This window comes from Rhodococcus sp. AW25M09 (genome assembly GCF_000333955.1).
Taxonomy (GTDB): domain Bacteria; phylum Actinomycetota; class Actinomycetes; order Mycobacteriales; family Mycobacteriaceae; genus Rhodococcoides.
The window spans coordinates 1-57,231 of sequence record NZ_CAPS01000031.1 but is presented as its reverse complement, the minus strand read 5'-3'; the positions used below and the strand labels follow the sequence as shown (position 1 = coordinate 57,231).

52 protein-coding genes, 3 tRNA genes and 2 pseudogenes (1 of these 57 only partly in view) are annotated in these 57,231 nt (G+C 63.0%); 29 read left to right on the top strand and 28 right to left on the bottom strand.

What is annotated here, in order from left to right:
- Positions 1–720, top strand: partial view of an HpcH/HpaI aldolase/citrate lyase family protein gene (locus tag RHODMAR_RS05725; protein WP_008712254.1) — the 3' portion only. Its footprint begins 90 nt before the window's first position; the window shows 720 of its 810 coding nt (coding positions 91–810); the start codon falls outside the window, past its left edge; its stop codon occupies positions 718–720.
- Between the two features lie 42 nt (positions 721–762).
- On the opposite strand, the gene RHODMAR_RS05720 is transcribed toward RHODMAR_RS05725, so the two are convergent.
- Positions 763–2,436, bottom strand: coding sequence for a BCCT family transporter (locus tag RHODMAR_RS05720; protein ID WP_008712252.1), 1,674 nt, complete (start codon positions 2,434–2,436; stop codon positions 763–765).
- 313 nt (positions 2,437–2,749) lie between these two features.
- Between RHODMAR_RS05720 and RHODMAR_RS28945 the strand changes: the two are divergent.
- A pseudogene (locus RHODMAR_RS28945) lies at positions 2,750–2,881 on the top strand (MaoC family dehydratase); the annotation flags it as partial.
- Between the two features lie 134 nt (positions 2,882–3,015).
- Here RHODMAR_RS28945 and RHODMAR_RS05710 read toward each other — a convergent pair.
- Both RHODMAR_RS05710 and RHODMAR_RS05705 read right to left on the bottom strand, forming a co-directional pair.
- Positions 3,016–3,810 carry an endonuclease/exonuclease/phosphatase family protein gene (locus tag RHODMAR_RS05710; protein ID WP_008712248.1) on the bottom strand — a complete coding sequence of 265 codons (795 nt, stop codon included), beginning with the start codon at positions 3,808–3,810 and terminating at the stop codon, positions 3,016–3,018.
- 55 nt (positions 3,811–3,865) lie between these two features.
- Positions 3,866–5,110 carry an MFS transporter gene (locus RHODMAR_RS05705; RefSeq protein WP_157225998.1) on the bottom strand — a complete coding sequence of 415 codons (1,245 nt, stop codon included), beginning with the start codon at positions 5,108–5,110 and terminating at the stop codon, positions 3,866–3,868.
- 100 nt (positions 5,111–5,210) lie between these two features.
- On the opposite strand from RHODMAR_RS05705, the gene RHODMAR_RS05700 reads away from it, so the two are divergent.
- Both RHODMAR_RS05700 and RHODMAR_RS05695 read left to right on the top strand, forming a co-directional pair.
- On the top strand, positions 5,211–5,756 hold the full coding sequence (locus RHODMAR_RS05700) for a helix-turn-helix domain-containing protein (protein ID WP_008712245.1): 546 nt from the start codon (positions 5,211–5,213) through the stop codon (positions 5,754–5,756).
- 119 nt (positions 5,757–5,875) lie between these two features.
- Positions 5,876–6,103, top strand: coding sequence for a hypothetical protein (locus tag RHODMAR_RS05695; RefSeq protein WP_157225997.1), 228 nt, complete (start codon positions 5,876–5,878; stop codon positions 6,101–6,103).
- Between the two features lie 99 nt (positions 6,104–6,202).
- Here the strand turns inward: RHODMAR_RS05695 and RHODMAR_RS05690 are convergent, their stop codons facing one another.
- From RHODMAR_RS05690 to RHODMAR_RS05680, 3 genes are all read right to left on the bottom strand, one after another.
- Positions 6,203–6,586, bottom strand: a complete 384-nt coding sequence (locus RHODMAR_RS05690; protein WP_008712243.1) for a hypothetical protein — start codon at positions 6,584–6,586, stop codon at positions 6,203–6,205.
- Positions 6,583–7,146, bottom strand: coding sequence for a hypothetical protein (locus RHODMAR_RS26890; protein ID WP_008712242.1), 564 nt, complete (start codon positions 7,144–7,146; stop codon positions 6,583–6,585). Before RHODMAR_RS26890 ends, RHODMAR_RS05690 begins: the two co-directional genes overlap by 4 nt.
- A 999-nt stretch (positions 7,147–8,145) precedes the next feature.
- Entirely contained in the window at positions 8,146–9,084 is a 939-nt protein-coding gene (locus RHODMAR_RS05680) for an AraC family transcriptional regulator (protein ID WP_008712240.1), read from the bottom strand.
- 86 nt (positions 9,085–9,170) lie between these two features.
- On the opposite strand from RHODMAR_RS05680, the gene RHODMAR_RS05675 reads away from it, so the two are divergent.
- The gene (locus RHODMAR_RS05675; RefSeq protein ID WP_232433588.1) at positions 9,171–9,605 is read left to right on the top strand and encodes a putative quinol monooxygenase; all 435 of its coding nucleotides are present in this window, start codon (positions 9,171–9,173) and stop codon (positions 9,603–9,605) included.
- 252 nt (positions 9,606–9,857) lie between these two features.
- Here the strand turns inward: RHODMAR_RS05675 and RHODMAR_RS28940 are convergent.
- From RHODMAR_RS28940 to RHODMAR_RS05650, 6 genes and pseudogenes are all read right to left on the bottom strand, one after another.
- Positions 9,858–10,157: pseudogene (locus RHODMAR_RS28940) on the bottom strand (TetR/AcrR family transcriptional regulator); the annotation flags it as partial.
- A gap of 290 nt (positions 10,158–10,447) precedes the next feature.
- Positions 10,448–10,993: an antibiotic biosynthesis monooxygenase gene (locus RHODMAR_RS05670; RefSeq protein WP_008712237.1), complete on the bottom strand. Its 546-nt coding sequence runs from the start codon at positions 10,991–10,993 to the stop codon at positions 10,448–10,450.
- A 37-nt stretch (positions 10,994–11,030) separates the two neighbouring features.
- On the bottom strand, positions 11,031–11,624 hold the full coding sequence (locus RHODMAR_RS05665) for a cysteine hydrolase family protein (protein WP_042938137.1): 594 nt from the start codon (positions 11,622–11,624) through the stop codon (positions 11,031–11,033).
- A gap of 46 nt (positions 11,625–11,670) precedes the next feature.
- The gene (locus RHODMAR_RS05660; RefSeq protein WP_008712233.1) at positions 11,671–13,032 is read right to left on the bottom strand and encodes an MFS transporter; all 1,362 of its coding nucleotides are present in this window, start codon (positions 13,030–13,032) and stop codon (positions 11,671–11,673) included.
- The gene (locus RHODMAR_RS05655; protein WP_008712230.1) at positions 13,029–14,795 is read right to left on the bottom strand and encodes a hydantoinase B/oxoprolinase family protein; all 1,767 of its coding nucleotides are present in this window, start codon (positions 14,793–14,795) and stop codon (positions 13,029–13,031) included. Before RHODMAR_RS05655 ends, RHODMAR_RS05660 begins: the two co-directional genes overlap by 4 nt.
- Entirely contained in the window at positions 14,792–16,897 is a 2,106-nt protein-coding gene (locus tag RHODMAR_RS05650) for a hydantoinase/oxoprolinase family protein (protein WP_008712228.1), read from the bottom strand. The genes RHODMAR_RS05655 and RHODMAR_RS05650 overlap by 4 nt, the downstream gene beginning before the upstream one ends.
- Positions 16,898–17,134: 237 nt before the next feature.
- Here RHODMAR_RS05650 and RHODMAR_RS05645 point away from each other — a divergent pair, with 237 nt between their 5' ends.
- Entirely contained in the window at positions 17,135–17,872 is a 738-nt protein-coding gene (locus RHODMAR_RS05645) for a GntR family transcriptional regulator (protein WP_008712225.1), read from the top strand.
- Here the strand turns inward: RHODMAR_RS05645 and RHODMAR_RS05640 are convergent.
- The 3 genes from RHODMAR_RS05640 to RHODMAR_RS05630 all read right to left on the bottom strand — a co-directional run bounded on the left by RHODMAR_RS05640 (position 17,846) and on the right by RHODMAR_RS05630 (position 23,779).
- A complete protein-coding gene (locus RHODMAR_RS05640; RefSeq protein WP_008712223.1) occupies positions 17,846–18,994 on the bottom strand; it encodes a pyridoxal phosphate-dependent aminotransferase in 1,149 nt (382 codons plus the stop codon). The genes RHODMAR_RS05645 and RHODMAR_RS05640 overlap by 27 nt on opposite strands.
- A 118-nt stretch (positions 18,995–19,112) precedes the next feature.
- Entirely contained in the window at positions 19,113–20,216 is a 1,104-nt protein-coding gene (locus RHODMAR_RS05635) for a Glu/Leu/Phe/Val family dehydrogenase (protein WP_008712221.1), read from the bottom strand.
- Positions 20,217–20,302: 86 nt separating this feature from the next.
- Positions 20,303–23,779, bottom strand: coding sequence for an indolepyruvate ferredoxin oxidoreductase family protein (locus RHODMAR_RS05630; protein WP_042938135.1), 3,477 nt, complete (start codon positions 23,777–23,779; stop codon positions 20,303–20,305).
- 151 nt (positions 23,780–23,930) lie between these two features.
- Here RHODMAR_RS05630 and RHODMAR_RS05625 point away from each other — a divergent pair, with 151 nt between their 5' ends.
- The 4 genes from RHODMAR_RS05625 (at position 23,931) to RHODMAR_RS05610 (ending at position 27,207) form a co-directional block, all read left to right on the top strand.
- Positions 23,931–24,434 carry an Lrp/AsnC family transcriptional regulator gene (locus tag RHODMAR_RS05625; RefSeq protein WP_008712217.1) on the top strand — a complete coding sequence of 168 codons (504 nt, stop codon included), beginning with the start codon at positions 23,931–23,933 and terminating at the stop codon, positions 24,432–24,434.
- A 180-nt stretch (positions 24,435–24,614) separates the two neighbouring features.
- Positions 24,615–25,376 (top strand): CoA transferase subunit A, encoded by a 762-nt coding sequence (locus RHODMAR_RS05620; RefSeq protein ID WP_008712216.1) that lies wholly within the window; start codon positions 24,615–24,617, stop codon positions 25,374–25,376.
- The gene (locus RHODMAR_RS05615) at positions 25,373–26,020 is read left to right on the top strand and encodes a 3-oxoacid CoA-transferase subunit B (protein ID WP_008712213.1); all 648 of its coding nucleotides are present in this window, start codon (positions 25,373–25,375) and stop codon (positions 26,018–26,020) included. The genes RHODMAR_RS05620 and RHODMAR_RS05615 overlap by 4 nt, the downstream gene beginning before the upstream one ends.
- The gene (locus tag RHODMAR_RS05610) at positions 26,017–27,207 is read left to right on the top strand and encodes an acetyl-CoA C-acetyltransferase (RefSeq protein ID WP_008712210.1); all 1,191 of its coding nucleotides are present in this window, start codon (positions 26,017–26,019) and stop codon (positions 27,205–27,207) included. The genes RHODMAR_RS05615 and RHODMAR_RS05610 overlap by 4 nt, the downstream gene beginning before the upstream one ends.
- Positions 27,208–27,554: 347 nt before the next feature.
- On the opposite strand, the gene RHODMAR_RS05605 is transcribed toward RHODMAR_RS05610, so the two are convergent.
- The 3 genes from RHODMAR_RS05605 to RHODMAR_RS05595 all read right to left on the bottom strand — a co-directional run bounded on the left by RHODMAR_RS05605 (position 27,555) and on the right by RHODMAR_RS05595 (position 28,655).
- Positions 27,555–27,627 (bottom strand) — tRNA-Arg (locus RHODMAR_RS05605).
- A 50-nt stretch (positions 27,628–27,677) separates the two neighbouring features.
- Positions 27,678–27,767: transfer RNA gene (locus tag RHODMAR_RS05600), tRNA-Ser, on the bottom strand.
- Between the two features lie 123 nt (positions 27,768–27,890).
- Positions 27,891–28,655: a dienelactone hydrolase family protein gene (locus tag RHODMAR_RS05595; protein WP_042938133.1), complete on the bottom strand. Its 765-nt coding sequence runs from the start codon at positions 28,653–28,655 to the stop codon at positions 27,891–27,893.
- Positions 28,656–28,748: 93 nt separating this feature from the next.
- Between RHODMAR_RS05595 and hisC the strand changes: the two genes are divergently transcribed.
- Positions 28,749–29,804 (top strand): histidinol-phosphate transaminase, encoded by a 1,056-nt coding sequence (hisC, locus tag RHODMAR_RS05590; RefSeq protein WP_042938168.1) that lies wholly within the window; start codon positions 28,749–28,751, stop codon positions 29,802–29,804.
- On the opposite strand, the gene RHODMAR_RS05585 is transcribed toward hisC, so the two are convergent.
- Both RHODMAR_RS05585 and RHODMAR_RS05580 read right to left on the bottom strand, forming a co-directional pair.
- Positions 29,793–30,839 carry an alpha/beta hydrolase gene (locus RHODMAR_RS05585; RefSeq protein ID WP_042938167.1) on the bottom strand — a complete coding sequence of 349 codons (1,047 nt, stop codon included), beginning with the start codon at positions 30,837–30,839 and terminating at the stop codon, positions 29,793–29,795. The genes hisC and RHODMAR_RS05585 overlap by 12 nt on opposite strands.
- Positions 30,840–31,155: 316 nt before the next feature.
- Entirely contained in the window at positions 31,156–31,359 is a 204-nt protein-coding gene (locus RHODMAR_RS05580) for a DUF3072 domain-containing protein (RefSeq protein ID WP_008712200.1), read from the bottom strand.
- Between the two features lie 160 nt (positions 31,360–31,519).
- On the opposite strand from RHODMAR_RS05580, the gene RHODMAR_RS05575 reads away from it, so the two are divergent.
- Together RHODMAR_RS05575 and RHODMAR_RS05570 are read left to right on the top strand one after the other, a co-directional pair.
- A complete protein-coding gene (locus RHODMAR_RS05575; protein ID WP_008712199.1) occupies positions 31,520–31,855 on the top strand; it encodes an excalibur calcium-binding domain-containing protein in 336 nt (111 codons plus the stop codon).
- Positions 31,856–31,933: 78 nt separating this feature from the next.
- Complete coding sequence (locus tag RHODMAR_RS05570; RefSeq protein WP_232433587.1) at positions 31,934–32,857, top strand: pseudouridine synthase; 924 nt, start codon at positions 31,934–31,936, stop codon at positions 32,855–32,857.
- A 17-nt stretch (positions 32,858–32,874) separates the two neighbouring features.
- On the opposite strand, the gene RHODMAR_RS05565 is transcribed toward RHODMAR_RS05570, so the two are convergent.
- Positions 32,875–33,687, bottom strand: coding sequence for a formate/nitrite transporter family protein (locus RHODMAR_RS05565; protein WP_042938165.1), 813 nt, complete (start codon positions 33,685–33,687; stop codon positions 32,875–32,877).
- Between the two features lie 82 nt (positions 33,688–33,769).
- On the opposite strand from RHODMAR_RS05565, the gene RHODMAR_RS05560 reads away from it, so the two are divergent.
- Positions 33,770–34,621 carry a hypothetical protein gene (locus RHODMAR_RS05560; protein WP_157225995.1) on the top strand — a complete coding sequence of 284 codons (852 nt, stop codon included), beginning with the start codon at positions 33,770–33,772 and terminating at the stop codon, positions 34,619–34,621.
- Positions 34,622–34,743: 122 nt separating this feature from the next.
- Here the strand turns inward: RHODMAR_RS05560 and RHODMAR_RS05555 are convergent.
- Positions 34,744–34,833: transfer RNA gene (locus RHODMAR_RS05555), tRNA-Ser, on the bottom strand.
- Between the two features lie 45 nt (positions 34,834–34,878).
- Positions 34,879–35,391, bottom strand: coding sequence for a MarR family winged helix-turn-helix transcriptional regulator (locus RHODMAR_RS05550; RefSeq protein ID WP_008712193.1), 513 nt, complete (start codon positions 35,389–35,391; stop codon positions 34,879–34,881).
- Positions 35,392–35,468: 77 nt separating this feature from the next.
- On the opposite strand from RHODMAR_RS05550, the gene mgrA reads away from it, so the two are divergent.
- Both mgrA and RHODMAR_RS05540 read left to right on the top strand, forming a co-directional pair.
- Positions 35,469–36,503 carry an L-glyceraldehyde 3-phosphate reductase gene (gene mgrA / locus RHODMAR_RS05545; protein WP_008712192.1) on the top strand — a complete coding sequence of 345 codons (1,035 nt, stop codon included), beginning with the start codon at positions 35,469–35,471 and terminating at the stop codon, positions 36,501–36,503.
- Positions 36,504–36,538: 35 nt separating this feature from the next.
- Entirely contained in the window at positions 36,539–37,528 is a 990-nt protein-coding gene (locus RHODMAR_RS05540; RefSeq protein WP_008712190.1) for an NAD(P)H-quinone oxidoreductase, read from the top strand.
- Between the two features lie 72 nt (positions 37,529–37,600).
- Here RHODMAR_RS05540 and RHODMAR_RS05535 read toward each other — a convergent pair whose 3' ends face one another.
- A complete protein-coding gene (locus tag RHODMAR_RS05535) occupies positions 37,601–38,806 on the bottom strand; it encodes a cysteine desulfurase-like protein (protein ID WP_042938130.1) in 1,206 nt (401 codons plus the stop codon).
- Between the two features lie 175 nt (positions 38,807–38,981).
- On the opposite strand from RHODMAR_RS05535, the gene RHODMAR_RS05530 reads away from it, so the two are divergent.
- The 4 genes from RHODMAR_RS05530 to glfT1 all read left to right on the top strand — a co-directional run bounded on the left by RHODMAR_RS05530 (position 38,982) and on the right by glfT1 (position 42,356).
- On the top strand, positions 38,982–39,599 hold the full coding sequence (locus tag RHODMAR_RS05530) for a bacterial proteasome activator family protein (RefSeq protein ID WP_008712187.1): 618 nt from the start codon (positions 38,982–38,984) through the stop codon (positions 39,597–39,599).
- Positions 39,600–39,805: 206 nt separating this feature from the next.
- Entirely contained in the window at positions 39,806–40,642 is an 837-nt protein-coding gene (gene wzm, locus RHODMAR_RS05525) for a galactan export ABC transporter permease subunit Wzm/RfbD (RefSeq protein ID WP_008712183.1), read from the top strand.
- Positions 40,643–40,653: 11 nt separating this feature from the next.
- Entirely contained in the window at positions 40,654–41,454 is an 801-nt protein-coding gene (wzt, locus tag RHODMAR_RS05520) for a galactan export ABC transporter ATP-binding subunit Wzt/RfbE (RefSeq protein WP_008712181.1), read from the top strand.
- Positions 41,454–42,356, top strand: coding sequence for a galactofuranosyltransferase GlfT1 (gene glfT1 / locus RHODMAR_RS05515; protein ID WP_008712180.1), 903 nt, complete (start codon positions 41,454–41,456; stop codon positions 42,354–42,356). The genes wzt and glfT1 overlap by 1 nt, the downstream gene beginning before the upstream one ends.
- 60 nt (positions 42,357–42,416) lie before the next feature.
- On the opposite strand, the gene RHODMAR_RS05510 is transcribed toward glfT1, so the two are convergent.
- Positions 42,417–43,019: a TetR/AcrR family transcriptional regulator gene (locus RHODMAR_RS05510; RefSeq protein WP_008712178.1), complete on the bottom strand. Its 603-nt coding sequence runs from the start codon at positions 43,017–43,019 to the stop codon at positions 42,417–42,419.
- Complete coding sequence (locus tag RHODMAR_RS05505) at positions 43,020–44,807, bottom strand: N-acyl-D-amino-acid deacylase family protein (RefSeq protein ID WP_008712176.1); 1,788 nt, start codon at positions 44,805–44,807, stop codon at positions 43,020–43,022.
- A 426-nt stretch (positions 44,808–45,233) separates the two neighbouring features.
- Between RHODMAR_RS05505 and RHODMAR_RS05495 the strand changes: the two genes are divergently transcribed.
- From RHODMAR_RS05495 to RHODMAR_RS05465, 7 genes are all read left to right on the top strand, one after another.
- Entirely contained in the window at positions 45,234–46,103 is an 870-nt protein-coding gene (locus RHODMAR_RS05495) for a TylF/MycF/NovP-related O-methyltransferase (protein ID WP_008712172.1), read from the top strand.
- A gap of 97 nt (positions 46,104–46,200) precedes the next feature.
- The gene (locus tag RHODMAR_RS05490) at positions 46,201–48,078 is read left to right on the top strand and encodes a glycosyltransferase (protein ID WP_008712170.1); all 1,878 of its coding nucleotides are present in this window, start codon (positions 46,201–46,203) and stop codon (positions 48,076–48,078) included.
- Between the two features lie 369 nt (positions 48,079–48,447).
- Complete coding sequence (locus RHODMAR_RS05485) at positions 48,448–50,715, top strand: membrane protein (RefSeq protein ID WP_008712169.1); 2,268 nt, start codon at positions 48,448–48,450, stop codon at positions 50,713–50,715.
- A gap of 14 nt (positions 50,716–50,729) precedes the next feature.
- Positions 50,730–51,779, top strand: coding sequence for a glycosyltransferase (locus RHODMAR_RS05480; protein ID WP_232433590.1), 1,050 nt, complete (start codon positions 50,730–50,732; stop codon positions 51,777–51,779).
- Positions 51,776–52,717 carry an NAD-dependent epimerase/dehydratase family protein gene (locus RHODMAR_RS05475; RefSeq protein ID WP_008712163.1) on the top strand — a complete coding sequence of 314 codons (942 nt, stop codon included), beginning with the start codon at positions 51,776–51,778 and terminating at the stop codon, positions 52,715–52,717. Before RHODMAR_RS05480 ends, RHODMAR_RS05475 begins: the two co-directional genes overlap by 4 nt.
- Complete coding sequence (locus RHODMAR_RS05470; protein ID WP_008712161.1) at positions 52,714–53,181, top strand: GtrA family protein; 468 nt, start codon at positions 52,714–52,716, stop codon at positions 53,179–53,181. Before RHODMAR_RS05475 ends, RHODMAR_RS05470 begins: the two co-directional genes overlap by 4 nt.
- Entirely contained in the window at positions 53,178–54,014 is an 837-nt protein-coding gene (locus RHODMAR_RS05465) for a glycosyltransferase family 2 protein (RefSeq protein ID WP_008712158.1), read from the top strand. Before RHODMAR_RS05470 ends, RHODMAR_RS05465 begins: the two co-directional genes overlap by 4 nt.
- A gap of 16 nt (positions 54,015–54,030) precedes the next feature.
- Here RHODMAR_RS05465 and rfbB read toward each other — a convergent pair whose 3' ends face one another.
- On the bottom strand, positions 54,031–55,035 hold the full coding sequence (gene rfbB, locus RHODMAR_RS05460; RefSeq protein ID WP_008712156.1) for a dTDP-glucose 4,6-dehydratase: 1,005 nt from the start codon (positions 55,033–55,035) through the stop codon (positions 54,031–54,033).
- Between the two features lie 43 nt (positions 55,036–55,078).
- Positions 55,079–55,597 carry a maleylpyruvate isomerase family mycothiol-dependent enzyme gene (locus RHODMAR_RS05455; RefSeq protein WP_008712154.1) on the bottom strand — a complete coding sequence of 173 codons (519 nt, stop codon included), beginning with the start codon at positions 55,595–55,597 and terminating at the stop codon, positions 55,079–55,081.
- A gap of 130 nt (positions 55,598–55,727) precedes the next feature.
- On the opposite strand from RHODMAR_RS05455, the gene rfbA reads away from it, so the two are divergent.
- On the top strand, positions 55,728–56,600 hold the full coding sequence (rfbA, locus tag RHODMAR_RS05450; protein WP_042938155.1) for a glucose-1-phosphate thymidylyltransferase RfbA: 873 nt from the start codon (positions 55,728–55,730) through the stop codon (positions 56,598–56,600).
- Positions 56,597–57,175, top strand: coding sequence for a dTDP-4-dehydrorhamnose 3,5-epimerase family protein (locus tag RHODMAR_RS05445; RefSeq protein WP_008712150.1), 579 nt, complete (start codon positions 56,597–56,599; stop codon positions 57,173–57,175). The genes rfbA and RHODMAR_RS05445 overlap by 4 nt, the downstream gene beginning before the upstream one ends.
- Positions 57,176–57,231: the final 56 nt, after the last annotated feature.

Here is a 57,231-nt window from a genome sequence, read left to right as displayed (position 1 = left end):
GTCATCATCGACCTCGAGGATGCCGTCGGAGCCGCAGACAAGGCCGGTGCGCGGGAGTCGCTGCTGTCCACCCCACTGGATCCGGCGCGCACCATCGTTCGCGTCAATGCGCACGGCACCGACGATCAGACCGCGGACCTCCAGGCGTTGAAACAGACCGAGTACACGACCGTCATGTTGCCCAAATGTGAATCGGCCGAACAGGTCGCGGCTCTGGCTCCGTTGAACGTTGTCGCGTTGATCGAATCCCCGCTCGGTGCGATGACGGTGTTCGACGCACTCGCCGCCGACAACGCGATCGGTGCCATGTGGGGTGCCGAGGATCTGGTCGCTGCCATGGGCGGCAATTCGAGCAGACACGCAAGTGGCATGTACCGCGCTGTGGCGCAGCATGTTCGGTCGCACACGTTGCTCGCAGCCAAGGCGCGTGGGTTATTCGCGTTGGATTCGGTGTTCCTCGACATCCCCGATCTCGACGGGGTGCGCGCCGAAGCCGACGACGCCGTAGCTGTCGGCTTCGACGGCAAGGTTGCCATTCACCCGAGCCACCTCCGCGTCATTCGCGATGCCTACGCGCCCTCTGCCGACGACATCGACTGGGCCACAGCCGTCCTCGCGGCCGTCGACCACAATCGTGGTGTCTTCACCTTCCGTGGGCAGATGGTCGACGCCCCGGTACTCGCGCATGCTCGACGCATCATCGCGCGTAGGCCGTCGTAGGCCCGTAGTTGCAGGCCCGCAATCGAAGTGCGGATCGAACGGCTAGGTACGGTCGTCCGCGTCTTCGAAGTCACGTGCGAGAGGCGACGAGCTCACCTTGTCCGACTCGGTGACGGTCGATTGACCGTTGTGCTCTCGGAACTCTTCTCGGGTGAGCGGTTTCACCCTGACCCCTTCGGCTCTCAGTCCCATCACCAACGCGATGATCATCAGCGAGACCAGAATGAAGATCGGTAGCCCGATCACGGTGATGACCTGTTGCAGCGCTTGCAATCCCGCTTCGCCTCCCAGCACGATCAGCGTGGCAGCCACCGCGCCTTCGGTGACGCCCCAGAACACGCGTTGCCGCACTGGCCCCGCCTCACCGTCGCCCGAGCACAACATGTCGACCACCAGCGATGCCGAGTCCGAGGATGTCGCGAAGAACAAGGCCACGACGACCACTGCGATTCCTTGAATCAAGGTGGCAGCTGGAAAATTCTCGAAGAAGGTGAACATTGCCAACGGAATGCTCTCGGACACCGCGTCCGAGATCGGACCTCCGCTACCCCCGATACCGTCGATTCTCATTGCAGACCAGCCGAATACGACGAACCACACCAGCGTGAACAGCGACGGCGCGACCAGGACTCCCACGACGAACTGGCGGATAGTGCGGCCTCGCGAAATGCGGGCCAGAAATACTCCCATGAACGGGGCCCAGGTCACGGTCCACGCCCAGTAGAAGACTGTCCAACCGCCCTGCCAGCCCCACCCTCCATCAGAGGTGAACTCGGCCATAGCGTCGTTCCAGAAGGACAACGGAACGATCTCCTGCGCGTAGTTGCCGAAGCTCTCGAATATCTGGCGCAGCAGAAAGACGGTGTCCGACGCGATCAGCACGAAAATCATCAATCCGACGGCGACGAGGATGTTCAGATTGGACAACCGGCGCACGCCCTTGTCCAAACCGACAACGATGGAGGCCGTGGCCACCGCCGTGAGCACCCCGATGATCAGGACTTTCGACCACACGGCGTCGGGAAGTCCGACGAGCTCGCTCAATCCCGCGTTGATCTGAGACGTACCGAGTCCCAACGACACGGCCAATCCGAAGATCGTTCCCAGCACAGCGAACACATCAATCGTCTTGCCGATCGGCCCCGAGATACGTTCTTTCAGAATCGGATAGAACACCGAGGAAACGCGCATCGGCAACTTGTAGCGGTAGATGAAGAATCCGAAGGCTAACCCCGGCAACGTGAAGATAGCCCAGGTGTGCAAACTCAGGTGATAGAGAGAGATACTCATCGCGTCCTGGGATGCTTCGACGCTGTAGGGCTCCACACCGTCGAAGGGCGGTGCGGAGAAGTGCGAAATCGGCTCCGCGACGCCCCAGAACATCAGCACCGTTCCGATGCCGCCCGCGAACAGCATCGCGAACCACGACAAATTCGAGTATTCGGGTCTGTCGTCGTCATCCCCGAGCCGCAGGCGACCGTATTTACTGATGGCAACCCAGACCAGAAACACCAGCCAGACCGTGACTCCGATGATGAAGAACCATCCGAGATTGGTGACGATCCACTCTCGCCCGACGCCGAACGCGTTGCCGACCCAGTCCTGAAAGACGAGGAACAACACCAGCAGCGCGATAGTCAATCCTGCTGAGCTGAAAAAGATGTGATTGTCGGTTCTGAGGCCCAGTTTACGGGCAAGTGTGTCCACGTGTGCCATCACCATCCTCGACGGCACGGTTCGTCGGATTCGGGTCCTGCGCGGTCGTTCGGGCGTGCCGTCGCCGATCTTTAACTTTTCTTTACGAGAGCCCACTTGTCCACCGTTGCAGCCGAGTTGTTACCTGGCCGACATGATCGAACGCACCGAGCTCGACCCGTCGTATCACCCTCTGCACCAAGAGACGCGGCGCGGTCAAATGCGGAGGCTGCACGGACAATCCCCGGACGCGACACAGATCGAGGACGGCTACGGGTTCGTGAACGAGTACGTCGCCGCCCGTCACTACCCAGACGATGACACCCAGGCTCTGCACCTCGATACGCTTTATGCCGACACCGTGATCTCGGACAAGTCCGAATCGAGGTCCCGCCCTGGCGAGGGCACCGTGACGTTCACCCACACCGGACGCAACCAGCACGGCGATGTCGTCGCGGTCGCTTCATGGTGGGCAGTATCCCAGCGAAATGCATCGTGTCCCAGGGTCGAGCACCGACGGAGTGAAATTGAGCGTCCTGCTCGATCCGATCGCGTCCGAACACTCGATGCCTCCATCGAACCGTGCGTCCAATATCGGCGTCAGATGTCCAACACCAGCGCTCGGTGATCGGACACTTCAGGCTCTGTGACGATCTCCAAACTTTTCACTGAACCCGTCGACGAGACCAAAAGGTAACTGGCACTGCGGATTGGCTTCGGATAGCTCGACGCGCGGGTATCGGCCTCACCGACGAGATCGGTCATCCCGTGCTCGCGCAGCAGATCGAAGGTCTCGCTGGACGGCAACAGATTGAGATCGCCGCACAGCACCACCAGATCGCTCACGACCTGAGCCTGATCGACCATCGCGCCCATGATGCGGGCCTGTTCTCCGCGAGCTGCATTGTCCTGCTTGCCCGCTGGGTCTCGAAGACCGTGCAGTTGAATTACCGAGACGGACCTGTCGCCGATGCGATCTCGCACCGTCAGCCGAAGTGCCGCGCGTGGGCGGTCGTCGACGCTCCAGTCCTCGTAGTCGACGAACCTGGAATGAACGAATCTCGCATCGATCCCGACGACCGGACAATTGTCGCGTACCCACGTCGCAATACCGAAGTCCTGACGCAACTCGGCACCGTCGCCGCCGGTCACCGGACCCGAATCGTTCGCAACGAAGTACGGGGTCCAACCTGGGAGCACGGCCGAAACGTCGTCGAACAGATTCAGTCTCTGTGGCAGAGTGCGCTCACCGTCGGCGAAAGTGGCCCAACCTGATCGATTCGGCGTGCGAGTGACCTCTTGTAGGCAAATAATCTCTGCATCAACACTTTTCAACCATGCCGCGAGCTCGTCGTACATCGCGCCGCCCCACGCATTGATCGATACGATCTTCACTGCGTGATCATAGACACACCGGGAGCGTCGCGGCGACCGATTATCGCGCAGCCAATTACCTGTCTTCGGATGCCGGCACGTTCCGTCCGGCCCACCATCCACACAGTGCCAGCGGAACCATCACCAGGAGCAGGGCCACGAGGGGAAGGGTCCACGAACCTGTTGCGCTGCGGAGTGCGCCCGCAGCGAGTGGCCCCAGCGCGGCCACGAGGTAGCCGATCGACTGCGCCATCGACGACAAGCTGGTGGCGGTAGATGCAGTCGGTGACCGAAGGTTGATCAGCGTCAGCGCCAATGAAAGCTGTCCTCCCTGACCGAGTCCGAGCAGAACTGCCCACAGTACGGCCGTACCGGTACCTGCGGTCAAAACTCCGATCAATCCGGCCACGGACAGTGCGACGACGCCGACGGCGAGCACACTTTGCCGGGGTAGACGAGTCGCGAGTATCGGGACGGTGAGCGCCGTCGCGATACTCGAAACAGACAGTGCGGTCAGTAGTAGCCCAGCGTGCTCGGCAGTCAGCCCTCGGTCGCGATAGATGGTCGGCAGCCAGGCAATCATCGAATAGGCCAACAGCGATTGCATGCCCATGAAGCCGGTGGCGGCCCAGGCGACGGGTGAGCGCAGTACCTCAGACTGCCATCGCGGAAATGTTGACACGGTCGCCGGTGCAGATTGACTAAATCTGTTGTACCGCAGGGTAATCAGTGTCAACGCTAAGACCGCGAGCACGGCGGGAAATGCCCAAGCGAGCAACGTAGCTCGCCAATTGTGAAACAGCGCATCGTCGATCGGGATCGTCGCACCCGATGCGATTCCTGCACTCGCGCTGACCATTGCTGTGAACAGGCCGGTCATCGGGCCGATCCGATGAGGGAAGAGCAGCCGTACCAGGATCGGGCCCAAAACGTTCGCTACGGCAATTCCGATGCCTGCGAGCAATGTTCCGCCCACGAGCACCGGCCACCACGGTGTTCCCCTCAGCGCGGTCCCGAGAAGCACGAGCAGCAAGCAGCCGGTGATGACGGCGGGCACGCTCCAACGCCGGACTATCCGCGCCGCTGCGATGGCGAATATCCCGAGACAGACCACCGGCCCGGTGGTCAGCAGCGCGGCAGAGCCGGCTCCGAGTTGGTAGGCCTCGCGAATTTCGGTTATCACCGCCGATGCACTGCCGAAGACCAGCCGAAGGTTGAGGCCCAGCAGTACGACGGCCAGCACCGCTGACCCGGTGCCGACCGCAGAAAGCGGAGTCGCAGGACTCGCGCGCACTACTGCTGAACCGGGTGGCCTGTTCACCAGACAGACTCTTGCAGCCATGACGCATCGAATCAACCCTGTGGGCAATCTAGATTACCCGTGGGGTAATTTTCTACGACGGAGCGCATAGAGTGCACCCATGCCGGAGGACGAGAATTGGATCGGGCGCAGAATTGCCACACTCCGCCGCGAACGGGGTTGGACCCTTGCCGCAGTAGGTGAGCTAATCGGCCTGTCCGCCACCCAGCTGTCCAGGATCGAATCCGGCGGACGCCAATCCTCGGTAGGGACACTGATCGAGTTGGCTCGCGTATTCGAGGTGTCGTTGAGCGAACTCGTCGCCGAGGAATCGACACGGGACTTCCACCTCATCCGATCCCAGGATCACGCACCGCACGAATCCGCTAACGGCACAATGACAACACTGTCCGGCGGCTACCCCGGACTGGACGCCGTGCTGCTGACCATCCCCCCGACCGCTGACGCCCCGATTGCTCGCCACTCAGGCGAAGAGTGGCTCTACCTGTTGGACGGATCAGTAGAGGTGACGATTGGAGCGGAGCAGGTTCAGCTGGACACCGGCGATGCCCTGCACTTCCCATCGCATACAACGCATTCGGTGCGCGGACTAGGCGATGCCCCCTCCCGCGCTCTCCTCGTCTCCACCACGCCGAGGTCCCCTTGACGCACGGACTGCTCCACTCTGCGGGATCGCACGCCGGGACCGCGTTGTGCGGTAACGAAGCGGAGCAAAAATTGCCGTCGCCATTGCCGCATCGAACCCGGCCATGAGACCGTAAGCCTGTGGAACCCATGCGCCCGGTCGACTACGTCGAGCATCAGGACTCCGTAGTCGAACGACGCCGCACGCGACTGTGGCGGGTGTTCTTCGGATTCCTGCTGGTGGGGCAACTCATCGCCTTGACGGTGTTCGACGTCGACTTCTGGTGGGCCCTTGCCGCCACTTCGACATTGGTCGGGCTGCACGAGGCGTGCTGGTTTGCAATCGGCCGTCGCCGCTCCGTCGTATGAGGGCTTCATCCTGAACAAGGATGATAGACAACGAAACCGAGATTATCCCGCGGCGTGACAGACGACGTCAGCTCGGCCGCAGGTGTTCCATCGGGCTCGTTACCACCTGTCGTAGATGGACTTTCGGTCATCGTCCCGGTTGTTCCCAGCATCGTCCGACGGCCGTTCGGTCGCTACTCGATCCACGATTCTGGCCACTCGACAGTCGTCGGTGAGTTCGCGCCGGATTTCCGCTGCCGCCGCTTCTGCGTCGGCCAGTGCTTCGCTGTGGGTGCGGGCGATCGCGGCGGAGGCATCATCCGGACTGGCCTGCGAAAACCATTGCGAAACAACCATCTTGGTGATCCGGCCATCGATGAAGACCTCGATCGTCAACTCGCCGTCCCTCGAGGTGGCCGCACCTCGTAGGAGCGTCAGGGATCGATGGACGCGAGCGACTTTCACAGGGATCTCTTCGACGTCAGCCTCGGACCGGCTGGTCATCGTTGTTCGATCACCAGAGGAGCGACAGCGCGCGGAGGGGTCTGTCCGGCCTCGATCTCGAAGCACGGCGAGGACCCTCCCAAGCTCAACCCTCCGTCCGTGCTCAGCAGCGCATCGACCACATACTGATCGGGTGTCCGCGCGGTCGCCGAGGTACCTCCGTCCTTGCTGGCATCCTCGACCGTCCAACCCCACTCGGCCCAGCTGGACAGCAATAGGTCCAGATCATGTCGACCTTCGCCGCCGAGAACCACCCAGTAGCCGGCACTGAAACGATGCGGCCCGTCGACGATCGTGTTGTCTGTGTAGCAGGGTGCGAATCCTCCTGTGGGAAGACTCGATTGAGGGAAGTCCGGATCATCGACATCCAGTCGCGCACCTTCCCGCAACACCGATAGTGACCGTCCCAGCACCCCGACGGTCCGAGCCTGTGCTTGCTCCTGTGTCAATGTGCTGTCCACATCTGCTCCGTTCTGCGAGCACCCGACGGTGAGAAGCACACACGTCAGTGCGATCGCGAGGGGTGTTCTCGTCGTGCCCCGGACGGTCTCAACAGTCATTCGACATTTCCTGCACTTGTCATGACCCTCGCCATGAGCGCCACGGCCTCGTGGCCTCGTGGCTGGAAGCGAGGGGCGCAATCGCAGCGGACCGGGCAACACAACCGAACGCGGAATTCGGCATCGCATCGGCCGCGGCCACAATCGGAGCTACCGGATCCAACGACCCCACCGAATCGGCGGTGGCCGTCAGCGCCGCCCACAACGCGTCGAGATCGACCCGCAAGCACAGATATTCCCCCCGGCAGTGCCGTCACGCCCTCCCCAGCGCCGCGCCAGCGTAGCAGTACGAACGCTCGCGTCAGGGCTGTCGATACAGATCGGCCCAGCCCACTGCCGTCGTTTCGGTCCGCACTCACGACTTGTCGTGCCGACATCGGACGAATGCGTTGAGTGCGTGTCGAACCGGCCGAGATGCCGGTGTGCAACGAAAAAGCCCCGAACCGCATCGCTGCAGTTCGGGTCTTCTTCTTCTGTACGCCCGAAGGGATTCGAACCCCTAACCTCCTGGTAGTAGCTCGAAGGATTCAACGGACCGTGGTGGTCTCGTAGATACACGCTGAGGTGCAGTTTCGGGAAGTCGAGAGTTCGCCGCGGTTCACATGGGTTCACCCGAACAAACCCCGAAAGTGTTGAGTAAGTGTTGATGACAGCGCTCATCCGCGGCTGCCTTCACTCGGTACTGCTTGCGGTCACGGGTAGTACGGGGTCAATCGTGATGAACGTCCGGTGAAGATGCCTCAGCTTCGTACAGACATTCGGGCAATCAGTGGAAGGTGATGCCCTGAGCAAGCACATCGAAGGTCTCTACAACCCGCGGCGTCGACATTCAGCACTTGGGAATCCCCTCGGCACATCAATCGCCGCGTGCGTGGACGTCGTCGCCGCCCGTGAGGTCCATCCGTGGTTGCGGTTCAGACGGTGGCAGTCACCGAAGAGGAGGGCGAAGTTGGTGATGTCGGTGGGGACGCCGTCTTCCCGGAACACGATGTGACGACGTCACACCCGGAGGGAATCGACGTCGGCCCGTGACCGCATTCGGTATTGGCCGGGCGGGATTTGCCGTTCACGGCGGAAGGCGCGACTGAAGGCGTACACGGTGGTGTAGCCGATGTCGGTTGCGATCGTGTCGAGAGAGTCGTCTGTATCGCGCAGACGAACGGCAGCGAGGTTCATCCGCCACTCAGTGAGGTACCTACCGGGAGTGGTTCCGGCGAACACGGCGAATCGCCGCATCAATGTCTGCTTGGACGTCGACACTTCGCGCGACAGAGAATCGGCTGTCCAGGGGAAACCAGGCGCTTCGTGGAGTTTCGTCACGGCCGCATAGAGCAGCGGATCGCGAAAAACGCCCCACCAGGACGCGTCCGCTTCCGACTGGGTGGAGAACCAGGCCCGCAGGACCTCCACGAGAAGGACGTCGACCAGCCGATCCAGGAGAAGGTCGGTTGCAGGCCCCGGCGCGGACAACTCTCTGCCGAGGAGCTTGACGACATCGGTCGCGCTCGCACCGAGCTGCTGTGCCCGGAAATGGATTACCTCAGGCAAGAGCCCGAAGATGCGACGTGTGGCCGCTGGATCGTAAGTGAACGAGGCGCCGAGAATTTGGGTCTGCACTTCGCCGTCCCCCAGCTTCAGCACCTCGCCTCGGAGTCGAGCACGACTGGCGGCCGCGTTGTCGCAGGAGTGCACGGTAGCTGACGGCGCGCTTACCAGCGCGTGAGCCGAGCCCTGAGGGAGCATTACGACGTCGCCGGGCATCAAGAGTCGCGGTTCATCGTCTTCGGTCATGAGGTAGGCCACGCCGGCGGTGACGGCATAAACGACGGCATCGCGGTCGCCCACCCACTCCACGCCCCAGTCGCCGGCGGCAGCTATCCGAGCGCCTGCACTGCCCCGGACCGAAGAGACCGACAACACTTCAGAGAGAACGTCCACAACTTCCAGCGTAGCGATCTTCCACCGAAACGCTCAGGCAAACGGACTTGTGGTTCTTTGGGGTATTGAATTGGCCTCTACGGCCATTGAACCATGCCTACAGCGGATTTAGCGTTGATGAGAGCCAGAAGCTCTCAGCTTCGGCACCGACGAAAGAAGCGCTGATGAGCACGCCCGAAAACACCGTTCCCGATGGCCTCGTTCCCGCCGATGTGTTGGCATCGACAACCCCCGTGGCGGTCTACGGCTTCGCTCGCGCCAAAGCGGGCAAAGAACAGGAACTGGCAAACCTGATCCGATCCATCATCCCCGAAGTGCGCGCCGAGCAGGGATACGAGCAATATTCAGTGCACAACGCGACACAGCAGCCGGGTGCCTTTGCCTTTTATGAACGATGGTCGACGGGCGCTGACATTGCTCGGCACCTCCAGCAGCCGTTCATGCAAATCTATTTCGGCGCACTGCCCGACCTCGTCGAGGGTGACCTCGAAGCCGAATGGCTCTGGCCCCTGAGCGCCTGAACCGTCCCAGTCTCGAGCCCGAAGCGCGCTGCGAGCAGCGCCCACCATCTCTACAACCGGGGTTTACAAGTATGGGAACAGCAGGCGGCTTACTGGCCGCCCAGCGTGCACGACCTGACCGATGGCAGAAACCTGGACACACCAGACTGGGGCTCTCGACACCGAGCGCGGGGGTGGTGCGGTCGTCGACCGCACCACCTCTGTTCTCATTACTTGGTCTTGGGGTCGTTCGCGGCATCAGTTGCCCTTGCCTCAATCGCTGGCGTTGAGTGCGCCTATAACCATGTGATGCAGCACTATTCGAGTATTCGAGAAGGAAACGCGACCAGCGCTGTACGGTGTCGAGTTCATGAGTCCGAACACCGCATGCGCCTGAGTACGTGCGTCGGTCCAAGAGAGCTAGGCGTTGCAGGTACACAAGGTCGTCACCCACAACTCGACGTATTCGCGCTTCATGCGACGGACCCTGCGGCGAGCGGACTCCGGGAGGCTCTGCAGGTCACGGTCTTGGACCCGAATGAGGGCCGGAGAGCGAAGGGCGAAGTCCAGATGAACGCTCGACTGATCGTTGCTCGGCAGCGCTGATCACCCGCCGCTGAGAAAGTGGAATGGCGGAATAAGCCGACCAGGACGGCCGCGAGAGGCGGCAGTGCCGGGTTCTGCCGCCGGCCCAGGTCGAGCAGTTCGGCTTTGCCGGCGGTGCATGGATGGCAACGAATACAGCATCCAAGGCACTGAGTTGTGCCGAGAATTGCTGCGGAGTGAGGTCAGTGCGCCCTCCACGTGATGTTCGTAGCCTGTCCATCCGGAGCGGTTCGGCCTCGGTCTGGTGTCATGCCTCCTCACCGCGCAAGCCAGAACGACAGCCGCGCGGTGAGGAACGGCAACACCACGTAAGTCATGAACGGTGTGCAGAGCGTGGTTACCAAGAGTGTGCGAGCAAGTGTCGACCATTCGACGAGATGCGGCCCGAGAATGTGGTTGAGCAACAGGCTCACCGGGAAGAAGCCCAACCACACCACTGTCGTTTGCTTCCACCTCGGTACTGGAGGCGCCGACGTCTCAGCAGGCAAACTGAGACCGTCGAACCACCCCTCGACTCCGGTGAGATGTCTGGTCTCTGCGGCTTCGACGAATTCGGAGTTGTGCTGCAACCACACCCGACGCTCATTGCTTTCCAGCCATGTGTCGAGATGACGCTGTGTGTCGAATCGGTAGACGACATGTGCGATGTCCGAATGCCCGTCCGACCGCAGCCAACCGCCACCGAGGAAACCGTCGAACTGGTTGGCCTCCGCGAGGCCGGTGCTCGTCCATGCGATGAATGCATCGTGCCGACCTGAGTGGATTCGCCTTGATACGACAGTGGTCACTGTCTGCACGGACATGTCCTCGTCAGATGCAGTAGTCGCAGCAACCTCTTCGTCACCGGGCACTCGCACCGTCCGGCGTCGGCCTGTGCAGCATCGCCAGCCACTCCGACGACGGGTACACCGCCACCCCGCGTGCAGGAAAGAGCCGCGTCAGAAGGAACTCGTGCACATCCTTCTCCGCGTCGGCGCACGCGTCCGACAGCACGCTCACGCGGTAGTCCAGGTCGCTCGCCGCGTACACCGTCGCCGCCACCACCGCCGAGGTCGCGACGCCGCACACCACGACTTCGTCGATGGCATTGCTCCGGAGCACGAGGTCGAGGTCGGTGGATGCGAAGCCGCTGGTTCGGCGTTTGAGGACCACGCTGTCCTGTGGTCCGGGCGCCAACCTCGAATCGGTGAGCGTCGCATCCGAGGTGTCATGGAACAACTCCCCCATGCCGTGGAACTGTGTGAACAGAGTGTTGTTCGGATGGACGTCGGATCCGTTGGACCGCAGCCCGGCACGCAGGTGCACGATGTGCACTCCTGCGCGCCGGGCTGCAGGCACCACGGTTTCGAGTACCGGAACGACGGGTGCGGCAAACGGGAAGTTCTGGGTGATCCCGGATTGGACGTCCCCCACGATCAATGCGGTTCTCGTCACGAGAGGGTCCTTTCACAAGGGTTCACGATCATGCGCACAGGCTGCGTCACGGTTGCATGGACTGATCTTCGGCGGCGGTCCGCGACCCCAGGGCCTCGGCTCGGCGTCCTACGGTCAACAAGATCACGATACCCCCGACCATGACGGCCGCGATGGCCAACAACGCGTAGGTGTAACTGCCCGTTGCTGTTTCGATTGCTCCGGTGGCGTAGGGCCCGATGAAACCGCTCAAGTTGCTGACAGAGTTGATCAATGCGATTCCTGCTGCTGCCGCAGCACCGGTCATCGACATGGCCGGGATGCGCCAGAACTGCGGCATCGCGGTGTAGATGCCGGAGATGCTCACGCAGACAGCCACGATGAACAGCGGCCCGTTCTGTGTTGTTGTCGCGCCGATCAGGCCGAGGACACCGAATGCCATGGGTACCGTCGTCGAGAACACCGCTGACCGCTTGCTCGCTATGCGAGACCACAAGATCATGACGACGATCGCGGCTACCGATGGGATCGCCGCAAGCAGAACGCTCGAGACGTTCGCTGCTGAACCGATTGTGCTCGAAAGGTTCTCGATCATCGTCGGAAGGAAGAACGCCAGTGGATAGAGACCGAACACTATCGCGAAGAAGGAGACGGCGAGCGCCCAGGTCCGTTTGTTGGTGAGAGCTTCGCGCATTCCTGTGAGTCCACCGTGTGTCGTCTGCGTGGCAGCCTCCGCTTCGAGAATGCCTTCGATGTGGTTCTTCTCGTCGTCGGTCAGCCATTTGGCATTGGTGGGTCGATCGGGAAGGAAGAGGAAAATGACGATACCGACGAGGACTGTGAGAAGTCCCTCGACGACGAACAGCGAACGCCAACCGGCGATGCCCAGCAGCGACTCGCCCCATTTCAGCAAGGCTGCAGCGATCGGTGCACCGATGATGCTGGACAGGGGAATGGCAAGGAAGAACGCAGACATCGCCCATGCCCGTTGTTTCTTGGGGAACCAGAACGTCAGGAACAGCAGTATGCCCGCGGCAAGGCCTGCTTCGGCGAAACCGAGGATTACGCGCGCGATGTAGAGCTGGGTGGCGGAATGGACTGCACCGGTGAGTGCGGTGACGATTCCCCACGAGACGATGATTCGACTTATCCAGATTCGTGCGCCGAATCGGCGCAGCATCATGTTGCTCGGAACTTCGACCAGGATGTAGCCGAGGAAGAACAATCCTGCGGCGAGACCGAGCTGCGCTGTTGTCATTCCAAGATCCGCAGTCATCGGTTTCGCGATGTATCCCAGGTTTGCGCGGTCGATGTAACTGATGACGTAGGCGACGCCGACGAGCGGGATGATCCTGACGGCGATCTTGCGCCACAGCCGACGTTCGATCTCCTCGTCGAGTGGCACGGGTGCGGGAGTGGTTTCGGTCATGACAGTGGCCTTCCATGGGAAGAGGAGGTCGAGCTGAGTGGCTTCGTTCTGGCGTCTCGAGTGGCGTCGACGAGGACGGTGAGCGCATCGGCATCGATGGCGACGCCATAGTCACGAAGAGCACCGGCGACGGTCACTTTCCCGTCGATCACGTCGTCGAGGACGCGCTGTGGGTCACGCGCATAGGGATTTCCGTATCCGCCGCCACCGGCGGTGACTTGCCGATGCTTGCTGCCGGCGGAGACCGTCAGGTGAGGTTTGGCAGGGAGTAGCTGCTCGGATTCGGTACCGAATCCGAGAACGTTCTGAGACGGGGCACCAGTACCGCCGCCGTCCAGTCCGTAGGGAACACTCAAACGTCGATCGGAACGGATCTGCACTGTCGCTCCGTCGTGTAGCACTGTCATATCGCGGTAGGTGGAGACGCCGCCGCGGAACGCGCCCGGGCCACCGGAGTCCGGCAGATACCCGTATCCGTGGATGCGGATGTGGCCGGATTGCTCGAGCTCTTCGATCGGCGTGTTCGCCAGGTTCGCCCCGAGTGGACTGATTCCGTCGTTGCCGTCACCGGTCGGAGTTGCACCCCACGATCCGCAGAGGATGTCCCACAGGATCACCGATCGGCCGTCGGCCTCTGTGATGCCGACCGCCACGGAGTTCGGTCCACCGTCGCCTGCTGCGGGTACACGATCTGGAAAAGCAGGCGCGAGAGCCCCCAACACGGTGTCGATGACGCGGTACGCGACGAGCCCCCGGGCTCCGCGCGCGGCGGGCCGTTGTCCGGACAGAATCGAGGCCTCGGGAATGACGAAGGTGAACGGGCGGTAGAAACCACTGTTGGCAGGAATGTCCGATCCGAGAGCCCCCTGCAACGAGGCGTAGCAGGCGGATCGGGTGAACGAGGCCGTGGCGTTCAGCGCTGACGCCACCTGAGGCGAGGACCCCGTGAAGTCGAACGTGATGTCTGTTCCGTCGATGGTGACGGCAACGACGAACGGGATCGGGTCGGACCCTAGACCGTCGTCATCGATCTGATCCTCGAACGTGTAGTGACCGTTGGGTGCTCGGTCGAGTTGGCTGCGCACCAGCGTCTCCGAATAGTCGAGCAATTCGTCGACGAGCAGGTCGAACTCGTCGCGCCCGTACTTGTCGGCAAGCCCCTGCAATCCGACGCCGCCTGCGTGGCAGGCCGCGAGCTGCGATTCGAGATCGCCTCGAAGCAGTTCCGGTTCACGTACGTTGCGCAGAATCAGATCCAGGAACGTGGTGTTCGTTGCACCGGCCGACACCAACCTCGACGGCGGAATCTGGACTCCTTCGGCGAAGATCGAGGTCGACTGCACGGCCATCGAGCCGGCTGCCCAACCCCCGACGTCGGTGTGGTTGACGACGGTGACGGCGAATCCGACCAGCGATCCGTGAGCGAATGTCGGTGCAACCGCGAAGATGTCGGGCAAATGCATGCCACCGAGATCGGGATCGTTGAGGATGTACACGTCACCGTCGGTGATCGAGTCGCCGAATGCGTCCATGATCGCCGCCATGGCATCTGGTATCGACCCGAGGTGAACGGGACATGTGTTGGCCTGCGCGACAATCCGACCCCTCGCGTCGCACAGTGCCGCCGAGAAGTCCATGCTGGATGCGACGATCTGCGAGTGGGCGGTGCGAAGGATGGTGATCGCCATTTCATCTGCCAGCCCGGAGATCGCGTTACGGAAGACCTCGAATGTCGCTGCATCGCGAAGTGTGTTGTTACTCATGCGCCGATCTCTTTCTTCCAGCTGATGACAATGTTGCCGTAGGTGTCGAGTCGCGCCGTGGCGCCGGGTGGGACCAGCGTCGTCGAATCCATGTCCTCGACGACGAGAGGTCCAGGCTCGGCAGTGGCGCTCAGGTGCGCCCTTGTGACGACCGGCGTTTCGACCGGTGCCCCGAAGTAGCAAGTACGCCAGCTGCGTTCTCCGGGATCGGTGGTGTCCGGGAGGCCGAGTGCACGGTCGATCGTGACTGCGCTGCGGACGAATCCCCGGACTCGAACGTTGACGATCTCGACGAGGGCGTCCGATCCCGACCGGCCGTAGGTCTTGAGGTGCTCGGCGTGGAACCTGTGACGTGCCTCCGTGAATGCGGTATCGAGCGGGCCTGCTGGCAGCGTGATTCGCAGATCGAAACGCTGTCCGTGGTAGCGCATGTCGAAGATGCGCTCCAGCTCGATGTCCCCTTCACCCAGATGAGCGCGCACAGCAGCCGACATCTCGTCGAACACGGACGCGAGTTCGGTGAGCGACTCGAGTTCGTCGCGGTAAGGGGTGACCACCTGATGTTCGCTGTCCGCGACCAACAGTCCGAGGCTGCTGAACAGGCCGGTGTGCACGGGGACAACGACGGTGTCGATGCCGAGCTCGCGGGCGAGACTCGCACCGTAGAGCGGTCCCGCACCACCGAATGCGACCATCGTTGCATCGCGGGGATCGCGGCCACGCTCGCTGGTCACGGCCTTGACTGCTTTGGTCATACTCGAGATCGCGACGTCGTACGCACCGCGTGCGGTGGATGCGGCATCGCTGTCGATGCGCTCGGCGACGACACCGAGCACCTTCTCCGCGAGCGTGGGTTGAATCGTCACCCTTCCTCCGGCAATGGAACTCGGATTGAGGTATCCGAGAACGACGTTCGCGTCGGTCAACGTGGGCCGATCCCCTCCCTGGCCGTAGCACGCCGGTCCTGGTCGGGAGCCTGCAGAGCTCGGGCCGACGTGGAGCGCACCGGCGGCGTCGACGTCGATGATGCTGCCGCCGCCCGCTCCGACCTCGGCGATGTCGATGGACGGGACCCGAACGGCATAGCCCGCCCCTTTGCTCATACTGCGCGTGATGTTCATGCCGCCGCCGACCTCGTAGTCGTTGGCAACGAATGGTTCACCGTTCTCGATGAGCGATGCTTTTGCTGTGGTTCCGCCCATGTCGAAGGCGACTACATTGTCGAGTTCGAGCAGCTGAGCGAGCTTCTGTACGGCGATGACTCCGGCTGCGGGCCCGGATTCGATGATCTGGACGGGTCGCTCGACGACGGACGAGGCGTCGAGCAGTCCTCCCGAGGACTGCATGATGGAGAACGGTGCGTCGATACCACGCTCGAGCAGAGAGGCGGCCAGAGTGGTCACGTAGTCGTGGACGACGGGGCCGACGTAGGAGTTGACCACTGCGGTGCTGCTGCGCTCGAACTCTCCCGGTTCTGGCGAGATGTCCACCGACGCAGTGACGTACACGCCGGGCAATAGTTCGCGCAGGCGGTCGGCGACAGCGCGTTCCTGTGCGGGCGCGACGTGCGAATGAAGAAGGCAGACGGCGACAGCTTCGATTCCGTCGGAACGAAGCCGCGCGGCCAGTTCGTTCAGCTCTTCGGCATCGACCTCGCGAGTGACGTCGCCGTCAGCCTGTATGCGCTGATCCAGCTCGTATCGATAACGGCGAGGCGCGAGTGGAGTGGGTTTGCGCCACGACAAGTCGTAGAGCAGCGGCCGTCGCAGTCGTCCTAGTTCGAGCACGTCGCGAAATCCCGCGGTGGTGACCAATGCTGTACGGGCACCGCCCATCTCGAGGATGGCGTTGGTGGCAACCGTCGTCGCATGCAGGATGGCATCGATGTCGGCCGCCTCGATCTGGGCCGCGTCCATGGCGCGGGCAACACCGTCGATGACGCCGGTTCCGAAATCCGGCGGTGTCGACAGGACTTTCATCGGCACGATTTGCGAGTCGGGGCCGAGCGCGATGACGTCGGTGAAGGTGCCTCCGATATCGGCACCGATGCGCCAGGTGGCGGCCGAGCCTCCGGGAAAGTTCTGCGGGTCTGGCTGTTTCATGGTTCTCCTGATCGGGTGGACACCACTGTGTTGGCGTCGTGCGCTCGGACGGATCGGCGGCTTGGGCGCCAGGCGTACGAGCCTCGGGGAGCGCAGTGTGTCCTGCGTCATAGCTACCTTAGACCGCTTGAAAGATATCAACAAGACGAATTGATATCTTTCACCTGGATGTCACACGCTTCGAGGAGTTGTACCTTGTGTGAAACATGGTCGACCGATGAACAGAAGATGGGTGTCATGAGATACGAGCCGGCGATATTGCATCCGAGAGACGGGCACGGTTCGATGATGGATCGCGCGTACCTCTCGCTCAAGCGAGACATCATCGAGCTGGTACGCCCACCCGGGCAGAACTTCACCGAGTCCGATGTCGCCGGCGCACTCGGCTTGAGCAAGACGCCGGTGCGTGAAGCGCTTGCGCGCCTGCACAGGGACGGCCTCGTCACACCGCTGCCGCGAGCGGGTTACGTCGTCTCGCCGATCACTCTCGGGGATGCGGCCGACCTGTGCGACATGCGCACCCTCCTGCAAGGTGAGGCTGCCGCACTCACCGCGGCCAGGGGGTTGCCGTCGGATCGCCTGGATCGCCTGATCGAACTGAGTGTCGACGACGGGTACGGAGAGCTGGGCGGCCCGCATCTCGACGGGCGTCTTCGTGAAAATTACGAGTCCGAGTCCATCGTCGCGAACGGGTGTGGAAACGAGCGACTCACCGCGAGCATCGTCGACGTCTTCGACGAGATCGAACGCATCGTGCGGTTGGCCGTGCGGTTGTCGCCGTCGATGCCCCCCTCGCGCATCGACGAGCGAAAAGCGATCGTCGATGCCATTGTCGCGCGAGACCCCGAGGCGGCACGGTCGGCCATGCGACGCCGGACGCTGTCCGCGCGACGCGAGATCGTCGACGCACTCACGACGAGTCACGCGGTGACGTCGACCCCGATTCTGCTACCGCAATTGACCGACCTCGCCTGATGTGAGGAATGCACCGACTCGCTCGCCGAGTGCAGAGACCGAGTCGATGTCGGCACCGTAGAGCAGTCGGACGTGGCCGGCCGGCGCATGGAATCCGTCTCCCGACAGCGCGGTGATGCCGTGGTCGAGGAGCGATTCTTCGAGTTCGCGACCGGTGAGCCCGGATGCCGACAGGTCGGCGAGCAGGAACACCCCCGCATCGGGGGTTGCCGCGGGAACTGCGAATCGAGCCACGGCGCGGACGAGTTCGTCTCGGCGCTGCTTCATCGTCGCGAACTCGACCTCGAGCCAGTCTTGCGGGCCGCTCAGCACCGCCACTGCGGCTGCCTGGGGGACGGACCCCACGTCGATTGCGTCCCACTCGAAAGCAGAATGAATCTTCGTCAGCGTCGGGGCGGCGGCGTGTACGTACCCCACCCGCCAGTTGGTGAACGCATAGTTCTTGCTCAGGCTCGTGACGGTGACGATCCGATCGGTCGCGGGTGTCGTGCTGTCGGCGAGACTACGAAGCGGAACGTAACCGGGACCGGAGTGCACGTAGCGCTCGTAGGACTCGTCGGACAGCACGTAGAGATCGTGCTGCTCGGCGATGTCGACGATCGCGCGGAGCACCTCTACCGTTGGAGTGTTGCCCGTCGGATTGTTGGGATTGCACAGCAGAATCGCTCGCGTGGTGCCGTCTATCGCATCTCGGATCGCCGCCGGGTCGATCGACCATCCATCCGATGAGGACGTGGCAACGTACTTCGGCTGCGCACCGGCCGACCTGAGCATTCCATCGAAGAAGTAGGTCGGGGTCGGCACGATCACCGAGTCACCAGGCGCGACGAGTGCTCGGAGCGCGACGCTCATCCCGTGCTGAGCGCCGTGTGTGACCAGCACTTCGGATTCGGGATCGACCGTCATCGAATGCGTGCTTCGGAGGGTATGGGCGATGGCCTCCCGTAGCGCGGGCGTACCTCTGGTCGCTCGCGCATGCGGTTGTGCAGCAGCGACGCTGACTGCGTCCACGACATGCTGCGGCATGGGAAGCACGGGCACACCGCGAACCGGGACGAGATCCTCGCCCCTGTCGATGCGAGCCTTCACGCGTTCAGAGAATGCGAGTGCGGATAGACGCATATTTCCACTCCTTGAGATATCAGAAACGCTCCCTGGTATCTTACTGCCGTCTCGCAGTAACTCACCCATCGTCGACCAATTTCGCCTTCACGCCGCGCGATCGGTACCCCGAGTCACCTCATCGGCGCACGCGACTCGCATCACCCAGGCGCTCACGGACAATGGCATCCGCCGCTTGACCGGCCAGGATTCCCTGATCATGTTGGCGTCCGAGGATGCTCGTGACGGTAGCGCCGATGTGTTCGACTTGCTCCACGACCTCGTGGCGGGGCTTGTTCTCGATCTCACCGGCCACCTGGATGAGGCCACCACTGTTGGAGACGAAGTCCGGAACCCAGACGACGCCCCTGTCACGAAGCATTTCTTCGACAACCGGTTGTGCGAGCTGGTTGTTCGCCGCTCCGCACACCACGGCTGCATTCAAAATGCGCACGGTGGTGTCGGTGAGTGTGGCGCCCATGGCGCACGGAGCGTAGATGTCGATGTCCTTGTCGATTACTGTCTCAGCGATGGCCACACGTGGAAAGTCGGCTGTGACACGTTGCAGAGCGGCGGCATTGACATCCGAGGCAATTATGGTTGCCCCGGCCTCGGCGAGCAGCGCGATGAGGTTGTATCCGACCTTGCCTGTCCCTTCGACCCCCACTCGCCGTCCGGTCAGATCCGGAGATCCCCAGATCGATTCTGCGGCAGCAAGAATGGAATAGAAGACCCCTCGGGCGGTGAGGGGGGCGCTGTCGCCGGATCCTCCGGCTGCGGGGGTGCGGGCAACGACGTGGTCGGTCGAGCGTCCGATGATGTCCATGTCGTCGGAGGTAGTTCCGACGTCGCCCGCGGTGATGTAGCGACCACCCAGCGTGTCGACGAAACGCCCGTACGCTTCGAGCAGGGCCGGGGTCTTGACCAAGCCCGGGTCGCCGATGAGAACGGCCTTACCCCCGCCGAGTCGCAGCCCGGCAGCCGCCGCCTTGTAGGTCATGCCGCGGGAGAGGCGGAGTGCATCGGTCAACGCCGCATTCTCGTCGCGATACGGAAAGAAGCGCGTGCCTCCCAGGGCGGGGCCGAGGGCGGTCGAGTGAATCCCGATGATCGCCTTCAGTCCGGTTTCCTTGTCCTGGCAGAACACCACCTGCTCGTGGGGTGAATCATCGGCGAAGTCCGGTCGGTCGAAAACACCTGAGACAGTGGGGAGAAGAGTGTGATCGACGACGTCGATGGTCATGATTGCGCTCCTGAATTCTGATCGATTCGGTCGATAGCAAGGACATGTTGTGATTGGCGTAGATCGAACCGAGAGGCGGCGTTCCTCTAGTTCGACCCGAGGGAAGGTGCGTCGATGCCAAGCCTTCTCAGTGCGCCGAGGTAAACAGCGATATTGCGCATCTTCACGTCCTCGTAGCCTCGGATGAGGTCAGCTGTCTGCGCGAACTCGACTGCTGTGCTGTAGTTCTCAGTCGATAGTGCTGCAGTCAGCTCGTGCACGGTTCTCTCGTAGTGCGCAAGCAAGGTGCGTTCGATGCGGCGGACTTTGGCGTAACCGAACGGATCGAACGGCGTGCCGCGCAGGAACTGGCCTCGGGCGAGGAGCTTCAGCGCTACGTGACTCCTGGGGCCCATGCCGATCTTCTTCTTGCGGCCCAGAGCTTTCAATGCCGGCGGGTGCAGTTTGTAGGTCAATTTCTCTCCGCGGGGGACCTCGGCGGCGACCGATGCAACGAATGCGGGGTCGGTGAGCATCCGCGCGACCTCGTACTCGTCCTTGTACGCCATCAGCTTGTGCAGCCCGTGCGCTACCGCGTCAGTGAACTGAGTTCCGACACCGATCGATCGATCGGCGTCCCACACCGACTGGAGTGTGGACAGGTATCGGCGCGCATGACCTCTGCCTTGATACGACATCAACTGCGCTGCACGCCGTTTCACCAATTCGAGCGTGTCTCCCTCGATAGTCAGACCTTCGAGCAGGTCGGCGGGAACTTCGGTGTCGCTGCGGGTCGCCGCAACGGTCGGTGTCACCGCGTCCGAGAAGATCTTCGGCTCGGCCACGTGAGTGCGGCCCCAACGGAACGCAGCGATGTTCGACGCCACGGCAACCCCGTTGATGGTGATTGCCTCTTCGATCGATTCCGACGGAATCGGCAGACCGCCGGCTTGGTAAGCGGCACCGACGAGGATGAAATTGGCGGCGGCGGTGTTGCCGAAGAGAATGTCCGATGCGGCGAGAGCGTCGAAGGCGTAGATGTGCGCGGACCGCGACGCAAGGCGGCCGGTGAGATCGTCGTCGGCAGGGTACTGAACCGACGGGTCGTAGACCATGTCCCCGGTCGGGGTTTTGCTGGTAGAGGCAATCGTGACGGTGCGGTCGGCATGGCCGTAGCCGACGTTCTTGACGTCGGCAGCGGTCAGGAGATCGAAAGCGAGGATGCAGTCGGCCGAGGATGGGCTGATGCGGTTCGACGCTTCAGTGCGTTCGGTCGAGAGCCGCAGGTGTGAAGTGACGGGGCCGGCCTTCTGACTCAAACCGGTTTGGTCCAGTCCCTCGACATGAAGACCCGCGCGTAGCGCCGCCATACCGAGTACCTGGTTGACCGTCACGATCCCGGTGCCGCCGATTCCAGCCAAGAACAGGTTGTGAGTTCCGGTCAGCGCAGCCCGTTTCGGTTCAGGTAGGGACGGAGCCTCGGGAACCGCGGTGCGTGCAGGCTTGGTGCCCTCGGGGATTTCGACGGTCACGAACGAGGGGCAATCGCCTTCGAGGCAGGAGTAGTCGGTGTTGCACGAGCTCTGGTCGATGGTGGTCTTGCGCCCGAATTCGGTGTCGATCGGTTGCACCGACAGGCAGTTGCTCTTGACGCCACAGTCGCCGCACCCTTCGCAGACGGCCTCGTTGATCACCACACGAGTGCGGCGTGCGGGGAGGTTGCCGCGCTTGCGCTTCCGACGCGCTTCGGCGGCACATTGCTGGTCGTAGATCAGCACGGTGACACCGGGTGTATCGCGCAGAATGCGCTGAGCTTCGTCGAGACGTTCACGTCCCCACAGCGTCGTCCCGGCAGCGAGGGAGGCACCGCGGTGACGTTCGGGTTCGTCGGCGCAGATGATGATTTTGCGGACGCCTTCGGAGACGAGTTTGTGGGTCAGTTCCGGAACGGTGAGTCCGGCTTCGGCGTCTTGGGCTCCGGTCATGGCGACAGCGGAGTTGTAGAGGATCTTGTAGGTGATGTTCACCCCGGCAGCAATGCAGGCTTGCACTGCGAGTTGGCCCGAGTGGAAATAGGTTCCGTCGCCTACGTTCTGGAAGATGTGGTCGACGTCGGTGAAGGCGGACTGACCGATCCACTGCGCGCCCTCCCCGCCCATCTGGGTCAGCCCTGTCACCTGTGAATCGGTCCGCGCGGACATCGTGACGAGGGTGTGACAGCCGATGCCGCCGCCGGCGAGAGACCCTTCTGGTACCGCGGTGGACCGGTTGTGCGGGCACCCCGAGCAGAAGTACGGCGCCCGCTTGGCGGGCAACACGGTCAGATCCAGCACAGGAAGTGGCGGTTTCGGCAGGTCGGCATACCCGGCGAGAATCCGGCGCAGCGGACGTACCAGTCGTGCGGCGGTGAGCTCCCCGTCCGACGGCACGAGGGCCTTGCGGTCCGAATCCTGTTTACCGACGACACGAGGGGCACCGGTCGATCCGTACAGTATTTCTTTGACCTGCGTTTCGACGAACGCCGTTTTGTCCTCGACGACCATGACCGTGTCCAGGCCGTCGGTGAACTGCCGAATCTTTTTCTCGCCCAACGGGAAAGGCATGCCGATACGCATGACACGGATGCCGAGATCGAACAGCCGCGCGGAATCGAGCTCCAGTTCGTCGAGAGCTTGACGGACGCTGTCGTAGGCGGTTCCGACTGCCACGATGCCCAGCCGCGCGTGCTTCGGATCGATATCGATGCTGTCGATGTCGTTCGCTTCGTTGAACCGGCGCACCATCTCCCAGCGCGGGCCGTACATGTCGGCCTCCGCGAGCAGGCTGTCAGGCGGGGAAGCGAGAATGCGTTGCCGGTAGCTCCACGGCCGACCCTCCCATTCGATCTCGGGCCGCTCAATGGTGAAGTCCGCAAAGTCTCGGTCCATCGTCCAGATACCGTCCGCGACATCGGCAACGAGCTTCATCGACGACCAGCACCCGGACACCCGCGACAACTCCACACCGAGCAGGCCGAAGGCGATCACTTCCTCGGCGTTACGCGGAAAGAAGATCGGCATCCCCAACGCGGCCAGGGACTTTTCGCTCGCCGCGGGAACACTGGACGACTTCGCTGCTGGGTCGTCCCCGACGAGCACGAGCACGCCCCCCGCTGGGTGAGCACCGTACATGGTGCCGTGACGAAGCGAATCGCTCGCTCGGTCGAGTCCGGGGCCTTTCCCGTACCAGACCCCGACGATACCGTCGTGTGTGCGTTGGCCTTTCGGCAATTCCATCTGACTGCCCCACACCGACGTGGCGGCCAATTCCTCGTTCATGCCGGGCACCAGACGGACGTCGTGCTCCTTCTTCAACTCCGGAATCCCGGCCAGAAGACGATCGAGACCGGCCAAGGGGCTCCCCTGGTAGCCCGAGACGAACGTCGCAATACTCCTGCCGGCCCGGCGATCACGCTCGTGCTGTTCGACCAACTGCCGCGCAATTGCCTGCACCCCTGTCATCAGCACAGGACCGGACGTGATTCGGTAGCGATCATCGAGGTCGACAGCGCGGGGAACGGTCCGTAATTCTTCGACCTGTGTCATGAGGTGAATCCAATCGGTGCATCTGACGCGGAAGCAACACTGCATTTTCTTCGCTAAGACTGCATCTGTACGCTCGATCGATCAACAGATTGCACTACAACTATTCATATCGTTCAGTCAGTAACGACGATCACGTTTGGAGTTGGACCAAATGCTCAACATCGACCGGCTCGACATCGAGTTGCTCGGTGCCCTCTCACGCAACGCGCGGATGGGCATCATGGAACTGGCGTCCACTCTCGGAGTAGCGCGCAACACCGTCCAAGCGCGGCTGAGCCGCATGATCGAGGAGCACTATCTGGCCGGCTTCCGGCCGGACATCGACTTGGCCGAGGTCGGAATCGCAGTGCAGGCGTTCATGGCGTTGGAGTTGCAGCAAGGCAGGCTGCAGTCCGTGGTCGATGCACTCACATCGATGCCCGAAGTACTCGAAATCCACGCCACGACGGGCCGGGAAGATTTGCTGGTTCGTGTCGCCACCACAACACAGGCCGAGCTACAGGACCTGATCCAAAAGGTGGTATTGGTGCAGGGCGTTTCGCACTCGAGCACAACTCTCGCCTTGACCACGCCGCTGCACTACCGAATCCAGCCTCTGCTCGAGCATCTCGGTCAGCAACGTGGATGGGGACGATCGACCCCCATTCCTCGGTGAACTCCCTCTGTTCGCACTTCTCGTTCTGTTTGCGCGCTTGCGTTCACTGAATGGACGGTCTGCCTTGGATTGGCCATCCTGTGAGCACTTCAGGCGAGACCCTTTACCGAAAGCTAAAGGTGTAGTTCTCTGTTCGAGATGCGGCGTGTGGTCGCACAATGAACGGGCAGGACAAGAATCATGACCGAAAAAGTGTGGAAGTCGGCTGCCGAGGCGGTCGCGGACATCGGCCGAGGGGCGACCATCGCGGTCGGCGGCTTCGGGCTGTGCGGTATCCCCGACGCCCTCATCGAGGCCATCGCAAACACCGACGCCACCGAACTCGAAGTATTCTCCAACAACTGCGGCGTCGACGGCTACGGACTCGGAATCCTCCTGGCCGCCGGCCGCATTCGCCGAGTCACCGCCTCCTACGTCGGTGAGAACAAAGAATTCGCCCGCCAGTACCTCGCCGGCGAACTCGAAGTCGAACTCACCCCACAGGGCACCCTCGCCGAACGCCTGCGCGCCGGAGGCAACGGAATCCCCGCCTTCTTCACCCCCGCCGGAGTCGGCAGCCCCATCGCCGACGGCGGAATGCCGTGGCGCTACCACACCGACGGATCCGTCTCGATCGCATCGCCGCCCAAGGAAACTCGAGTGTTCGGCAACAAACGCTACGTCCTCGAAGAATCGATCAACGCCGACTTCGCACTCGTGCACGCCGAGACAGGCGACACTGCAGGCAATCTCGTGTTCGACAAGACCGCCATGAACTTCAACCCCCTCGCCGCAATGGCCGGCAAGATCACCATCGCGCAGGTCGAGAACCTCGTCGAGCCCGGCGAGATCGATCCAGCACAGGTCCACCTCCCCGGCGTGTTCGTCCAACGCCTCGTACACACCGGGCCACAGGACAAACGCATCGAAAAGCGCACCGTCAGTTCAGGAGTTCGAGCATGAGCACAGGATGGACCCGCGAGCAGATGGCCGAACGCGCCGCCGCGGAGATGATCGACGGGGAATACGTCAACCTCGGTATCGGGCTACCGACACTCATCCCGGGATACCTCACCGACAAGGTCGAGGTCACCCTGCACTCGGAGAACGGCATCCTGGGCACCGGGCCCTACCCCACCGAGGACAAGGTCGACGCCAACCTCATCAACGCCGGCAAGGAAACAGTCACCGTCGATCCCGGTGCCGCGTACTTCGATTCGTCGCTGAGCTTCGGCATGATCCGCGGCGGCCACATCGACACCGCCGTCCTCGGCGGCATGCAGGTCTCGAGAACCGGTGACCTCGCCAACTGGATGGTGCCCGGCAAGATGGTCAAAGGCATGGGCGGCGCAATGGACCTCGTACACGGCGCCCGCCGGGTCATCGTCGTCATGGAACACACCGACCGCGACGGCAACCCGAAGATCCTCGACGCCTGCACCCTCCCGCTCACCGGCCAAGGCGTCGTCGATCGCATCATCACCAACCTCGCCGTCATCGACGTCGTCGGCGACGGAACCCTCGCACTCGCCGAACTCGCACCCGGCGTCACCACCGAGCAGGTCGAAGCAGCTACCGGAACCGAATTGAAAGTGGAACTGTCATGACCACGTCTGTCATCGTTGCCGGAGCGAGAACCCCGGTCGGGCGATTGGCCGGATCGTTGAAGGACTTCTCGGGTTCCGACCTCGGCGGTATCGCGATCAAGGGCGCACTGGAGAAGTCTGGAGTCGCACCCGAGCTCGTCGAATACGTCATCATGGGCCAGGTCCTCACCGCAGGTGCCGGCCAGATCCCTGCACGGCAGGCCGCCGTCGCCGCCGGGATCCCGATGAATGTTCCGGCACTGACGATCAACAAAGTGTGCCTGTCGGGTATCGACGCCATCGCGCTGGCTGATCAGCTCATCCGCGCAGGCGAGTTCGAGATCGTCGTCGCAGGCGGCCAGGAGTCGATGACGCAGGCACCTCACATGCTCGAAAAATCCCGCGCAGGCTTCAAGTACGGCGACGTGACGATGAAAGACCATCTCGCGTACGACGGCCTGTACGACATCTTCACCGACCAATCAATGGGCGGGCTCACCGACGCTCGCAACCAGGGTGCAGTTGCGAGCACTCGTGAGGAGCAGGACGCCTTCGCGGCTGCCTCCCATCGCCGTTCGGCGACGGCGTGGAAGAACGGTGTCTTCGACGATGAGGTCGTTCCAGTGGAGATTCCACAGCGCAAGGGCGATCCGATCGTCTTCGCTCACGACGAAGGCATCCGCGCCGACACCACCACCGACACACTCGCGAAGCTCCGTCCGGCCTTCTCGAAGACCGGCACCATCACCGCGGGTAACGCGTCGACGATCAACGACGGTGCTGCTGCTGTGATCGTGATGAGCAAGGCCAAGGCCGAGAGCCTCGGACTCGAATGGATTGCGGAGATCGGTGCACACGGTGTGGTTGCCGGCCCCGATTCGTCGCTGCAGTCCCAGCCGGCCCGGGCGATCGCCGTGGCGTGCGCCAAGGAAGGAATCGACCCGAAAGACCTCGATCTGATCGAGATCAACGGGGCCTTCGCCGCGGTCGGTATTGCCTCGACCCGTGAGCTCGGCATCGATGAGGACAAGGTCAACGTCAACGGTGGTGCCATCGCGATCGGGCATCCGCTGGGAATGTCCGGCGCACGTATCGCACTGCATCTGGCGCTGGAGTTGCAGCGCCGCGGCGGCGGTATCGGCGCGGCCGCTCTGTGCGGCGGCGGCGGCCAGGGCACCGCCCTGATCGTGCGCGTCCCGAAAAGGTAGACCCCTGGAATCGAAGCGGGCGAGAACAGCCAGGCACTGCGGATTTCGAGCCAGCTCCTGGCGAACTGGCTCCGTCACGGCGGTGGACCGTCAGAAGGGATCGGACCCGACCTAGAACAACGTGGCCCGCCTTGCCCGCTGGAGTCAGGCGCACAGTCGACGTCGGTTCGGCTGTCCGGCAGCAATTCAGAGCTATCTATTTACCAACGTCCAACCAGCCCACTGTCGTCCGAATCGCTCGACACTTACGCTGCCGGAGAGATCGTTTGTGCTAAGTGGGAGGCACATCCAACACATTGAAAGAGCCCCTGAGCTGCGAATATTCGCAGCTCAGGGGCTCTTTTCTGTGCGCCCGAAGGGATTCGAACCCCTAACCTCCTGATCCGTAGTCAGGTGCTCTATCCGTTGAGCTACGGGCGCATGTTCAGTTATCCAACTGGTCTAGCTGAACGGTAAAACTCTACCGTTCGTGGCGGAGGCGAGAGGATTTGAACCTCCGGTCCCGGTGAAAGGACAAGTCATTAGCAGTGACTCCCATTCGGCCGCTCTGGCACGCCTCCTAGGCTGCCGGCCCTCTCGGACCGCCGAGGAAAGAGATTACCCACAGCGGAGGCCAGAAGGCAAAACGGCTGGTCGACGCCTCAGGTTCGCACGGCGTTCGCGTAAAAGATGCTTGTTGCTCGTCAGCGCATGAAGCTGTCGAACCAGTCGAAGATTCGCGTCTGCGCATCGACGAGAGCGGCCTCGGCCGGATCGCTGTGGTCACTGCTGCCGGGCTGCTCCCGTTGATAGTCGGCGCGATGCTTCACACCGGAATAGCTGACGACGTTCGTGGCCACTGAGGAGCGCGTGGCAGCGTCGCGAAGGGCTTCGATGTGATCTGGTGGGGTGTGCGGGTCGTCCTCGCCGTAGAGACCGAGCCAGGGGGCCTGCAGCTTGGGTGCAGCGTCGACCAACGCGACTGCCTCGGAGTTGAGTGGTTCGACGATGCCCGCTGCGGCGACACTGACCGCTGCCCCGACCGGACGGCTGGTAGCCACGATCAACGCTGCGGTGCCTGCGTCGTCGAAACCGATGACTCCGACACAATCGGGATAGACCCCGCGCTGAACGAGCCAGTCGGAGGTGGCGTCGAAGTCCGCGAAGAGGTCGTCACCGAAGACTTCCTTGTCATCGCCGTGACCTCGATGAAACAGATTCGGGGCGACGGCAAGCCACCCTTCCAATGCGAGTGCACGCAGCAGATCGAGCAGAGACTCGGGGACCTCGCGCGCCTCGTGCAGGACGACGATTCCGCCGCGCGGTGGTCCGTCCGGTTCGACGGCCGTCAGCGGCACCTTTTCTTGCGGGGGAGATTCGTGCGCGGACGTGTCCACCACGTCGTCTGCACCCACCGAAGGCGCAGAGGCGGAACGAAGGACTGCGGAGTCTTTCAAGATTCCCGACATACTTAACGAAGATAGGACGATCGGCCCGGTCGCGCACAGCAATATCACGGACGCGTAGAAGTCAACCCCGAACCCGGGCGCATAATGGCACTCGTGACCGCGCACATCCGCCCCGACCTCGACGCCATTCCCGCCTACGTTCCCGGCCGAAACTTCCCGGGTGCCATCAAGCTGGCGAGCAACGAAACGACGCAGGGCCCGCTGGCCAGCGTGCGTGACGCCATTGTCGAGGCTGTCGGTGGAGTCAACCGCTACCCGGACATTCGGGCGACGGCGCTCGTCGAATCGTTGGCGAAGAAGCTCGGTGTCGCGGAAGAGAACGTCGCGGTGGGTAACGGTTCGGTTGCACTGTGCCAGGAGGTCGTTCAGGTCACCTGCGGCCCCGGCGACGAAGTGCTGTTCGCGTGGCGTTCGTTCGAGGCGTACCCGATCATCACCCGTGTTGCGGGCGCGACGCCCATCCAGGTTCCACTGACCGCGGACCACGTGCACGATCTCGACGCGATGCTCGCGGCGATCACCGAGCGCACCCATCTGATCTTCGTATGCAACCCCAACAACCCGACTGGAACTGTCGTCCAACGCGAGAAGCTCACGGCGTTCCTCGATGCGGTGCCGTCGAACATCCTCGTGGTGCTCGACGAGGCCTACTTCGAGTACACCCGTCCCGGCACCGACGGCGATCACATCGACGGCGTGGAGCTCGCGCGCGGACGACGCAACGTCATCGTGCTGCGCACCTTCTCGAAGGCGTACGGTCTCGCCGGCTTGCGGGTGGGCTACGCCGTGGCCGATCCCGACGTGATCACTGCACTGTCCAAGGTGCGCATCGCGTTCGCTGTGAGCACGATTGCGCAGCAGGCAGCTCTGTCGTCACTGGAGGCGTCTGCAGAGCTTCTGGCGCGCACCGATGCGCTCATCGCCGAACGTGACCGAGTGCGCGACGCTCTGGTCGCAGGCGGCTTCGACGTCGGACCGTCTCAGTCCAATTTCGTGTGGCTTCCGTTGGCCGAGCGGTCCGGTGAATTCGCTGCCGCTGCAGCCGAGCAAGGCGTATTGCTACGCGCCTATGGAAACGACGGAGTGCGGGTCACCATCGGCGACCCGCACGAGAACGACGCGTTTCTGAAGTGTGCTCTACAGGCCTAGCGCGCGTTCGAGCGTCGGCCAGGACTCACGCAGATCGTCCTGCCAGTACGGCCAGCCGTGGATGCCGTAGGGGCGGTAAACGACCGTAGCGGGGATGTCCAGCGCCCGTAGCCGAGTATCGAACACAGTCATGCAGTACAGCGCCGCGGCCTCCAGCGGCCCGCCCTGGAGGGCACTTTCGACTCCACTGCCACCGGGGCCGAGTTCGTACGGGCCGGGCAGCCCGGTACCCACCGAGATGTAGACGTCCTTGCCGCGCAGGGCCTCCGCGTTGGCAGACGGGTCGTGCTCGACCCACAGAGGATCGGAGTTCTCGCCCCACATGTTGGTGGCGTTGCCGCCGTTCATCGCGACTGTGGCCCGTACCGCATCCTTGAAATTGTTCTGCGAGTTGTCGTAGCAACCGCTCAGACCGGCGACACCGGTGTAGAGGTCGGGGTGACGCGTGATCAGATCCATCGCGGCCTGGGCACCCATCGACACACCTGCGATCGCGTTGGTGCCGTTACCGGAGAAACGCGCATCGATCAGCGGCGGCAACTCCGACGTCAGGAAGGTCTCCCACTTGTTCACACCGAGAATCGGATCCGGGACGTTCCAGTCGGTGTAGTAACTGCTCGATCCACCGACCGGGAGCACCACATTGACCTGCTTGTCCGCGAAGAAGTCGACGATGTCGGTCTTCTGCGTCCAGGTGCTTTCCTTGTAATCGGATTCCTTGCCCGCACTCACACCATCGAGCATGTAGAGCGTCGGACGAGACACGGCCTGCGCGGCCGGAAGAAGTACCTGGACCTGAATAGCTCGGCCCATTGCTGGAGACTCCACCCACACCGCCGCGCGACGGTCGGTCAACATGTCCACACGATCGATACGCGCCGACGCGAACGGGAGGGACTGAGCGCCGATACCGGGCACCGCACCGCCACCATCAGCACTGCCGGTACCGGGCAGTGGCTGCGCACCGGCCAGACCCGACCCGAGCAGAGAAACTGCCAAGACAGCTCCCGCTACTGCCAACACACGACGGTGCATCTGATTGCCCACTCTCCCCCTGCGCGGCCCCTTCGGGCGCAACACAAACAACATCTGTTACTCAACGTACCCACCGATATGCGCGCACGCCAAAGCTGTGGGTCCGATCACAATAGCCGTGCGCGAGTAGCTACAAAAGTCTGCATGAACCTTTGTTAGATGTACCGAAAAAATACCGGTTCACCTGGTCCGATGCAGTCATTGATACAACGACGCAAAGTCCACTCGATGTGACATTCGATAGCCGATACCTGGGCCCGGAAACGGCTGATTTCGGGGGTCGATGTCACATCGAGTGGACTTCCGATCCGGACACTCAGCCGCGGCCGGTTTCGCCCTGCAACTTGTCGATCATTTCCGACGCCTGCGCCTTGTTGAGATCCGCGGGAACGTCCTCGCCTGCCTCTTGCGCGAGAGTGCCCAGGTAGCTCTTCTGCGGCCCGGTCATCGGCTCGTCACCGGTGACCCAGTCGTCGGGATCCTTCTCGGGGTTCTGATTGACCTGCTCGTTTTCGCTCATACGTTCGTAAATACGCCCGATGGGCTCATTTCAAACACAGTCGGGCTGCACTGCTCTCGAGATTCCCATCCCGGCAGGCATCGGTCAGGCGAATGACTTCATTGACAGTTAAATCAAATGGCGAGGATGATCCGGATCACACCCCCTCGATTGGAGTTCCATGAACGCGAAGAACCGACTGGTCAAGATAGGTATCAGCGGCATGATCGCCGCTGCTGCAATGGTCACTGCACCCGCAGTCGCCTCAGCCGATCCGATCACCGATTTCCTGTGCAACAGCGGCTCGGCTCAGTTCTGCCCCGTGTTTCTGCCGCCACCGCCCCCGCCTCCTTCCCTGCAGGCGGCACCTGCGCCGCGATCTGCGCCAGCACCGTCCACATTCGAGTACAAGAACTGCGATGCAGCCCGTGCCGCGGGTGCCGCACCGGTCTATCGCGGCGACTACGGCTTCGGCCAGCATCTCGACCGCGACAACGACGGCATCGGCTGCGAGTGACGAACTCGCACTTGTGCAGGTAGATCGACCCGAAATATCTGCACAAGTGCGACCTCGGCGGGCAGCTACGCTCACTCGGTGAGACGACGCCAGCAGCCGCCCCTGGCGAAGCGGCACGGTCTCGATCCCGCCCGAGTTCGGATGCCCGAGGACGGAACATGGCGCACCGTCCGCGACTTTCTCGTTGCGAGCGAACGACGCATCCCCCCGCACCGGATCGACGCGATGCTCGCAGCCGGCGACATCGTCGACATGAACGGCCCTCTCTCGCCCGACGCCCCGTACGTGGCCGGCGAGGCGGTCTGGTTCCACCGCGATCTCCCGACGGAAACCGTTGTACCGTTCGACATCTCGATCGTGCACCGGGACGACGCACTGCTGGTGATCGACAAGCCGCATTTTCTGCCGACCATCCCCCGCGGCGGGCACATTCTGCAGACCGCACTCGTGCGGTTGCGTCGGGAACTCGATCTACCGCAGCTGGTACCCGCTCACCGACTCGACCGCGTCACGGCAGGGTTGGTTCTCTTCGTCGTGGACCCGAGTCTTCGCGGCGCGTATCAAACCCTGTTTCAGGATCGGAAGGTTCACAAGGAGTACGAGGCGATTGCGCCCCATGACCCGGCCCTGACGCTGCCCACCGTCGTCCGCAGTCGAATCGTCTCGGAGAAGGGGCAATTCACCGCCCGCGAGGTGGTCGGTGAACCCAACGCGCACACCACCGTCGAACTCTTGGATCATCGAGACGGGCTGGGGCGCTACCGACTGACGCCGTTGACCGGCCGCACCCATCAGCTGCGACTGCACATGAATTCACTCGGTGTACCCATCCTCGGCGACGATCTCTACCCGAAGGCCACCGACCGGGCCGTCGAAAATTTCACCGACCCACTTCAATTACTGGCCAGCTCAATCGAATTCAAAGATCCGATCTCCAAATCGATCCGACGCTTCGAGACCGGCCTGAGCTTGGCGCGATGGGCGTCGGACAGCAGTCCGTGAACCCCAGCCCCACTCGACTACTCAGGATTCTTTCTTCGTTCGGACTTCACGAGCTCCTTCGTGCGCACCAACCGCAGAGCGGTGACCAGTACGACGCCGCCGATGATGTTGAAGACCACCGTGTAGCCGAACCATTCGATCCAGTCGCGGTAGCCCACGTCGGCCCCGGAGTGGATGGCCCCGAAGATCAGCAGGGAATCGAGAATCGAGTGGAACAGCTGCAATCCGGCCAGTAAGAAGCCGGCTGCCATGGCGGCGATGATCCGTGCGACGTCGGAGGTCGTTCCCTGCTGCATGCGGGTCAGTAGCGTCATCGTGCTGCCGCCGAGAACGGCCAGGCAGATCGACTGCAGATCGAGCGGTGCGTCGACGAAATGATGCGCTGCCTCGGACAACACCTCGAGCCACTGCGGAAACGCGTGCGCGATCAACCACATCACCAACCACCCGCCCAGCAGGTTCGACAGCAGCGTCCCGATCCACAACTTCACCAGCTGCAGAGGTGTTCCGTCGCGGGACACCACCGCGGCGATCGGCATCAGGAAATCTTCGGTGAACAGCTCACCGTGGGCGAGATAGATCGCCACCAGGCCGATGCCGAACGCCAGGCCTGCCAGCAGATGGCTGTCGGTCTCGTCCAGCACCGCGAGGTACGCCATCACACCCAGCGCAACTTCGAGCCCGCCGAAGAATCCGGTGATCAGCACGGTGCGAACGGTGCGGTGCAAGCGCTCGGCACCTTCGGATACGACGGCGTCGAAACTCTCCTCGAGTTCCTCCTCCATGGGGCCCTCGTTGTCGCCGTCGTTGCGCCGTGCTTGTTCGCTCATGCGCAGGTAGTACCCGCTCGACCGGTATTGATACCCATTCGTCGGCGATACCGTCGACGACGTATCGTCCACCGTGCCCGAGGTGGTCGATGGGAAGGATCTGTCGGTGGCGACTACGGCACTGTCCAGCACGTTGAAACCACGCAGAATGACGCCGATCCTCACCCTGGTGGCCTGTGTTATTGCCGTCGCAGTCGCTGTCCTGCCGTCGAGTATCGCTCAGGTGTGGCCCGGCAGCGGGTCCATCACTCGTCGGTCGTTGGAGACGCGGGTGCGCCCCGCATTCGTCGAGTACTGGGCGACCGGTGAGGCGAAACCAGGAGTCGCTCTGGCCCAGGTCGTTGCGTATTGGCAGGGGTTTCACGTGGTCAAGGCCGTGGCCGCCGCCCTCCTGCTTACCGTCCTCGCCGTACTGCTGTTCGATGTGTGGCGTCGCTACGTCGCCGCGGACCGTCGCGGCCGGAGGTGGGCGCTCGGCACATTCGGCGCACTCGGTGCACTTGCCTCACTGGTAGCGCTCCTGATCGTGGTCGCCAACATCCAAGGCTCAGTAGCACCGCTGTCCTCGGTAGTGAGCTTTCTCCCGACCGACGGATCCGATCAGGCGGTCGCGACCACAGCCGATCGGATCACCGCAGAGCTGCGCACCGGCGCATCCACTCCCGTGCTCGACGCCTTGGTGAGCGATTTCAGGGTTTATCACGCAGCAGTGGTGGTGAGCGCAGGACTGACGACGCTGCTGCTCCTGGCCGGCGGCATCGCCGTGTGGCGGCGTTCTCGTCTCGACAAGAACGAGCGTCGGCTGCGCGGAATCACCGCGACGGTCATGTTGCTGCTCGCACTGTCCTTCGGCGTCGTCGCGGCGGCGAACCTGTCGACGGTCATCGATCCTGCCTCGGCGCTGCTGGCCTTCTTCGCGGGCGGCGGCTCGTAACCGATGCCCGTCAGATGTTCAGCGTCCCTTGGCTTAGACCACTGGAGAGCCGATCAGCGGACCACACCGTTAAAGGACAAGCTCTGATCTGCACCGTTCGGTGAGATCAGGGCCTTGCTCGATGGCGGAAGCGGAGGGATTTGAACCCCCGGACGCTTTTACACGTCTCTCGCTTTCAAGGCGAGTGCATTGGGCCGCTCTGCCACGCTTCCGTGTGCGATTCTAAACGGCCGGGCAACGAGAGTCCCAATCGCCCCTCACCGTCGCGGTGCGGTACCGGACGCGTCCATCGCGGCGTCGACTTTCTCGAAGATGTCGCCGAGCACCTCGAGCTCCTGCGGCGAGAGGATGTCGACGAGGTGACTGCGGACGCTGCGGACGTGCGTGGGTGCCGCCTCCGCCAATCGGCGACGGCCTTCCTCGGTGATCACGGCGAGCACACCTCTACCGTCGTCGAGGCAGGTGCTGCGAGAGACCATGTCCTGAACTTCCATGCGCCGGATCTGATGCGTCAGGCGACTTCTCGAGGAGAGGACACCGTCGGCCAGCTCGCTCATCCTGATCGAGCCGTCGATCGATTCGGACAACATGACCAGGATGCGGTATTCCGCCATCGACAGGTCGTGGCCGTCCTGCAGATCCTTGTTCAGTACCCCCATCAATCGTTGCGCGCCATCGACATAGGCACGCCATGCTCGCATTTCCGCAGTGTCGAGCCACTGCGGGTCCCCCCCGGAACCAATGGCTAATTCGGTCGTCACGCGCGTCATCCTAAGCAAGAAATCTACTCACGAGTAGCTTGCGCTGGTTGAATGTTCGATTCCAACCCGAGACCTATTGTCGAGTTATGACAGATCCCAACATCGACCCGCCGTACGTTGCCTCGGCCCACAGATACGAATCCATGGTCTTCCGACCATTGGGGTCCCGCGGGCCGAAACTCCCGGCGATCTCGTTGGGACTGTGGCACAACTTCGGCGACGACGTACCACTTATGAACCAGCGCGCGATCCTGCGTCGCGCCTTCGATCTGGGTATCACGCACTTCGATCTGGCCAACAACTACGGCCCGCCGTATGGCAGTGCCGAGAAGAATTTCGGACGCATCTTCTCGGAGGATTTCGCCGGATATCGCGACGAGTTGATCATCTCGAGCAAGGCCGGCTGGGATATGTGGCCCGGCCCCTACGGCTTCGGCGGCTCTCGCAAATACCTGCTGTCCTCACTGGATCAGTCGTTGACGCGGATGCGCCTCGACCACGTCGACATCTTCTACAGCCACCGGCCCGACCACGACACCCCGATCGAGGAGACCGCCGGGGCACTGATCAGCGCAGTGCAGCAAGGCAAGGCGCTGTACGCGGGCATCAGCTCGTACAAGCCCGAGGGGACACAGAAGATGGCAGACCTGCTGGCCGATGCCGGTGTTCCCCTGCTGATCCACCAGCCCAGCTACTCGATGGTCAACCGCTGGATCGAACCCGAACTACTCGCCACACTCGACGCGGTGGGCGCGGGCGTCATCGCGTTCTCACCCCTGGCTCAGGGCATGCTGACCGACAAGTACCTCGACGGCGTTCCGCCGAATTCGCGAGCAGCGCAGGGCAAGTCGTTGAACCCGGACTGGCTCACCGACGACCACATCGGACACCTGCGAGCGTTGAACGACATCGCGGCCACTCGCGGCCAATCTCTCGCGCAACTCGCGCTGAGCTGGGCCCTGCGCGACCGAAGAGTGACATCGGTACTGATCGGCGCATCGAGCGTCGAGCAGCTCGAGAACAACGTGGCAGCGCTGGACAACCTGGACTTCACCGACGACGAACTCGGGCAGATCGACCAGCACGCCGAGGACTTCGGGATCAACCTCTGGGACCTGTAGGGGTGCCTGCGGCAGCGGTGGCGCATCATGGATGCATGCACGCCATCACATTGAAAGAGTTCGGCGATCCCGACGTCATGGAATGGACTGAGGTACCCGGCCTCCGTCCAGGGCGCGGGCAGGTCATCGTCGATGTCTCGGCCACCGCCGTCAACCGGGCCGATCTGATGCAGCGTCAGGGGGCGTATCCACCACCGCCCGGCGCCAGTGAGATTCTCGGGCTCGAATGCTCGGGCATCATCTCCGAACTCGGCGAAGGTGTCAGCGGCTGGAACGTCGGCGACAAGGTCTGCGCGCTGTTGGCCGGTGGAGGCTACGCCGAACAGGTCGCCGTGCCCGCCACCCAGCTGTTCCCCATTCCCCGGGGCCTCGATCTTCATGTGGCCGCGGCACTTCCGGAAGTTGCCTCCACCGTGTGGTCCAACCTGGTGATGGACGCACACATGCGCTCGGGCCAGGTGCTGCTCATCCACGGCGGCGGTAGCGGAATCGGCACGCACGCAATCCAAGTGGCCAAGCAGATGGGCGTCACCGTCGCGGTGACTGCCGGCTCGAAGTACAAGCTGGACATGTGTGCCGATCTCGGTGCCGACATCATGATCGACTACAAGAACCAAGACTTCGTCGCCGAGATCCGTTCGCAGACCGACGATCACGGTGCCGATCTGATCCTGGACAACATGGGTGCCAAGTACCTCGACCGCAACATCGATGCCCTGGCCATGGACGGCACGGTCGTCACCATCGGGATGCAGGGCGGGGTGAAGGGCGAGCTCAATTTCGGCAAGCTCCTCGCCAAACGTGGCTCGGTGCACGCGGCGGGTTTACGTGGACGCCCCGAGACCGGGCCGTCGAGCAAGGCGAACATCGTCGCGGACATGACTGCGCACCTGTGGCCGATGATCTCCGAGGGTCGCGTCACCGCCGTCGTACACGCCGAGATTCCGATAACCGAAGCAGCTCGAGGACATCGAATGCTCGACGAGGCCGAAACCATCGGAAAGGTGATTCTGCGAGTCCAGTAGCGCAGTTCAGGGGTCGTGCGTGGAACTTCGTAGTGGGCGACGAAGTTCCATACACGTGCGGCGCAGCCGCTCTCAAAGTGCCAGCGAAGCGAGCGCTTTGACGAGCTGATCGATTTCGTAGCGGGTGGTGTACGGGGCCAGACCGATTGAGACGGCACCACCCTCGTCGTTGACTCCCAGTGCGTCGAGCAGACGGCTGCCCCCATGGACTCCGCTGACACTGCCGATCCGGGCCTGAGTGAGTTGCTCGGACACCTTCACCGCAGGCATGCCCTCCACCGTGAAGCTCACGGTGGGGACACGCGTGGGCGCATTGCCCAGCACCATCACGTGGTCCAGCGAATTCAGCGCCTTCAACAGGTAGTCGAACAGCCCGTCGTGGTAGTGCTGCAACGATCCGATCGAGCGCTCGAGGCGCTCACGGCGAGTTCCCGTCGCAGCGTCGTCGAAATTGGCCAGGTAGTCGATGGACGCCACCACCCCGGCCAACAACGCGTACTGATGACTGCTGACCTCGAGCCGCTCCGGCCCTTTGGCCGATGGATTGAGCGACATCGACGGCAGTTGTTCGAGCAGCGTCGGGTCCCGGAAGACCAGCGCGCCGACAGACGGGCCGCCCCACGCGGCAGCGTCGATGGCGACGACGTCGGCCCCGAGTTCCTTGATGTCGACGTGGGCATACGGAGCTGCTCCGGCCGCGTCGACGACGATCAGCCCGCCGACCTCGTGCACCAGATCGGCTGCAACCCGAACATCGGGCGCGCTACCCACGATCGGAGACGCCGCGGTGACGGCGACCAGTCGCGTGGTGGAGGAGATCAGGTCGTCGAACTGCCAGGTCGGCAGCTCGCAGGTATCGATTTCGACTTCGGCCCACCGCACATGTGCGCCTGTTCTGCTGGCCACCCGCAGCCACGGTGCCACGTTCGCTTCTTCGTCCAGACGCGAAAGCACCAGCCCGGTTCCCAGGCCGAGTCGCGAGCTCAACGACTCCGCAAGCCAGGACAGCAGCGTCGCGCGGTCCGGTCCGATGACAACCCCGGACGGATAGGCACCCACCAGGTCAGCGATCGCAACACGAGCCGATTCCAGCAGAGCTGCACTCCGCTTGGCCGAGGTGTTGCCGGCCGAATGATTGGACGCACTGTGGCGGAACGCCGTCGACACAGCGGTCGACACCCTATCGGGAATCAACATCCCCAGCTGAGGGTCGAGATGAATCCAACCGTCGCCGAGCGAGGGGATGGAACCTCTCACTCGCGCGACGTCGTAACCCATGCCGGATACTCTAAGCGCCGACCGGTCGAGGGTGTGTTCCACGTCCCCATTTTCAGGGACCGCCTGCCCATCTTGCACGCTCGATCCCTCCCGATCTCCGCAGTTCCCGACGACCGGACCAGGATAATCGCCCCGGACGATCGCGCAACGACGAGCGACGCGTAAAGATGGACTCATGACCCAATCCGAGCCGAACAGTGCCCCCGGGGACCATGTCGTTGTGATCGGCCCCAATGGAGAGCCGCTTGCCTTGAGCCGCGAGGAAGCCACAGCCGCTGCCGCCCGCGCCGCCGGATCGTCTGCGAACGAGGATTCGGCCGACGGGTCGGGCCTGTCGGAAATGGTCGAGCAGCCCGCAAAGGTGATGCGGATCGGCACCATGATCAAGCAACTCCTCGAAGAAGTGCGGGCCGCACCGCTCGACGACGCCAGCCGCACGCGCCTGAAGGAAATCCACAAGTCGTCCATTCAGGAACTCGAACAGGGACTCGCACCGGAACTGCGCGACGAGCTCGAGCGTCTGGTGCTGCCGTTCGGCGACGACGTCGTCCCCAGCGACGCGGAACTGCGTATCGCGCAGGCTCAGCTCGTCGGCTGGCTCGAAGGCTTGTTCCACGGCATCCAGACGGCACTGTTCGCTCAGCAGATGGCCGCTCGCGCCCAACTCGAGCAGATGCGTCAGGGCGCGTTGCCGCCCGGCGTGATGGGCGCACCGGGCGGCGGGAGCGGGCCCGGCAGGAGCGACCCGGGTGCCGGCGGGCACGGCGGCAGCGGTACCGGCCAGTACTTGTGATGCGGCACGAGTGAAGCCCGCGGAATGAGCAAGGTCGTCACGAGTGAAGCCCGCGGAATGAGCAAGGTCGTCACGAGTGAAGCCCGCGGAATGAGCTAGTTCGTCTCGAGTGGAGCCTGTGGAATGAGCGCTATCTCCGAAGACAGGTAGTGTCGATCGTCGTGTCGGCACCAGCGAAGGACCCCGAGAGCGAGGCAGGAGAACAGATGCCTGCTCCGGTTTCGGACTCACAGACTTATCGGCGCGCATTCGGCGACTTGCGAACCGGCTTCGCCCAGCGTGAGCTGTGGCTGCATCTCGGCTGGCAGGACATCAAGCAGCGGTATCGCAGATCGGTGATCGGCCCGTTCTGGATCACCATCGCCACCGGCGTCCAAGCCATTGCCATGGGTCTGCTGTATTCGGTGCTGCTGAACATCGATCTGCGTGAGTTCCTCCCGCACGTGACCGTCGGCTTGATCGTCTGGAACCTCATCAGTGCGGCGATCCTCGAAGGTGGAGACGTCTTCGTCGCCAACGAAGGGCTGATCAAACAGCTACCCAGCGCACTCAGCGTGCACGTCTATCGACTGGTGTGGCGTCAACTGCTGCTGCTCGGCCACAACATGCTGATCTACGTCATCATCATCGCAATCTTCTGGCCGCCCGGCGGTCTGCACTGGACGGTGATCTTCGCGATCCCGGCGCTGGTGTTGATTCTGCTCAACGCAGTGTGGGTGTCGATTCTGTTCGGCATCGTGGCCACCCGCTACCGCGACATCGCCCCGATCCTGGGCAGCTTCGTCACGCTGATGTTCTTCATGACGCCGATCGTGTGGACCACCTCGGGCCTGAAGTCGATGGGCGGTGAGGCCGCGAACCGCGCCAAGCTCGTCGAGATCAACCCACTCTTCCATTACTTGGACATCATCCGAGCTCCCCTGATCGGCGAGGATCAGCAGGCGTACCACTGGTACATCGTGCTCGCCTTCACCGTCGTCGGATGGGCGCTGGCCATTTTCGCTCTCAAGAAGTACCGGGCCCGCGTGCCCTACTGGGTTTAGGGGTCACCTCGTTGTCCATCAGCATCAGCACTCATGACGCGTGCGTCGATTTCCCCATCTTCGACGCCAAGACCCGCTCGTTGAAGAAGGCATTTCTCGGCAAGGCCGGTGGTGCCATCGACCGCAACTCATCCGACGTCGTCGTCGTGGAAGCTCTCAAGAACATCACGATGAACCTGAAGGACGGCGATCGCGTCGGCCTGGTGGGACACAACGGCGCGGGCAAATCGACGCTGCTGCGGCTGCTGTCGGGTATCTACGAGCCGACGCGTGGCAGTGCGACCATCCGCGGCCGCGTCGCGCCGGTGTTCGACCTGGGTGTCGGTATGGATCCCGAGATCTCCGGCTACGAGAACATCATCATTCGCGGACTGTTCCTCGGGCAGACCCGCAAGCAGATGCTCGCGAAGATGGACGAGATCGCCGACTTCACCGAACTGGGCGACTACCTCGACATGCCGCTGCGTACCTACTCGACCGGCATGCGTGTCCGCGTCGCGATGGGTGTGGTCACCAGCATCGACCCGGAAATCCTGCTGCTCGACGAGGGCATCGGGGCCGTCGACGCGGAGTTCATGAAGAAGGCTCGTATCCGGTTGCAGGAGTTGGTGAAGCGCTCGGGCATCCTGGTGTTCGCCAGCCACTCCAACGAATTCCTGGCTCAGCTGTGTGACACCGCGATGTGGATCGATCACGGCCAGGTTCGGCAGCAGGGTGGCATCGAGGACGTGGTGCGGGCGTACGAGGGAGACGACGCCGGAGATCACGTCGCGCAGATTCTGAAAGAGATCGAGCGCGAGGACAAGCAGTAGTGGCTGATCGCATTGTCGGCGTCATCGTCACGCACAAGCGTCGTGAATTGTTGGCCCTGTCGCTGGAGGTGATCGGTGCGCAGACGCGTCCGCTCGATCATCTGGTGGTCGTCGACAACGCCGACGAGCCCGCCGTACGTGAGTTGGTCGAGTCCAGCGCGCTGCCGACGACGTACCTGGGTTCCCAGCACAATCTCGGCGGTGCAGGCGGGTTCGCGCTCGGGATTCTCTATGCGCTCTCGCTCGGCGCGGACTGGGTGTTCCTCGCCGACGACGACGGCCGTCCCGAGGGCGCGGAAGTTCTGGCGACGCTGCTGGCGTGCGCGGTGAGGCACGGCCTCGACGAGGTCTCCCCCGTCGTCTGCGATATCGACGATCCGGATCGGTTGGCGTTTCCGCTGCGGCGTGGCACCTCGTGGCGTCGACTGCGCTCGGAGCTGATCGACCCGGACAATCCGCAGGACGACCTGCTCGAAGGCATCGCGTCACTGTTCAACGGGGCATTGTTCCGGGCGTCGACGATCGATGCGGTGGGTGTGCCCGATCTGCGCCTGTTCGTCCGCGGCGACGAGGTGGAGGTGCATCGCCGTCTGCAGCGCTCGGGCCTGAAGTTCGGCACCTGCCTGACGACGGCCTACGTTCACCCCAACGGGGCCGAGGAGTTCAAGCCGATCCTCGGCGGCCGGATGCACACTCAGTACCCGGAAGACGCGACCAAGCGCTACTTCACCTACCGCAACCGCGGGTACCTGATGTCGCAGCCCGGGATGCGAAAGCTGTTGCCACAGGAATGGATTCGCTTCACGTGGTTCTTCCTGATCACCACCAGGAACCCTCGCGGTCTGGCCGAGTGGTTCCGGTTGCGTGGGCTGGGGCGTCGGGAACACTTCCGTAGGCCCTAGCCCAGGCAAATATCGACACAGCGCCGTACGGCAAGGGGCGCGCGGGAGCCGTCCAACCCGTCACCCGGCCTCGCTCATCGCGTGGAGCGTGCCGCCGCGGATCAGGTGAGCGATCATCGTCAGCCGCATGGCCTCCTGCTCGGGTTGCGGATGCACCACGGCCGCCAAGGCCTCACCGTCGAGCAGATGCACCACGGTGAAGACCACCGTCTCCATATGCCGTGGGTCGATCGCACCCGCAATCGGGAGCGCGCGAGCGAGTTCGGCGATCTGCTCGTGGTACCGGATGGTGAACGGCTGCAGCCGCTCTCGAAGTTCTACATCACTGCGGGCCGCGGTGAGAAGCTCGTACCAGGCACCGTTGATCGGGGCCCGGCACGCCGCCCTGAGCAGTTCGAGACAGTGCTCGATCGACGCACTTCCGAAACCCGACAGACCCCGACGAAACTCGACGAACTGACGTCGGCGAACCTCGTCGGCGGCCGCCACCATCAAGTCGAGCCTGGTCTCGAAGTGCCTGAACATGGCACCGGAGGACACTCCGGCCCGGCTGACAATCTCGCTGACACTGGTTGCTGCATAACCTTTTTCACACAGTGACGAGATAGCTGCGTCGAGCAGCTTTCCGATTGTCTCTTCCCGGCGTTGCTGTTGACTCGCCACTTACACGCGCTCCCGGCGACGAGGAGCCGTCGGAGTACCGGCCCGCAGGAAGCTACCGGCACGCTCGGACACGCCGAACCACGGTGCGAAAACCCCATCGGAGAACACGACGCGGCCGGCGACCAGAGTGGCGGCCACGGCGCGGTCGTTGCGGTTGACCATTCGGCTCAGCCCACCGAACTCCGGCATGGTCTCCTCTCGGTAGGCCAGGACCTCCTCGTCCAAGCCCTCCGGATCGATCACCACGATATCGGCGCGATCACCCACCCGGAGGTGTCCGGCGTCGACACCGTAGAAGTCGGCCAACTCGCCGCTGAGCTTGTGCACGGCCTTCTCGACGGTCATGAACGGTCGGCGATCGTTGCGTGCGTCGTGCACGCGGTGCAGCAACCGGATGCCGAAGTTGTAGAACGCCATGTTGCGCAGATGAGCACCGGCGTCGGAGAATCCGACGGTCACTCCGGGCTGGTTGATCAGCTTGTCCATCTGACGCTTGCGATGATTGGCGACCGTCGTGTGCCAGCGCAGCTTTCGGCCGTGCTCGACCACCAGATCGAGAAATGCGTCCACGACGTGCACGCCGCGCTCGGCCGCAACCTCCGCGATGTTCTTCCCGACGACCGACGCGTCGGGACACTCGGTGATCTCCGCGTCTGCGAAGTCTCGATGCCAGACGCGTGAGCTGAACTTCTTCTCGAAATCGGCACGGAACCAGCGGCGGTAGGCCTCGTCCGACAGCAACTCGTTGCGGCCCAACTCTTCTCGCAGATGCAGTGCCGCTCGGCCCGAGCCGAACTCCTCGAACACCACGAGATCGATGCCGTCGGAATACACGTCGAATGTAGTCGGCAGGTGCTGCCAGCGGAACTGACCCTTGCCCGGCCCGTTGACCATGCGAGCGAGCGGGCCGAAGACGCGATGGATCCACGGCGACGCCTTGGCATCGGCCGCCGCCAGCAGCGAGATCTTGAGCGGAGTGCGGCCGACCCCGGTGGCCGTGGCGAGGAAGAACAACATGTCGTACTTGGTGTTCAGGTTCGGAATGCTCTGCAACAATCGACCGCGTCGACGCAGAATCTTGTGCAGAGCACGGAATTCGCTCCACCGGGCGTACGAGGACGGCAACGAACGAGACCGGTACCGATCGCCGTCCAGCTTGTCCCACGGATTCGTCATGGTCGACATTCCGAGCAGTCCGGCATCGAGGGCCTTCTCGAGCGCGTCGGACATCGCGCGCCATTCCTCACGGGTGGGCTTCTGACTGCGATCGGTCGAGCGATCCAAACCCATGACGTGGGCACGCAGATCCGAATGCCCGACCAGCGCTGCGATATTGGGTCCGAGAGGCAGGTTCTCGAGGGCTGCGATGTACTCCTCGGGGCTCGTCCACGTCTTGTGAGTGTCGACGGCTTTGAGGACGTGATCTCGCGGCAGCGCCTCGACCCGACTGAACAGGTCGGCAATGTCCACCGGCGTGGAATAGAGCGTGGACAACGAACAATTTCCCAACAGCACCGTCGTGACCCCGTGCCGAACGGACTCGTCGAGACCGGGTCCGACGAGCACCTCGGCGTCGTAATGAGTGTGCACGTCCACGAAGCCGGGCGTGACCCACTTGCCGGTGGCGTCGACGATCTCGGTGGCGGTGCCCACCTGGAGCGGTGTGGACGACACCGCCCGCACTACACCGTCGACGATGCCCACGTCGGCTCGAACCCCAGGCCCTCCGGAACCGTCGTACACGGTACCGCCGGTGATGATGACGTCGAAAGAAATGTCCGAGCTCATGTGACCTCCGTCATAGGATGGTCGAACCGTAACTTAGAGAGCGGTCACTCGCAATAGGCCTGAGTGCAGTGTGGGGCACGTGCCCGACGACGGCCTACGTCCATCCCGACGGGGCCGAGGAATTGGAGCCGATCCTCGAGCGGCCGGATGCACACTCGATACCCGGAGGATGCGACTTCAGCTACCGCTCCCGCGGATACCTGACGCCTCGGCCGGACATGCGAAAGTTACTGCTGCAGGATTGCATTGGCTTCACGTGGTTCGTTCCGATCACCACCAGGAGCCCTCGCGGCCCGGCCGATCGGTTCCGGCTGAGTGGGCTGGGGCGTCGGGACCACTTCCGTAGGGCCTAACCCCGGCAAATATCGACACAGCACCGCACGGCAAGGGGTGCGCGGACCCGCGTGATACCGATACCGTGTGCCCATGACGGAACCTCGGAAGCTCGCGGATCGCATCAAGTTTTCGGCACGGGAGAAGCTTCAACGAGTCATCGGCGAGGCTCTGGAACAGCAGACCGCACAGCTGGCCGAGCAGACCGGCGATCAGCAGGCAAAACTGCTCGACGTCCTCGAGCGCCAACGCCGTGAGATCGACGACCTGCACGCGTTCATCCGCGGCCTCGAGATGCGGATGCGTCGCGACATCCCCTATGCCTCCGACGTCGAAGCGGCCGCCCAAAGCGCCGAGTTCGCCGAGGAGATGATGCCGCAGGCTCCCACCTTCCTCCGGCCCCACGCGACACTGCGATTCGCGCTCGGCGAGGTCTCCATCCGCGGCATGGCGCTCGAATTCGGTGTCGCCAGCGGAACGACACTCGAGATCATCGCCGAGGAATTGGCGTCGCACAAAGACGTCACCGTCGTCGCCGGGTTCGACGTCTTCTCCGGACTCCCCGAGACGTGGCGTACCGGCTTCCCCAAGGGATTGTTCGAGCAGGACACCGTCCCCGAGGTCCCGGGCGCGCAGATCGTCCCCGGATTGTTCGAGGACTCGCTACCGGGCTTTCTGAAGGGCCATCACGAGAAGCTGGCGTTCCTGCATCTGGACGCCGACCTGTACTCGTCGACGGTCACCGTGCTGGAACTGGTGGCCGACCGACTCGCCGTGGGCACCGTCATCGTGTTCGACGAGTACTTCAACTTCCCCGGCTGGCGTAACCACGAATACCGGGCGTGGACGGAATTCGTCGCACGCACCGGAACAGAGTTCGACTACCTGGGCTACACCGCGGACAACGAGCAGGTCGTCGTACGCATTCGCACGGCTCCGACCGTAACGCGCACTTCTGCCTGAACGGAGTCTGCGCAGGAAGGAAGGATTCCGAAGGTAGGATCGCGGAGTCGGGTCAGCAGAGGGCCCTCTAAGAACCCGTACGACTTTTGGAGCGTTGATGACCGAGGTTACCGCGGACATCGCACACACCAGTGCTGATGTGCAATCACGACTGGTCCAACACGAGGCACCGCCCCGGTTCGTCGTCCAACGGGGACTGTTCGGCGGTCCCTCCACTCTCATACAAGATGATCTGTATCTGCACATCGGCTCCGGTCGCGCACATCGGTCTCGTTTCGAGGTTTCGATCGAAGCGAACTCGAAAGTGGACACCAACACCTATTTCGGCCGTTTTCCTGCTAGTTACTGGCAGCGCTGGACCGCCGTAGCCGAGGTGCGAGTCAGTCTGTCGTACAACGGGTCCGGTCGATTCTCACTGATCGCATCAGACGCAGACGGTCGCAATCGAACGGTAGCGGCCGTGGACGTGGACGGCTCCGGCACAACCGAACTCGAAGGCGCACTGGACAGATTCGTCGACGGCGGCGCGCTGTGGCTTCGTTTCGAGACAGACAAGGGTGCGCTGAACATTCGCGACCTCGCCTGGACCGTCGACTCCCCGGCCAAGATTCGTCCTGCCGCAGTGGTGATCTGCACCTACAATCGCGCCGACGAGTGTGCGGAGACCGTAGCGTCCTTGGGCAACGACACCCAGGTGGTGGACGGACTCGATGCCGTGTATGTCGTAGACCAGGGAACGGACCTCGTCGAAAAGCGCGCCAAGTTCCAGGACACCGCACATGTTCTGCAGGACAAGCTCGTGTACATCCGGCAGCCCAATCTGGGTGGTGCCGGCGGCTTCACCCGCGGCATGTACGAGGTCACCGAAGTAGTCGGAGCAGAGCACGCCAACGTCGTCCTCATGGACGACGACATCCTGTGCGAACCCGAAACTGTGCTGCGTATCAACGCTTTTGCAAATATGACCGTCGACCCGGCCATCGTCGGCGCGCAGATGCTCGGTCTTTTCCACCCTGATCGCGTCCTCGTGGGGGCCGAGCATGCCGACTTGACCGGGCCGAAGGTCGGAATTCCGGCAACCAACGCTCTGGTCAACGCGAGTGTTGTCAAGAAGAAGCAAGAGATTCGCGTCGACGCCGGCTACAACGGCTGGTGGACGTGCCTCATCCCGTCGGAGATCATCGCCCAAATCGGTTACCCCCTCCCACTTTTCTTTCAGTGGGACGACGTCGAATACGGAATGCGAGCGCGCGGACGCGGTTTCGCAACCGTCACACTACCCAGCGCGGGTGTGTGGCACGCCGACTTCTCGTGGAAGGACTGGGACGAATGGCACCGGTACTTCAACATCCGAAACGGGCTGCTCACCGCGGCGCTACATAGCGACTTCGACGGAAGAGTACTGTTCCGGAGCCTTTCTCGGGATCTACTGCGATTCCTCGTCGGTATGCAATACGGGTTGGCCTTCACTCAGATCAAGGCCATCGAGGACTTCCTGAACGGTCCCGCCGCGTTCGACGACGGTGGAGTGGAAGCAGCGAGCGGTATTCGCCGTGAGCGCGCCAAGTTCGCCGAAACGATACGCCATTCAGCTGCGCATGCGCCTGATCTGCAGAGTGCCGACTACCAGATCGCGAATGCTGCACCGTGGCCGAGCATGGAGGGCTTGGTCCTGGCCAAGCGATTGCTTCAGCAGTTGCGTGGACGGCTGAATCCGCATCCGGTTGCCATCGCCAGCCGCGATGCCCACTGGTGGCATGTATCCCTGTTCGGCCACGCCGTGGTCACCGACGCGTCCCAGGAAGGCGTCCGGGTCAGGCGTCACAATCCAGAGCTGATGAGAGAACTTCTGGTTCGCGGACTCCGAGCGCAGTGGAAACTGCGCCGGAACGCACCGGTGGTCCGTGAGCAGTATCGCGACGCGTTCGCCGAGATGACAAGCCGATCGAACTGGGCTCGGCTGTTCGGGAAGTAGTCAGCCGCAACCGTTCTCAGGCATTATCGGGTCGATCCGTACCGTCTCGAACGACACGGTGTCGGGTTCGCCGAAGGCAAGATGACCCTACGGCCGTGCAGTGCGTTCGAGGTAACCCAGCGGTCCATCAGGGAAAACTATTTCAGAACCGAATTTCGGATTCTCGGTGTCGGCGAAGCTGATGCCCGAGACGCACCTGGCACTTCGGCGACATGAACCCCCTCGGAGTCGTGCCCTTCGCCGCTCGAAAATGGTTGCAAAACCACCGTGCTGGATTTCTCGACCCGCGCATCAGCCATGCCGTCCCAGGCTGCGGGCGATCCGACGGCTAGAGTCGCAATGTCGTTACCCGAAGTTACGGAGTGGACCTTGACCGCCTTGCCTACTCAGCCCACGAGTGCCTCGACACTCGCGGGCGGTTCGTCGGGCGGCAAGGCCCGGCTTCTATGGGGTGCGGTCGTCGCCGCCGTCGTGGTGACCGGATTCATCGCCATTTTGGCGGTCGATTCGCGCTGGTTCTACGTCAATGACACCGAATCCGGTGCCATAGGTAATTGGCTTCAACTGGGTCGCATCATGAGGGAAGGAAACCTGTTTCCGTCCCTGGTGCTCGACCAATGGATGGCCGGAAACTACCCCGTAGAGGGCCAAGGCGGCTTGTTCAACCCGGTCCAGATGGCGATCAACTACGCGTCTCCATCGATCGACAACCTGAACTTCCTCGCGATTGCAGTGAAGCTGGGCTTTTCGCTCATCTTGGCAACGGGCGTCTATCGCGTTGCCATGACCTACGGGGCACGTCCTGCCTGGGCGGCTGTAGCCGGCGCAAGCGCTCCCTTCGTGGGGTTCACGCTGTTCTTCGAACAGCCCGCCTGGATCACGTCGCTCATGGGCGCAGCATGGGTGATGCAAGCATGGGCAAGTGGCGTTCGCTACGCCCGCGGGTACAGCGGCCCTGTATCCACGTTCGTTTTTCTCTACCTCGCCATCAGCATCGGTTACGTACACGCCGCGCTCATGGCGGGTGTCGTAGTCGCGTGCATCGCTGTCGGTGAGTACGTAGACGTCAGGCGGTGGCGTCCGGTTCTTCGAATCCTGGCGGTCGGTATCGCCGCCGCAGGATGCGGCGCGATCACCTTCCTGCCGGGGATCCTCACGGCCTCGGTCACCTACCGCAGCGGCAGTGAGGGCGTCACCAACGACAACTTCTTGACGGCTCCGTGGTCGGAGACTCTGACGTCGATCATCCCATCGTCGATATCGAGTATCGAAGGCTATTCCGGCGAGACCACGTACGCGCCGATCACGTACATCGGGTGGTTCGTACTCCCAATTCTGGCTTTCGTGGCCTGGCGTGCGGTCCCTGGTGTGCTTCGACAACTCTCCACGCCGATCGTCCTGCTCATCGTGCTGCTGCTGTTCACGGCTGGGCCGTCGGCGATCGGTCCGCTGCGCTACCCGGCGCGGCTGCTACCGTTCGTGGCACTGATCTCCTTGATTCTGGTCAGCGTGCTGATCAGCCGGTTCGGCACTGTCAGGATGGTTCGCCCACGGTTGATTGCAGCTGCCGTCATCGTCGTGGTGATGGTGCTTCGGGCGGCGTCCTCTGGTCCTCAGTTCACCAACCGCCACCTGGTGGCAGGACTACTGATCATCTCTGTCGGCGCAATAGGGGTGTATTTGGCCAGGCGTTTCGGTCAACGGGCAGTCGCCGTACTCGTCCTGATCACCATCGTTCCAGTAGCGACCTACCAGGTTGCGGCGTACTCGGCTCCCTTTGCCAAGTGGTGGCTACCCACGTCGCAGGCGCAGGCCAAGGCCGAGTTCCCGCAGTGGGAGGGCGTCACCCTGCAGTTCGGACAGCTCAACTTGACCGGACAGCTATCCGCGACGAACGAACACGACCCGAGCCTGCCCTGGCACTCCCAGGTGTACGGCAACTACGCCAAAGTGCTCGATTCGGATTATGTCAACGCCTACACACCTGTTGGCTACGAAAAATTCGGCGATCTGCTGTGCTTCGAGTTCGAGGGCTCGACCTGTAGGGATTCGTTCACGAACGCATTTCGGATCGAGCCGTACACGGGCCGGACCTACGTCGACCTGATGGGCGTCGACCGTGTAGTTCTGCAACAGGCGCTCTACCCTCGCGCCGATTTGCGGCCGCCCCCGGACGGTTGGCAGTGGGTGGACCCGCCCACAACCACTGCCGGGCAAATCTATGTCCTCGAACGCACTGACGGTCCAGTTTCGGACGTGCAGGGTCGGATAGTCGCCACTGTCGATGCGATGGCTCGATCAGAGGGTTTCAGCGCCACATCGGAACGTGCTCGAGTTACCTCCGCCGAGGGCGGCAGCGTCGTATTCTCGCGGTTGGCCTGGCCGGGCTACACAGCGACGCTCAATGGCGAGACGCTGCAGACCAAGGGCTTGGCCGACATCTTCCTGTACGTCGACCTGCCGCCCGGCACCGAGAACGCCGATCTGGAACTCACTTTCCGGCCGCCGGGTGAACGACTCGGACTGGCCGCGATGGCCGGCGGAGTGATGGTGCTGATCGGCCTGGTGGTGCTCGATGTGCGACGACGCAGAAACGTTCGCTCTTCGGAGTTCGGTACCGCGCCGCAAAGCAGTTAGGCTCAGACCTCGTGATGTCCCACGCCGCTGCCGAGCCGCACCGCATCTCCATCGTGGTGCCGGTCTACCAGGGCGAACGGACGCTCAGTGCGTTGATCGACGAGATCGTTCCGTTGACGCAGGTGACGCACACTCCCGTCGGGCGTCCGCTGATCGTCGAAGAGGTTCTGCTCGTGTTCGATCACGGGCCCGACAACTCCGCCGCAGTCATCCGACAGCTGACCTCCGCGCACGCGTTCGTTCGAGGAGTCTGGCTCAGCCGTAACTTCGGTCAGCATCCCGCCACGCTGGCGGGCATGGCGTCGAGCGGCGGCGAATGGATCGTCACGATGGACGAGGACGGGCAACACGACCCGGCCGCCATCGGCGGGATGCTCGATACTGCCCTCGACCAGCAGGCCACCGTGGTCTACGCCAAGCCCACGAACGCAGCACCCCATGGAATGTGGCGCAACGCAGCCTCTCGAGGCGCCAAGTGGCTGATCGCCAAGGCCCTGGCCGGGGACAACACCGTCGATTACCAGAGTTACCGCCTGGTGCTCGGTGAAGTCGGTCGCTCGGTCGCCGCGTACGCCGGATCCGAGGCGTACCTGGACATCGCGCTCGGTTGGATCGCAGGCGACGTCACGACGAGTCCGGTGGCATTGCGCGAGGAGGTGGACCGTCGATCGGGCTATCGACTGCGGACGCTGCTCTCGCACTTCTGGCGGATGGTGCTCTCGAGCGGCACCAAGGGTCTGCGGATGGTCAGCTTCATCGGTATCGCCTTCGCGCTGCTCGGCCTGATTCTCGTCGCCTACGTGCTGGTGTCGTACTTCGCGTTCGACCCCGGATCCGAGGTGCAGGGCTGGGCGTCGACGATGGTGATTCTGTTGTTCGGCTTCGGGGCAACGTTGTTCTCGCTCGGCGTGGTAGCCGAGTACGTGGGCGTCAACGTCAAGACGGCCATGGGTAAGCCTCCGTATCTGATCGTGACCGATCCCGGAAACGGCCCACTCGGACGCCTCGAGCCCACAGTGCCTGCCGACACCACCGAATCACTCGAAAACACACCGAAGACGTGACCGCGACGCACACCTGGATCGTCGGCAGCGGCGGACTGCTCGGCGCGGCAGCAACCCGGGAGGTGCAACGCCGGGGACATCGTGTGCACACCAGCACCATCCCCTGGGCAAACAACGTCTTGGCCGAAGAGGCTCTGCTGCAACACTGCTCGGCATTCTTCGACTCGTTCGACGACGGCGTGTGGAACGTGATCTGGGCTGCGGGAGCCGGTGTGAACGGAACCAGCGCAGCACAATTCGCCCGCGAGAACGACCTGATTCGCACCGTACTCTCGCGGATCGAGGCCGTCGCCGCCAACCGCACAGACACCGGAACGGTCTTCCTCGCGTCGTCCGCCGGAGGCGTCTACGCGGGCGCGACCGGAGCACCGCATCATGAAGGAACAAAACCGGTTCCGTTGGGCGACTACGGTTTTGCAAAGCTGGAGTCCGAGGCCGTCGCAACCGAGTTCGGTGTGCGCACCGGCATCAACGTGGCGATCGGCCGTTTCGCGAACCTCTACGGGCCCGGGCAGAACCTCGCCAAGCCGCAGGGCCTGATCTCCCACCTGTGCCGGGGATACCTCCTGGCCTCACCCGTCTCCATCTTCGTACCCATGGATACGTTGCGCGACTATCTGTACGTGTCCGACGCGGCCGAGATGGTCGCCGACACCCTCACCCTGTCTGCGACGCAACGACTGTCGCCGACGGTCAAGATCTTCGCGTCGGGGGAAGCCGTCACGATCGGTTCGATCCTCGGGGCGTGCCGGACGGTCTTCCGCCGTCGGCCGAACGTGGTGCTCGCAGCCTCGCCGCTCGCAGTGTTCCAGGGTCGCGATCTACGGCTGCGTTCGACGGTGTGGCCGCAGATCGATCGCCGAACCCACCGCACTCTGCCCGCCGGCATCGCCTCCACCCTGTTCGCCACGCGTCAAGCATTGGCGGCAGGGCGATGACCGAACCGCATACTCCCGCTCCCCCGGCAGGAATGAACGGTGCGCCCGGGCCGCTGATGCGCATCGTCAAGAATCAGAAAATTGCATTCCTGCTCGTCGGTGGAGTGAACACCGCACTGGGTACCGCGTGGTTCATCCTGTGGCAGCTGCTGATCGGTGAGCAGTACGGCTACCACGCCGCCATCGTGCTCGGGTACCTCTGCAACGTACTGTGCGCCTTCGCGATGTACCGCTACCTGGTGTTCCGCGTGCGGGGTCACTTTCTGCGCGATCTACTGCGATTCTTCGTCGTCAACTTCGGGGCGTTCCTCGCGAACATCTCGCTGATGACGGTCGCCGTCTCTATCCTCCATTTCCCGCCCATTCCTTCACAATTGGTCGTCACAGCAGTAATGGCAGTCGTCAGCTTCTTCGGCTACCGCGACTTCTCGTTCCGCAGAAAGAGCCAGGCCCCCACACCATGACACCTCGTGTTTCCGTCGTCGTCCCGGCGTACAACAACGCCGAATATCTGGCCGAGACCATCGATTCGATTCTCGCGCAGACGTTCACGGACTTCGAGCTGGTCATCGCCGATCATTCGTCCACCGACGACACGCTGGCCGTAGCGCAGAAGTACGACGACCCCCGCATCCGCCTCCTGACCACCCCGGCCGGCGGCGGCGCGCAAGCCAACTGGAACCGCGTCACCGAGGAGGCCACGGGTGAGCTGATCAAGCTCGTCTGCGGCGACGACACCATCGCGGCTACCGCGTTGGCCACCCAGGTGCAGGCATTCGACGACAACCCGACCGCGGTCCTCGTCGCCTCGCAGCGCGCCCTGATCGACGCCAACAGCAAGACGGTTATCGCCGCCCGCGGGCTGGGAGGACTGCACGGCACGGTCTCGGGCCGAGTAGCCGCCAGAACTGCAGTTCGAGCCGGTGCCAACATCTTCGGTGAGCCCGGTGGCGTCATGATGAAATTGTCGGAGCTGCGCGAGATCGGCCTGTGGGACAACAGCCACCCCTACCTGATCGACCAGGCCACCTTCATCGCGGTCGCACTACGAGGCGACATCGTGGCCCTCCCGCAGCCGCTGGCGTCGTTCCGCATCAACTCGGGCCAGTGGAGTGTGGAACTGGCGACGCAGCAGGCACGTCAGGCCGCAGACTTCCATCGCTCGCTGCAGGCAAGCGACCCGACATTGTTGTCCGACGGCGACGTTCGCGTCGGAAACGCCAAGGCGCTGATGACATCGTTCATGCGTCGTGCGGTGTATCTGCTGCTGCGCCATCGGATGTCGCGCAGCAGCTAGCCTCTCGGTTCTCGTTTCAGGGCAGGACGGACTCCTTGGAGGCGTAGACCGCTTCGGTGGCGTCTTTCTGCGGTCGCCACCACTGCTCGTTGTCGCGATACCAGTCGACGGTCGCCTTCAGCCCGGCCCGGAAGTCGACATAGGTTGGCGTCCAACCCAATTCGGTGCGGAGTTTGGTCGAGTCGATGGCGTACCGCAGGTCGTGGCCGGGGCGGTCGGTGACGAAGTCGAATGCGTCGGCTGCATGGCCGGTCTCTTCGAGGATCGCTTCGAGGACTGTGCGGTTGTTCGCTTCACCGTCCGCGCCGATGAGGTAGGTCTCGCCGATGCGGCCGCGTTCGATGATGGCCCAGACGGCGCTGTTGTGGTCGTCGACGTGAATCCAGTCGCGTACGTTCTGCCCTGCGCCGTAGGGCTTGGGCCGGGAGCCGCTGAGGATGTTGGTGATCTGCCGTGGAATGAACTTCTCCACGTGCTGGTAGGGGCCGTAATTATTCGAGCAATTGGAGATGGTGGAGCGGACTCCGAACGACCGCGTCCAGGCCCGCACCAGCAGATCGCTCGACGCCTTGGTGGAGGAGTACGGGCTCGAGGGGTTGTAGGGAGTCGATTCGGTGAACCGTGCGGGGTCATCGAGTTCGAGGTCGCCGTATACCTCGTCGGTGGAGATGTGGTGGTAGCGCACATCGTGTTCTCGGACCGCATTGAGCAAGGTGGTGGTGCCGATGACGTTGGTGTGGACGAACGGCCACGGGTCGGTCAACGAGTTGTCGTTGTGCGATTCGGCGGCGAAGTGGACGACCAGATCCGTCTCGCGAACGAGGCGGTCGACGAGGTCAGCGTCGGCGATATCTCCGTGCACGAACTCGATGCGATCGGCCACCGGGTCCAGTGAGGCCCTGTTTCCTGCGTAGGTGAGCTTGTCGAGCACGGTGACCTGCGAATCGGGGCGTTGCGCGAGCGTCTGATGTACGAAGTTCGCGCCGATGAACCCGGCGCCACCCGTGACGAGAATTCTCATGAACAGGCACTTTACCGGTGGAGGCTCAGGCCGGCCGGCTGTGTCAGCTCCGCTCGATGGTGCGTCCGGCAAAGGCCGCCAGCCGCTCGTACGCGTTGGCACCCTCCGGTGCCTGCTGCTCTGGATCGAAGGCCCCGGCCCGTCGCTCCTCGGTCAAGTTGGCGGACATGAACTCCATCCCCTCCTCCGCCACTGCCTGGTCGAACTCGTCGGTGCTCTGTCCGAGCGCAGTAGCAAGATCCCACGCGTGCACCGACAGTTCGGCAGCGACCATACCGAGCGGTAGCGGAGAGCCGGCGTCGATCACCGCCAGCAGCTCACCGGTGCGCTCGGTCCAGAGCGGGATCGGGTCCTCGACGGACTGCGGAGAGGTCGACCAGGCGATCTCCTCGCCGCGGGCCATCGTCACCAATTGACCCGCGGTGTGCACCAAGTGGTCCGTCAGGTCGGCAACGGTCCATTCGTCACACGGCGTCGCCGACGCCCGAGCATCGCCCGTCGCAGCCGAGAGGAGCGTGGTGACCTGGCTGATGCCGGTATCGATCTGGGTGCGACTCGTCACGATCGTCGTCCTCGCTTCTGTCGACGCGCTGGGTATGCGGTGAGCCTAGGTGCGCCTGGCAGCTCATGCAGCGCAAATCGCGCAGGCACAATCGAGCGGCCGATCGGTGGGTCTGGAAGACTTCGGCTTCATGCGGGGAATCATTCTGGCGGGCGGCACGGGCTCGCGACTTCATCCGATCACGATGGGCGTCAGCAAGCAGTTGGTCCCGGTCTACGACAAACCGATGATCTACTACCCGCTCTCGACGCTGATCCTGGCCGGAATCCGCGAGATCCTCATCATCACCACCCCCCAGGACGCCGACCAATTCGCGCGCCTACTCGGTGACGGCTCCCAATTCGGCATCGACCTGACCTACAAGGTCCAACACGAACCCAACGGCCTCGCCCAAGCATTCGTGTTGGGCGCCGAGCACATCGGCACCGACTCCGCCGCACTGGTGTTGGGCGACAACATCTTCTACGGCCCCGGCCTGGGCACCCAACTCTCCCGCTTCGAGGACATCGACGGCGGAGCCGTGTTCGCCTACGAAGTCTCCGACCCCACCGCCTACGGCGTCATCGAATTCGACGACAACCGAAAAGCGATCTCGTTGGAAGAAAAGCCCGCCGTCCCGAAATCGAACTACGCCGTCCCCGGCCTGTACTTCTACGACAACGACGTCATCGCCATCGCCCGCGACCTGAAACCCTCCGCCCGCGGTGAGTACGAGATCACCGACGTCAACCGCCACTATCTCGACGCCGGCCGCCTGCAGGTCGAAGTACTGCCCCGCGGTACCGCCTGGCTCGACACCGGCACCTTCGACTCCCTGCTCGACGCCTCCAACTACGTACGCACCATCGAACAACGCCAGGGCCTGAAAATCGGGTCCCCCGAAGAAGTCGCGTGGCGACGCGGGTTCATCACCGACGACGAACTACGTGAACGGGCCGAAAAGCTCGTCAAATCCGGGTACGGCCGCTACCTACTGGACCTGATCGACCGAGGAAACCGATGACCTTTCGCGAACTGAACATCGCCGGTGCCTACGAATACACCCCACGCCAGTTCGGCGACGACCGCGGCGTGTTCTTCGAATGGTTCAAAGCCTCCGCGTTCGAAGAGACCACCGGCCGAGCATTGGATCTGAAGCAGGCCAACTGCTCGGTCTCCGCCGCCGGGGTCCTACGCGGAATCCACTTCACCACCAACCCGCCCGGCCAAGCGAAATACGTCACCTGCGCCCGCGGAGCGTTCCTGGATGTGATCGTCGACCTGCGCGTGAGCTCCCCGACGTTCGGGCAGTGGGATTCGGTTCTGATCGACGACATCGACCGCAAAGCGGTATTCCTGTCCGAAGGACTCGGACACGCCATCCTCTCGCTCGAAGACAATTCCACCGTCATGTACCTGTGCTCACTGGAATACACCCCGGCCCTGGACCGCGACATCAACCCACTCGACCCGGCCCTGGGCATCGACTGGCCCACCACCGCACGCGACGGCTCACCCCTGACCTTCGAGCTCTCCGCCAAGGACAAAGCCGCCCCCACCCTCGCCGAGGCCCAGGAACGTGGGGCGTTGCCCTCGTGAGCCTTTTGCACCCCTGGAGGGGTGCAAAAGGCTCACGACGGTAGCTAGCGGATCTT

Excerpts from the sequence above, each read along its gene's own strand:
- RHODMAR_RS05645 (WP_008712225.1), top strand. The coding sequence starts at position 17,135 with ATGAGATACGAGCCGGCGATATTGCATCCGAGAGACGGGCACGGTTCG.
- RHODMAR_RS05530 (WP_008712187.1), top strand. The coding sequence starts at position 38,982 with ATGACCCAATCCGAGCCGAACAGTGCCCCCGGGGACCATGTCGTTGTG.
- RHODMAR_RS05580 (WP_008712200.1), bottom strand. The coding sequence starts at position 31,359 with ATGAGCGAAAACGAGCAGGTCAATCAGAACCCCGAGAAGGATCCCGAC.
- RHODMAR_RS05625 (WP_008712217.1), top strand. The coding sequence starts at position 23,931 with ATGCTCAACATCGACCGGCTCGACATCGAGTTGCTCGGTGCCCTCTCA.
- RHODMAR_RS05585 (WP_042938167.1), bottom strand. The coding sequence starts at position 30,839 with ATGCACCGTCGTGTGTTGGCAGTAGCGGGAGCTGTCTTGGCAGTTTCT.
- RHODMAR_RS05470 (WP_008712161.1), top strand. The coding sequence starts at position 52,714 with ATGACCGAACCGCATACTCCCGCTCCCCCGGCAGGAATGAACGGTGCG.
- RHODMAR_RS05505 (WP_008712176.1), bottom strand. The coding sequence starts at position 44,807 with ATGAGCTCGGACATTTCTTTCGACGTCATCATCACCGGCGGTACCGTG.
- RHODMAR_RS05660 (WP_008712233.1), bottom strand. The coding sequence starts at position 13,032 with ATGACCGAAACCACTCCCGCACCCGTGCCACTCGACGAGGAGATCGAA.
- RHODMAR_RS05630 (WP_042938135.1), bottom strand. The coding sequence starts at position 23,779 with ATGACACAGGTCGAAGAATTACGGACCGTTCCCCGCGCTGTCGACCTC.
- RHODMAR_RS05595 (WP_042938133.1), bottom strand. The coding sequence starts at position 28,655 with ATGTCGGGAATCTTGAAAGACTCCGCAGTCCTTCGTTCCGCCTCTGCG.
- RHODMAR_RS05655 (WP_008712230.1), bottom strand. The coding sequence starts at position 14,795 with ATGAGTAACAACACACTTCGCGATGCAGCGACATTCGAGGTCTTCCGT.
- RHODMAR_RS05640 (WP_008712223.1), bottom strand. The coding sequence starts at position 18,994 with ATGCGTCTATCCGCACTCGCATTCTCTGAACGCGTGAAGGCTCGCATC.
- RHODMAR_RS05540 (WP_008712190.1), top strand. The coding sequence starts at position 36,539 with ATGCACGCCATCACATTGAAAGAGTTCGGCGATCCCGACGTCATGGAA.
- rfbA (WP_042938155.1), top strand. The coding sequence starts at position 55,728 with ATGCGGGGAATCATTCTGGCGGGCGGCACGGGCTCGCGACTTCATCCG.
- RHODMAR_RS05620 (WP_008712216.1), top strand. The coding sequence starts at position 24,615 with ATGACCGAAAAAGTGTGGAAGTCGGCTGCCGAGGCGGTCGCGGACATC.
- RHODMAR_RS05670 (WP_008712237.1), bottom strand. The coding sequence starts at position 10,993 with ATGTCCGTGCAGACAGTGACCACTGTCGTATCAAGGCGAATCCACTCA.
- rfbB (WP_008712156.1), bottom strand. The coding sequence starts at position 55,035 with ATGAGAATTCTCGTCACGGGTGGCGCCGGGTTCATCGGCGCGAACTTC.
- RHODMAR_RS05700 (WP_008712245.1), top strand. The coding sequence starts at position 5,211 with ATGCCGGAGGACGAGAATTGGATCGGGCGCAGAATTGCCACACTCCGC.
- wzm (WP_008712183.1), top strand. The coding sequence starts at position 39,806 with ATGCCTGCTCCGGTTTCGGACTCACAGACTTATCGGCGCGCATTCGGC.
- RHODMAR_RS05635 (WP_008712221.1), bottom strand. The coding sequence starts at position 20,216 with ATGACCATCGACGTCGTCGATCACACTCTTCTCCCCACTGTCTCAGGT.
- RHODMAR_RS05490 (WP_008712170.1), top strand. The coding sequence starts at position 46,201 with ATGACCGAGGTTACCGCGGACATCGCACACACCAGTGCTGATGTGCAA.
- RHODMAR_RS05650 (WP_008712228.1), bottom strand. The coding sequence starts at position 16,897 with ATGAAACAGCCAGACCCGCAGAACTTTCCCGGAGGCTCGGCCGCCACC.
- RHODMAR_RS05535 (WP_042938130.1), bottom strand. The coding sequence starts at position 38,806 with ATGGGTTACGACGTCGCGCGAGTGAGAGGTTCCATCCCCTCGCTCGGC.
- RHODMAR_RS05465 (WP_008712158.1), top strand. The coding sequence starts at position 53,178 with ATGACACCTCGTGTTTCCGTCGTCGTCCCGGCGTACAACAACGCCGAA.
- RHODMAR_RS05495 (WP_008712172.1), top strand. The coding sequence starts at position 45,234 with ATGACGGAACCTCGGAAGCTCGCGGATCGCATCAAGTTTTCGGCACGG.
- RHODMAR_RS26890 (WP_008712242.1), bottom strand. The coding sequence starts at position 7,146 with ATGACTGTTGAGACCGTCCGGGGCACGACGAGAACACCCCTCGCGATC.
- RHODMAR_RS05480 (WP_232433590.1), top strand. The coding sequence starts at position 50,730 with ATGTCCCACGCCGCTGCCGAGCCGCACCGCATCTCCATCGTGGTGCCG.
- RHODMAR_RS05550 (WP_008712193.1), bottom strand. The coding sequence starts at position 35,391 with ATGACGCGCGTGACGACCGAATTAGCCATTGGTTCCGGGGGGGACCCG.
- RHODMAR_RS05565 (WP_042938165.1), bottom strand. The coding sequence starts at position 33,687 with ATGAGCGAACAAGCACGGCGCAACGACGGCGACAACGAGGGCCCCATG.
- RHODMAR_RS05575 (WP_008712199.1), top strand. The coding sequence starts at position 31,520 with ATGAACGCGAAGAACCGACTGGTCAAGATAGGTATCAGCGGCATGATC.
- mgrA (WP_008712192.1), top strand. The coding sequence starts at position 35,469 with ATGACAGATCCCAACATCGACCCGCCGTACGTTGCCTCGGCCCACAGA.
- RHODMAR_RS05610 (WP_008712210.1), top strand. The coding sequence starts at position 26,017 with ATGACCACGTCTGTCATCGTTGCCGGAGCGAGAACCCCGGTCGGGCGA.
- RHODMAR_RS05615 (WP_008712213.1), top strand. The coding sequence starts at position 25,373 with ATGAGCACAGGATGGACCCGCGAGCAGATGGCCGAACGCGCCGCCGCG.
- RHODMAR_RS05720 (WP_008712252.1), bottom strand. The coding sequence starts at position 2,436 with ATGGCACACGTGGACACACTTGCCCGTAAACTGGGCCTCAGAACCGAC.
- RHODMAR_RS05445 (WP_008712150.1), top strand. The coding sequence starts at position 56,597 with ATGACCTTTCGCGAACTGAACATCGCCGGTGCCTACGAATACACCCCA.
- RHODMAR_RS05690 (WP_008712243.1), bottom strand. The coding sequence starts at position 6,586 with ATGACCAGCCGGTCCGAGGCTGACGTCGAAGAGATCCCTGTGAAAGTC.